Origin of the sequence: Bradyrhizobium sp. 147 (genome assembly GCF_023073935.1) — a bacterium.
GTDB lineage: Bacteria > Pseudomonadota > Alphaproteobacteria > Rhizobiales > Xanthobacteraceae > Bradyrhizobium.
In genome coordinates, this window is sequence record NZ_JADPKL010000022.1 from 1 (window position 1) to 47,981 (window position 47,981).

At 62.5% G+C, this 47,981-nt stretch carries 45 protein-coding genes and 1 pseudogene; 21 read left to right on the forward strand and 25 right to left on the reverse strand.

From position 1 onward, the window contains the following. The first annotated feature begins 808 nt into the window (after positions 1-808). Positions 809-1,297 (forward strand): hypothetical protein, encoded by a 489-nt coding sequence (locus IVA87_RS05120; protein WP_247332900.1) that lies wholly within the window; start codon positions 809-811, stop codon positions 1,295-1,297. A gap of 178 nt (positions 1,298-1,475) precedes the next feature. On the opposite strand, the gene IVA87_RS05125 is transcribed toward IVA87_RS05120, so the two are convergent. Genes IVA87_RS05125 through IVA87_RS05135 form a run of 3 tightly spaced genes read right to left on the reverse strand, consistent with a single transcriptional unit; the run spans position 1,476 to position 4,831 of the window. After that, positions 1,476-2,336, reverse strand: coding sequence for a MaoC/PaaZ C-terminal domain-containing protein (locus IVA87_RS05125; protein ID WP_247332902.1), 861 nt, complete (start codon positions 2,334-2,336; stop codon positions 1,476-1,478). A gap of 9 nt (positions 2,337-2,345) precedes the next feature. Beyond that, the gene (locus IVA87_RS05130) at positions 2,346-3,287 is read right to left on the reverse strand and encodes a tripartite tricarboxylate transporter substrate binding protein (protein WP_247332904.1); all 942 of its coding nucleotides are present in this window, start codon (positions 3,285-3,287) and stop codon (positions 2,346-2,348) included. Between the two features lie 29 nt (positions 3,288-3,316). Next, a complete protein-coding gene (locus tag IVA87_RS05135) occupies positions 3,317-4,831 on the reverse strand; it encodes an acyl-CoA synthetase (RefSeq protein ID WP_346658339.1) in 1,515 nt (504 codons plus the stop codon). A gap of 89 nt (positions 4,832-4,920) precedes the next feature. On the opposite strand from IVA87_RS05135, the gene IVA87_RS05140 reads away from it, so the two are divergent. The 4 genes from IVA87_RS05140 (at position 4,921) to IVA87_RS05155 (ending at position 8,176) form a co-directional block, all read left to right on the forward strand. Beyond that, the gene (locus tag IVA87_RS05140) at positions 4,921-6,081 is read left to right on the forward strand and encodes a thiolase domain-containing protein (RefSeq protein ID WP_247332906.1); all 1,161 of its coding nucleotides are present in this window, start codon (positions 4,921-4,923) and stop codon (positions 6,079-6,081) included. Positions 6,082-6,085: 4 nt separating this feature from the next. Further along, positions 6,086-6,466 (forward strand): zinc ribbon domain-containing protein, encoded by a 381-nt coding sequence (locus tag IVA87_RS05145; protein ID WP_247332907.1) that lies wholly within the window; start codon positions 6,086-6,088, stop codon positions 6,464-6,466. A 19-nt stretch (positions 6,467-6,485) separates the two neighbouring features. Continuing rightward, positions 6,486-7,253 (forward strand): SDR family oxidoreductase, encoded by a 768-nt coding sequence (locus IVA87_RS05150; protein ID WP_247332908.1) that lies wholly within the window; start codon positions 6,486-6,488, stop codon positions 7,251-7,253. Positions 7,254-7,324: 71 nt separating this feature from the next. Beyond that, positions 7,325-8,176 (forward strand): GntR family transcriptional regulator, encoded by an 852-nt coding sequence (locus tag IVA87_RS05155; protein ID WP_247332909.1) that lies wholly within the window; start codon positions 7,325-7,327, stop codon positions 8,174-8,176. A gap of 26 nt (positions 8,177-8,202) precedes the next feature. On the opposite strand, the gene IVA87_RS05160 is transcribed toward IVA87_RS05155, so the two are convergent. From IVA87_RS05160 to IVA87_RS05185, 6 genes are read right to left on the reverse strand one after another with little or no spacing between them, the layout of a single operon-like run. After that, a complete protein-coding gene (locus IVA87_RS05160; RefSeq protein ID WP_247332910.1) occupies positions 8,203-8,658 on the reverse strand; it encodes a zinc ribbon domain-containing protein in 456 nt (151 codons plus the stop codon). Continuing rightward, the gene (locus tag IVA87_RS05165; RefSeq protein ID WP_247332911.1) at positions 8,655-9,851 is read right to left on the reverse strand and encodes an acetyl-CoA acetyltransferase; all 1,197 of its coding nucleotides are present in this window, start codon (positions 9,849-9,851) and stop codon (positions 8,655-8,657) included. Before IVA87_RS05165 ends, IVA87_RS05160 begins: the two co-directional genes overlap by 4 nt. Continuing rightward, positions 9,848-11,185, reverse strand: coding sequence for a CoA transferase (locus IVA87_RS05170; protein WP_247332912.1), 1,338 nt, complete (start codon positions 11,183-11,185; stop codon positions 9,848-9,850). The genes IVA87_RS05165 and IVA87_RS05170 overlap by 4 nt, the downstream gene beginning before the upstream one ends. After that, positions 11,169-12,125 carry a PDR/VanB family oxidoreductase gene (locus tag IVA87_RS05175; RefSeq protein WP_247332913.1) on the reverse strand — a complete coding sequence of 319 codons (957 nt, stop codon included), beginning with the start codon at positions 12,123-12,125 and terminating at the stop codon, positions 11,169-11,171. Before IVA87_RS05175 ends, IVA87_RS05170 begins: the two co-directional genes overlap by 17 nt. A gap of 10 nt (positions 12,126-12,135) precedes the next feature. Beyond that, positions 12,136-13,455: a Rieske 2Fe-2S domain-containing protein gene (locus IVA87_RS05180; protein ID WP_247332915.1), complete on the reverse strand. Its 1,320-nt coding sequence runs from the start codon at positions 13,453-13,455 to the stop codon at positions 12,136-12,138. A 24-nt stretch (positions 13,456-13,479) separates the two neighbouring features. Continuing rightward, positions 13,480-13,803 (reverse strand): hypothetical protein, encoded by a 324-nt coding sequence (locus IVA87_RS05185; RefSeq protein ID WP_247332917.1) that lies wholly within the window; start codon positions 13,801-13,803, stop codon positions 13,480-13,482. Positions 13,804-13,983: 180 nt separating this feature from the next. On the opposite strand from IVA87_RS05185, the gene IVA87_RS05190 reads away from it, so the two are divergent. Both IVA87_RS05190 and IVA87_RS05195 read left to right on the forward strand, forming a co-directional pair. Continuing rightward, the gene (locus IVA87_RS05190; protein WP_247332918.1) at positions 13,984-14,472 is read left to right on the forward strand and encodes a MarR family transcriptional regulator; all 489 of its coding nucleotides are present in this window, start codon (positions 13,984-13,986) and stop codon (positions 14,470-14,472) included. A gap of 129 nt (positions 14,473-14,601) precedes the next feature. Next, on the forward strand, positions 14,602-15,555 hold the full coding sequence (locus tag IVA87_RS05195) for a tripartite tricarboxylate transporter substrate binding protein (RefSeq protein WP_247332955.1): 954 nt from the start codon (positions 14,602-14,604) through the stop codon (positions 15,553-15,555). On the opposite strand, the gene IVA87_RS05200 is transcribed toward IVA87_RS05195, so the two are convergent. From IVA87_RS05200 to IVA87_RS05220, 5 genes are all read right to left on the reverse strand, one after another. Next, the gene (locus tag IVA87_RS05200; protein ID WP_247332919.1) at positions 15,542-16,534 is read right to left on the reverse strand and encodes a tripartite tricarboxylate transporter substrate binding protein; all 993 of its coding nucleotides are present in this window, start codon (positions 16,532-16,534) and stop codon (positions 15,542-15,544) included. The genes IVA87_RS05195 and IVA87_RS05200 overlap by 14 nt on opposite strands. 65 nt (positions 16,535-16,599) lie before the next feature. Beyond that, positions 16,600-17,784 carry a CoA transferase gene (locus IVA87_RS05205; RefSeq protein WP_346657718.1) on the reverse strand — a complete coding sequence of 395 codons (1,185 nt, stop codon included), beginning with the start codon at positions 17,782-17,784 and terminating at the stop codon, positions 16,600-16,602. 24 nt (positions 17,785-17,808) lie between these two features. After that, positions 17,809-20,031: an acyl-CoA dehydrogenase gene (locus tag IVA87_RS05210; protein ID WP_247332921.1), complete on the reverse strand. Its 2,223-nt coding sequence runs from the start codon at positions 20,029-20,031 to the stop codon at positions 17,809-17,811. Between the two features lie 9 nt (positions 20,032-20,040). Beyond that, positions 20,041-20,850, reverse strand: a complete 810-nt coding sequence (locus IVA87_RS05215) for an enoyl-CoA hydratase-related protein (RefSeq protein WP_247332922.1) — start codon at positions 20,848-20,850, stop codon at positions 20,041-20,043. 56 nt (positions 20,851-20,906) lie between these two features. After that, positions 20,907-21,776 carry a GntR family transcriptional regulator gene (locus IVA87_RS05220; RefSeq protein WP_247332923.1) on the reverse strand — a complete coding sequence of 290 codons (870 nt, stop codon included), beginning with the start codon at positions 21,774-21,776 and terminating at the stop codon, positions 20,907-20,909. Between the two features lie 81 nt (positions 21,777-21,857). Here IVA87_RS05220 and IVA87_RS05225 point away from each other — a divergent pair, with 81 nt between their 5' ends. Together IVA87_RS05225 and IVA87_RS05230 are read left to right on the forward strand one after the other, a co-directional pair. Further along, the gene (locus IVA87_RS05225; protein ID WP_247332924.1) at positions 21,858-22,997 is read left to right on the forward strand and encodes an acyl-CoA dehydrogenase family protein; all 1,140 of its coding nucleotides are present in this window, start codon (positions 21,858-21,860) and stop codon (positions 22,995-22,997) included. Positions 22,998-23,215: 218 nt separating this feature from the next. Then, positions 23,216-24,370, forward strand: coding sequence for a fatty acid--CoA ligase family protein (locus IVA87_RS05230; protein ID WP_247332926.1), 1,155 nt, complete (start codon positions 23,216-23,218; stop codon positions 24,368-24,370). Between the two features lie 267 nt (positions 24,371-24,637). Here the strand turns inward: IVA87_RS05230 and IVA87_RS05235 are convergent, their stop codons facing one another. Beyond that, entirely contained in the window at positions 24,638-25,390 is a 753-nt protein-coding gene (locus IVA87_RS05235; protein WP_247332928.1) for a TetR/AcrR family transcriptional regulator, read from the reverse strand. A 121-nt stretch (positions 25,391-25,511) separates the two neighbouring features. Here IVA87_RS05235 and IVA87_RS05240 point away from each other — a divergent pair, with 121 nt between their 5' ends. Genes IVA87_RS05240 through IVA87_RS05270 form a run of 7 tightly spaced genes read left to right on the forward strand, consistent with a single transcriptional unit; the run spans position 25,512 to position 33,524 of the window. Next, the gene (locus tag IVA87_RS05240) at positions 25,512-26,825 is read left to right on the forward strand and encodes an FAD-dependent oxidoreductase (protein ID WP_247332930.1); all 1,314 of its coding nucleotides are present in this window, start codon (positions 25,512-25,514) and stop codon (positions 26,823-26,825) included. A gap of 5 nt (positions 26,826-26,830) precedes the next feature. Continuing rightward, on the forward strand, positions 26,831-27,685 hold the full coding sequence (locus tag IVA87_RS05245; RefSeq protein WP_247332932.1) for an ABC transporter ATP-binding protein: 855 nt from the start codon (positions 26,831-26,833) through the stop codon (positions 27,683-27,685). Beyond that, positions 27,682-28,476 (forward strand): ABC transporter ATP-binding protein, encoded by a 795-nt coding sequence (locus IVA87_RS05250; protein ID WP_247332934.1) that lies wholly within the window; start codon positions 27,682-27,684, stop codon positions 28,474-28,476. The genes IVA87_RS05245 and IVA87_RS05250 overlap by 4 nt, the downstream gene beginning before the upstream one ends. Continuing rightward, positions 28,473-30,410, forward strand: coding sequence for an AMP-binding protein (locus IVA87_RS05255; protein ID WP_247332935.1), 1,938 nt, complete (start codon positions 28,473-28,475; stop codon positions 30,408-30,410). Before IVA87_RS05250 ends, IVA87_RS05255 begins: the two co-directional genes overlap by 4 nt. A 1-nt stretch (position 30,411) precedes the next feature. Beyond that, the gene (locus tag IVA87_RS05260) at positions 30,412-31,284 is read left to right on the forward strand and encodes a branched-chain amino acid ABC transporter permease (RefSeq protein ID WP_247332936.1); all 873 of its coding nucleotides are present in this window, start codon (positions 30,412-30,414) and stop codon (positions 31,282-31,284) included. A 4-nt stretch (positions 31,285-31,288) separates the two neighbouring features. Further along, positions 31,289-32,335: a branched-chain amino acid ABC transporter permease gene (locus IVA87_RS05265; RefSeq protein WP_247332937.1), complete on the forward strand. Its 1,047-nt coding sequence runs from the start codon at positions 31,289-31,291 to the stop codon at positions 32,333-32,335. A 28-nt stretch (positions 32,336-32,363) separates the two neighbouring features. Beyond that, a complete protein-coding gene (locus IVA87_RS05270; RefSeq protein WP_247332938.1) occupies positions 32,364-33,524 on the forward strand; it encodes an ABC transporter substrate-binding protein in 1,161 nt (386 codons plus the stop codon). A 32-nt stretch (positions 33,525-33,556) separates the two neighbouring features. On the opposite strand, the gene IVA87_RS05275 is transcribed toward IVA87_RS05270, so the two are convergent. The 9 genes and pseudogenes from IVA87_RS05275 to IVA87_RS05315 all read right to left on the reverse strand — a co-directional run bounded on the left by IVA87_RS05275 (position 33,557) and on the right by IVA87_RS05315 (position 42,297). Continuing rightward, positions 33,557-34,741, reverse strand: a complete 1,185-nt coding sequence (locus IVA87_RS05275) for an enoyl-CoA hydratase-related protein (RefSeq protein WP_247332939.1) — start codon at positions 34,739-34,741, stop codon at positions 33,557-33,559. A gap of 28 nt (positions 34,742-34,769) precedes the next feature. Continuing rightward, entirely contained in the window at positions 34,770-35,963 is a 1,194-nt protein-coding gene (locus IVA87_RS05280; protein WP_247332940.1) for an acyl-CoA dehydrogenase family protein, read from the reverse strand. Continuing rightward, complete coding sequence (locus IVA87_RS05285) at positions 35,960-36,895, reverse strand: alpha/beta hydrolase (protein ID WP_247332941.1); 936 nt, start codon at positions 36,893-36,895, stop codon at positions 35,960-35,962. Before IVA87_RS05285 ends, IVA87_RS05280 begins: the two co-directional genes overlap by 4 nt. 1 nt (position 36,896) lies before the next feature. After that, the gene (locus IVA87_RS05290; RefSeq protein WP_247332943.1) at positions 36,897-37,649 is read right to left on the reverse strand and encodes an SDR family oxidoreductase; all 753 of its coding nucleotides are present in this window, start codon (positions 37,647-37,649) and stop codon (positions 36,897-36,899) included. Between the two features lie 3 nt (positions 37,650-37,652). Next, on the reverse strand, positions 37,653-38,447 hold the full coding sequence (locus IVA87_RS05295) for an enoyl-CoA hydratase-related protein (RefSeq protein WP_247332945.1): 795 nt from the start codon (positions 38,445-38,447) through the stop codon (positions 37,653-37,655). A 15-nt stretch (positions 38,448-38,462) separates the two neighbouring features. Further along, positions 38,463-38,957 (reverse strand): aromatic-ring-hydroxylating dioxygenase subunit beta, encoded by a 495-nt coding sequence (locus tag IVA87_RS05300; protein WP_247332946.1) that lies wholly within the window; start codon positions 38,955-38,957, stop codon positions 38,463-38,465. Next, positions 38,957-40,216: an aromatic ring-hydroxylating dioxygenase subunit alpha gene (locus tag IVA87_RS05305; protein WP_247332947.1), complete on the reverse strand. Its 1,260-nt coding sequence runs from the start codon at positions 40,214-40,216 to the stop codon at positions 38,957-38,959. Before IVA87_RS05305 ends, IVA87_RS05300 begins: the two co-directional genes overlap by 1 nt. Before the next feature lie 697 nt (positions 40,217-40,913). Next, a pseudogene (locus tag IVA87_RS05310) lies at positions 40,914-41,131 on the reverse strand (conjugal transfer protein TraI); the annotation flags it as partial. Between the two features lie 86 nt (positions 41,132-41,217). Continuing rightward, positions 41,218-42,297, reverse strand: a complete 1,080-nt coding sequence (locus tag IVA87_RS05315; RefSeq protein WP_247332948.1) for a LysR substrate-binding domain-containing protein — start codon at positions 42,295-42,297, stop codon at positions 41,218-41,220. Between IVA87_RS05315 and IVA87_RS05320 the strand changes: the two genes are divergently transcribed. From IVA87_RS05320 to IVA87_RS05340, 5 genes are all read left to right on the forward strand, one after another. Further along, complete coding sequence (locus IVA87_RS05320; protein ID WP_247332949.1) at positions 42,268-42,927, forward strand: HD domain-containing protein; 660 nt, start codon at positions 42,268-42,270, stop codon at positions 42,925-42,927. The genes IVA87_RS05315 and IVA87_RS05320 overlap by 30 nt on opposite strands. Next, the gene (locus IVA87_RS05325) at positions 42,893-43,876 is read left to right on the forward strand and encodes a tripartite tricarboxylate transporter substrate binding protein (protein WP_247332950.1); all 984 of its coding nucleotides are present in this window, start codon (positions 42,893-42,895) and stop codon (positions 43,874-43,876) included. Before IVA87_RS05320 ends, IVA87_RS05325 begins: the two co-directional genes overlap by 35 nt. 146 nt (positions 43,877-44,022) lie before the next feature. Next, positions 44,023-45,300 carry a lipase family protein gene (locus IVA87_RS05330; protein ID WP_247332951.1) on the forward strand — a complete coding sequence of 426 codons (1,278 nt, stop codon included), beginning with the start codon at positions 44,023-44,025 and terminating at the stop codon, positions 45,298-45,300. A 115-nt stretch (positions 45,301-45,415) separates the two neighbouring features. Further along, positions 45,416-46,405, forward strand: coding sequence for a tripartite tricarboxylate transporter substrate binding protein (locus IVA87_RS05335; protein WP_247305886.1), 990 nt, complete (start codon positions 45,416-45,418; stop codon positions 46,403-46,405). 32 nt (positions 46,406-46,437) lie between these two features. Next, positions 46,438-47,583 (forward strand): mandelate racemase/muconate lactonizing enzyme family protein, encoded by a 1,146-nt coding sequence (locus IVA87_RS05340; protein ID WP_247332952.1) that lies wholly within the window; start codon positions 46,438-46,440, stop codon positions 47,581-47,583. 88 nt (positions 47,584-47,671) lie between these two features. Here IVA87_RS05340 and IVA87_RS05345 read toward each other — a convergent pair whose 3' ends face one another. Continuing rightward, complete coding sequence (locus IVA87_RS05345) at positions 47,672-47,920, reverse strand: hypothetical protein (RefSeq protein WP_247332957.1); 249 nt, start codon at positions 47,918-47,920, stop codon at positions 47,672-47,674. Positions 47,921-47,981 lie beyond the last annotated feature (61 nt).

Here is a 47,981-nt window from a genome sequence, read left to right on the forward strand (position 1 = left end):
TCCATGACTCGATGGAAGCCACTGTGGACCCTTATCCCGGGGTCCCGATTGGATGCCGATCACCCCGAAAACGGGGTCCTTATTCCATGCCGAAACACAGCGGATCTCAGAACGGACAAGTAGCGTTTCCTTTAGTGAAGCCTAACGAACTAGACTAGCGTCACGTATGCAGCAATGGGGCTCGCGCTCAACAGCGAGTTCATCAACTGCCTAATGCAGCTGATCTGCACCCTCCAACGTGGGGTAAACTAAACGGCGAGAGCAGCCGTAGCAGCCGCTTGGTTCGGAAAAGCGGTTGGCAATGGCTTTCTGACGAGCCCGGAGAGCGGAGTCGGGTATCAAACGCGGAGAGATCGCGCGCCTCGTCGAGCCCCGGCTGGGACGCTACCAAGCAAGGTAGGCGAAGATGTCAGCTTCCACCGCCGACATTGCTTATCAGCACTCGCCAGCTTCCCTAGTTTTTAAAAGTTTGTCGTGCCCGTGCGCCACCGCAGGCCGACCCGCCCGCTGCGGAAAGGCTTGCTCACGTTGGCCGTCGCCAGATTTTTCTACATCTACCGGTGCACACGTCGTGCACACGCCACCGTCTAACCAATTGAGAAATTTGAACTCTCGCTCCAATCCATCATAGGGGCCACCGCGAAACGCCACCGCTCGCAACTCACTGTTTTGGTTGTTTTTTCTAACATATTCCGTTGAGATCGTTGCGCAATGCGTTGCGTATCGTTGTGAATTTGCCTACATCGCCGCGCATTCCTTGCCCGCTAGTATCACATTGTGACCCCGACAGGAGCCTTGTGATACCGAAATGGGAACGATGGTCGAGCGCCCCCGGAAGAAGGGCGGCAAATCCTATATGGCAAAGATCATCATCAAGCGCGAGGGCAAGGTGATCCATCGCGAGACAGAGACATTCGATGGCCGGCCGGCCGCCGCTGGCTGGATCGCCCGCCGCGAGGAGGAACTATCAAAACCCGGCGCGATCGAGCGCGCGAAGCTGGCGACGAGCGACCCGCCCTTGTCCGTCGTCATCGACCGGTACATTGACGAGAGCGAGAAGGAAATCGGTCGGACCAAGGCGCAGGTTCTGCGAGCGATCAAGAACTACGACATGGCAAATAAGAGGTGTTCGGAAATCACGAGCACCGACGTCGTAGCGCTTGCAAATGAACTGATAGTCAACGTCGCTCCGTCAACGGTTGGTAACTACCTTTCACGTTTGGGGGCAGTCTTTGCCGTGGCCAAGCCGGCATGGGCATGTCCGCTTGATCAGACCGCAATGAGGATGCCTTCGTAGTGGCGAGGCGTCTCGGTATTGCAGGAAAGAGCCGCGAGCGCGATCGACGTCCGTCCCTCGAAGAGCTCGACAAGATCCTCGAATCGTGAGGAGAACCCGACGCATGCTCCGACCGCACGTCGCGCGAACTACATCGGAATGACACGCAATAGCTGGACCCAATCAGTGCTTCCGACAATCATGATCGGGCTCTCACGAGGCATCGCCCGTTGTTGAGGACGATCACGTCGCGATCGGGGACGCGGCATCTGAACGACACGACATCGCCGTCAGTCCACATGTCGGTCACGATGCGATCGCCTGGATAGACCGGCGCGGAGAAGCGGGCATCGAACGACTTGATCCGCCCCGCGTCGCAGTCGCAGACGTCCCGCAATACGGCGCGGCAGGCAATCCCGTAAGTCGCGAGCCCGTGAAGAATCGGTCGTGCAAACCCCGCGCGGCGCGACGCCCTCGGATCGGCGTGAAGCGGGTTGCGATCTCCGTTCAGACGATAGAGCAGCGCCGCCTCCGGGCGCGTCTCGAACATATCGGTCTGGTCCGGCGCCCTGTCCGGCAACTGATGCGGCTCGGGGCCCGATCCTTGCGGTCCGCCGAATCCCCCGTCACCGCGCGCCAAGATCGTCATGAGGAACGTAAACAGTGGCGCATTGTCTGCTGCCGATCGCGCGGTCGTTTCGAGCAGCAATACGGCGCCCTTGGCGGCGCCCTTGTCATAGACGGCCGCGACGCGTGAATTCGCCAGCAGTTCGCCTGCGACCGGCAGCCGACGATGCAGGGTGAGCCGTTGCTCTCCATGCAGAACCTTGGTGAAGTCGACGCCGGTCTTGCGAATTATTCCGGTCGATGCGAGCACCACCGCCATCGTGGGAACCGCCTGCAGAGCGTCGCCTTCGTAGACGAACGGCAGTTCGCGCAGGTCGAGCGGATCGCGTCCCATGCCGACGCTGAGCGCGTACAACATCGTCTCGCGCTCCCCATACGCAAACCGCATGTCGGTGATTTCCAGCGCCTGGAGCGCCTCGAGGTTGATGGCCACCGGAATATCCTAGATGCTGATATTGAATTCGTGGATGACGGAGGCCCATCGCTTGACCTCATCGTCGACAAAGCCCGCAAAATCGGCGATGTCGCTCATATCCTCAAACCCGAGATCGAGCAGCCTGGAATTCACATCGGGCAGCGCGACGATTGCCCGCAATTCCCTGGCGAGCCGATCAGCAACGGGCTTGGGCACGGCCGCCGGTGCGAAGAAGCCGCTAAACCCGGTCAGGCCGAGCACGGGAAATCCTGCCTCGTCAAAAGTGGGTATATCGGCATAGCGCTTCATACGCGCCGGATTGGCGATCGCCAGCGCCCGCGCGTTCTCCGCCTGAGCCACTGCGCCGCCGACTGACACGAACGCACTGTCCACCTCGCCGGCGAGGATCGCAGTCAGCGCCGGCGCCTCACCGCGATACGGCACCTGGAGCAATTTGATGCCGGTGTTCTTCATCAGCACTTCGCCGATGATATGCGCGCTCGAACCAAGGCCGTAGGTTCCGTAACTCAGGGGTTTGGCGCTGGTGCGGGCCTTCTCGACGAATTCCCGCAATGTCGTAACGCCGAGCGTCTTTGGCACGATGAACGCGATCGGCAAGCGTCCGAGAGGCGCCAACGGCAACAGGTCGGACATCTTGTAGCTCGGTGACTTGTGCAGCGATACGTTCTGGACGATCGAGCTCATGGTGGAGAGGATGGTGTAGCCGTCGGGGTCCGCCCCCGCGACCGCGCTCGCAGCGATCATGCCGTTGGCGCCCGGCTTGTTTTCCACGATCACGGACTGGCCCAGGCGCGGCGCCAGCCGGTCGGCCACGACGCGCGTCAAGCCGTCCATCACGCCGCCCGGCGGCAGCGGAACGATGATCTTCAACAGCCGGCTGGGCCAGGCCGCTGTTTGTGCCAGCACAGGCGTCGCGGCGAGTGTTGCAACGCCGGCGGCGCCTCGCATGAGTGAACGTCGCGTAAGCATGGCCCCTCTCAGATTCGTGTTGAACGTCCGGCCCAGAACGGCTCGCGCAGCTTTCGCTTGAAGATCTTGCCGCTCTCTTCGCGCGGCAACGTGTCGTGGAAAACCACCTCGCGCGGCACCTTGAAGGCCGCCAGGCGTTCACGGACGAAATTCCTGACATCGTCTTCAGTCAGCACCGCGCCCGCGTCGCGTTGAACCGCCGCATAGATGCGCTCGCCGAACTCTGCATCGGGAATGCCGAAAACCGCACAGTCCTGGACGCCCGGACAGCTTTGAAGCGCCGCTTCGATTTCGGCAGGATAGATGTTCACCCCGCCAGAGATGATCATGTCCCGTTTGCGGTCGTTGAGGAACAGATAGCCGTCGGCGTCGAGGTAGCCGATATCGCCGCAGGTGATCAGGCCGTCGATTTCCACAGAACGGCGGTCATCATCGCGGCCGTGATAGTTGAAATCCGGATAGGCCGGCGAGCGTGCGTAGATCTCGCCGCTGACGCCCGGCGGCAGTTCGCGGCGCTGCTCGTCGAATATCTTGATCGTGCCGCCGGGAGCGACACGCCCCACCGTTCCGGGTCTGGTGAGCCAGTCTTGCGACGTGCAAATCGTGGCAACGCCGGTTTCGGAGCCGCCGTAGGTTTCGACGAGGACCGGTCCCCACCAGGCGATCATCGCCCGCTTGACGTCCGGCGGACACGGCGCGCCGGTGTGCAGCACCAGTTCAAGCGAGGACACATCGTATTTGCGCCGCACCTCTTCCGGAAGCTTGAGTAGCCGCACAAAGAACGTCGGCACCATCACCAGCGTCGTCAAACGGTGGCGGTCGATCTGGCGGAGCAGTTCTTCGGGATCGAAGCGCGGTGACAGCACAAGCGTGTCGGCCAGCGCCAGGCCTTGCCGCGCGAAGGCGTTGGGCGAGGCATGATAGAGCGGTCCGCCGACATATGCGCGCATTCCTTCACGGCATCCATAGACGACACGGAACAGATCGCGCATCGCGGCGGCGTGTTGCGGCGTTGCCGGTTCGCGCCGGACGCCCTTGGGCCGGCCCGTCGTTCCGGAGGTATAGATCCAGGACGCGCGCGGCGGCAGCGGCGGCCTGTCCCATTCCGGCTGTGCGTCCAGCCAGCGGTCCCAATCCTGATCGCCGTCCCGCACTGCGACGGGATTGCCAGCGTCTGCGCTCGACACGACGAGGATATCGCATGCTGCCGGAACGATCCGGCGCACCGGCTCAAGCAAGTCGGCGTGAACGACGAGCACCTTCGGCTTCGAGTCTCCCAACATATAGGTGATTTCGTCGGGGCTTGCGTGCCAGTTCAACGGCACCGCATAGGCACCGATGGCATTCGCGGCATGGGTCGCTTCGAGAAAGGCAAAATCGTTTCGCAGCAGCAGCGCCACGGCGTCATTTTCGCGAACGCCGAGCCTCGCAAGGCCGGCGGCGGCCCGGCGGCCGCGCGCCAGCAGTTCGGGCTTCGAGCGGGTGCGTTCACCGACGATGATCATCGCTGTTTCGTCGCTCACATTTCCTCCGTCCGCGGGTCTCCGCCCAACTTGACATCGGCATCAATATAATGGACTGACCATTAGATCAATAGACCAAGGAGCTACCCTTGAGCATTCGGGGCAAGGCCTGCATCGCCGGTATCTACGAGCACCCGACACGGAAGGCCGACGGGCTGTCGCTCGCCCAGATCCACGCCGAAGTCGCGCGCGGCGCGCTTGCCGACGCAGGCCTCAGCAAAGACGACGTGGACGGCTATTTCTGCGCCGGCGATGCGCCCGGGCTTGGTCCTATGAACATGGTCGAATACCTCAACCTCAAGCCGCGTCATGTCGATTCGACGGATACCGGCGGCTCCGCCTATGTTCTGGCGGTCGGCCATGCCGCGGCCGCGATCGCGCTCGGAAAATGCAGCGTCGCACTGATCACCTTGGCAGGCCGGCCCCGCGCCGCCGGCCAAAACCAGGTCCGTCCGGCAGCGGGCGCAACGGCAGATGCACCGTTCGAGGCACCCTTCAATCCCGTGATCGCGACGATGTACGGCGCAGCCGCTAATCGTCACATGCACGAGTTCGGAACCACATCGGAACAACTCGCCTGGATCAAGGTCGCGGCATCCCATCACGCTCAGCACAATCCACACGCCATGCTGCGGAACGTCGTGACAGTCGAGGACGTGCTGAATTCTCCGATGGTGGCCGATCCCCTGCATCGCCTCGACTGCTGTGTGATCAGCGACGGCGGTGGCGCGATCGTCCTCGTCGCCCCGCAAGTCGCGCGAAGCCTCAAAAGACCGGTCGTCAGCATTCGTGGGGCCGGCGAGGCAATCAAGCATTCCGCCGGTGGCAGGATTGATCTTACCTACAGCGGCGCCGTCTGGTCGGGACCGCGCGCATTTGAAGAGGCCGGCGTCCATCCATCAGATATCCAGTACGCCTCGATCTACGACAGCTTCACCATCACGGTGCTGATGACGCTGGAGGATCTCGGCTTCTGTGCCAAAGGCCAAGGCGGCCGCTTCGTGGCCGACGGAAATCTGATCTCGGGACATGGCAAGCTGCCCTTCAACACCGACGGCGGCGGCCTTTGCAACAACCATCCGGGCAATCGGGGCGGCATGACAAAAGTGCTCGAGGCTGTCCGTCAGTTGCGCGGCGAGGCCCATCCCGCCGTGCAGGTGCCCAACTGCGCGCTGGCCCTGGCGCATGGCACCGGCGGCTCGCTCGGAACACGCCATGGCAGTGCCACCGTCATTCTGGAAAGGCAGTAATTCCGTGTCGCAAAACCCTGCACCGTTCCCGAATCCCGAAATCCAGCCATATTTCGAGGCCCTTCGCGACGGGAAGCTGCTGATCAAAACGTGCACGCACTGCCGGCAACCGCATTTCTATCCTCGCGCAGGCTGCCCGTTCTGCTTTTCGGACGCGACCGAATGGCTGGAAAGCCGCGGCACCGGAACGATCTACGCCTACAGCGTGCTGCGCTCGGCCAAGGACCTGCCGGTTCTTGCCTATGTCACGCTCGACGAGGGCCCGACGCTGATGACATCAATAGTCGACAGTCCGGCGAGTGCCTTGTCGAATGGCGCAGCCGTCCGCCTGGTCGTTCGCCCAGGCGCTGACGGCATACTCGCGCCGATGTTCGCCCTGATCTGAAGCTTGAGGACGCAAAGCCATGCGCAACATCGTTTCCCTGGAAGGCAAGACTGTCGTCGTCACCGGTGCGGGCCAGGGCATCGGCCGAGCCACGATCAACCTGGCGCGAGAACTCGGCGCCAACGCGGTTGCCATCGACCTCAATCGCGACACGCTGTCGACCTACGACACGTCCGACCGCCAACTGATGACCATCACGGGCAGCGTGACGGATGAGGCGTTCGCAACGGATGCGGTCAAGAAGATCGTCGAGCGGTTCGGTGCGATCCATGGCCTGGTCAACAATGCCGGCATCACCCGGCCGGCGATGTCGGAGAAGATGACGCTTGCGCAATGGAATGCGGTCATCGAGGTGCATCTGACCGGAGCATTCCTGTGGACCCAGGCGGTGGGACGCACCATGCTGCAACGCGCAAAGGGCGGAGAGACCAACGTCGGCTCCATCGTCAATATCTCGTCCGATGCAGGGCGTGCCGGCGCGATGGGCCAGATCAACTATGCCGCCGCCAAGAGCGGCATGCTGGGGATGACGATGACCTCGGCCAAGGAATGGTCGAAGTTCGGGGTCCGGACCAATTCAGTCTGCTTCGGCGTGGTCGAAACGCCCATGACCGAAACCATCCGTGGCGACAAGTTCCGGGACGGGATACTGGCCCGCATTCCGATGGGGCGCTGGGCCCAGCCCGAAGAAGTGGTGCAGCCGGTATGTTTCCTGCTTTCGGACGCCGCCTCCTACATCACCGGCCAACACATCGCGGTCAACGGCGGTTTCCACATATCTATCTGATCCGCCAGCCGAAGCTCTTGCAAAGCGGCGGGTGCGGGCTGATGAACACCTGATAACCCCAGGGACGACTCATGCCGCAACAACGATCCAGGCCAGAGCCGCGTACCGGTCGAAAGACAGCGGATGGCGCGCCGGCGCCATCGGCTGGTGATCACGGGGATAGCCGATCTGCCGGAAAGCCCTTCCGTCCCATCAAGACCCGCCGGATCTTCGAGGAGATCTGCGATGCGATCCGCGACAAGCTCGTCAGCGGCGAACTGAAAGCCGGCGACCGGCTGCCGTCCGAGCGTGAGTTGTCCGAGATGCTCGATGTCAGCCGCACCGCATTGCGCGAAGCCATCCGCAGCCTCGAGATCGCCGGCATCGTCGAAATGCGAAAGGGCAGCCGGGGTGGCGCTTTCATCACCCGGAGCGGCGCCGGGCAGGTCACGCGGACGTTCCGTGACATGCTCGACTTCGGTCATGTGTCTCTGGCCACGTTGCTCGAAGCGAGGCTCATGGTGATGGACGCCGTGGTACGCGCCGCCTGCGAGCGCGCGAAGCCCGCGGACATCGAACGGCTAAGCAGGAATGTGGCCGAGACCGTCGAGTTGACGAGGCAAGGCCGTTACGAGGAGCGGACGTTGAAGGCCGTCGAGTTCAGCACTTTGCTGGCAAACTCGACCGGCAACCAAGTGCTGTCGGCGATTCTGGAAGCCATGGCATCCGTGATCCGCCGCTTTGTCCTGATCGCCGGACCGCCCGCCCATGACCCGGTAATCGCCTCCCGCCTGCGGCTGATCGAGCAGATCAAGGCCAAGGATACCAAGGGCGCTTGTGAGACGATGCGCAGCTATCTCACCAAATTGAACGAGCACCTGCTGAATACCGAGAAAGTCCGGCTGCGCGGCGACGCCCGCCGTCGCTCGCGCGCGCCGGCCTGACGTCGGTTGGCCTCACCTCACCGCCTTCATGCGCTGGTTTGCCAATGCAGCAATGAATATCGCGGCATGGAGTCATGGTGATGCTCGAAGACGCCCTCGACATCAGTACCGATGGCGATGGCTTGTAGGGGATCGCCGAGCAGATTCCCCACCATGCGCACATTTCCGGCATGCGGCAGCTCCACCAGGACAGCAAGGTAAGGTCCACGCCCGCGCAATGCGTCATGGGAAGGGCTCCAGACCCGCTCCCAACTGAAGATGCGGCCGCGCGGCTCGACCTCGGTCCATTCGACGTCGAACGAATGGCAGTGGTGGCAAAGCCACTCCGGCCCGAACTGCCACGTCGTGCAGTGCGGACAGCGCTGCACCAAGAGGCGGTTCTGTTGCAACCCCGCCCAATACGGCGCCGATAATCCATCGTTTTCGGGGACCGGAATCGGCAGTCCCTCGGGAAGATAGGCCGCGCGCGGAGTGTCGCTCATAGCGTTGCTCCGGAGCCGAGGAGAAGGTTGCTGGCCGGCGTCACCATCGGCCCGCCGATCACCATCGCCACGTCGTTGCGGTTGACCTGGTTGACCGATTGGCCACGGATCTGGCGCACCGCCTCGATCACCAGTTCGAAGCCGTGCATGTAGCATTCGGCGAGATTCCCGCCGCTGGTATTCAGCGGAAGCCGCCCGGAGGGCGCAATCAGATTGTCGAGCACAAGAAAATCGTTCGCCTCCTCGGGCTTGAAGAAGCCATGCTCGGCCAGCGCCATCACCACGCCACCGGTAAAATTCTCGTAGCTTTGAACCACGTCGACATCGGCAGGGCCGATTCCCGCCATGCGGTAAAGCGCCGGCGCGAGCGTTTCGAAACTGGCGCTGGCATATTGCGGTGAATTATACGGCATCGCTCCGCTGCGATATCCGGCGCCAGTGGCCGCCCCGAGGATGTAGGCGGGCTTGTTACGGAAATCGCCGGCCCGCTCCTCGGGCACGAGGATGATCGCCGCGGCGCCGTCATTCTCCATGCAGCAATCGAAAAGATGAAACGGCTCGGTAATCCAGCGCGAGGCGTCGTACTTTTCGGGATCGAGCGGCTTGCCGAACATCACCGCGCGGGGGTTCGACTGCGCATGATGGTACGAGGCCAGCGCAATCGCCCGCATGGCTTCCTGCCGAACGCCATGCTCATGCATGTAGCGCCGCACGCGCATCGCAAAGCGCTGCGGCGGCGCCAGCACCCCATACGGCATCAGATACGCCCTCTCGCCGGAGATGGTGCCGATATCGCCGGCTTGTCCAAAGCGTCCGTACTGCCCTTGCGCCAGCGAGCGGAACACCACGACGCAATCCGCAAGGCCAGCAACGATCGAAGCAGCGGCGTTGGCCACCGCCGCGCAGCAGCCCCCACCTCCCCCGCCGCATTGCATGGTGGTCGTGCTCAGCCGGCGTATGCCGAGCGCTGCCGCCAGGCGCGCCGCATCGCTGCGGTCGTCACTGTACGACGAGAACCCGTCGATCTCGCGCGGATCGAGCCCGGCATCGTTGCAGGCCGCCAGGATCGCCTTGAGGGCCAGCTTGAATTCGGGGTCGGGCGATGCGCCGTGGCGATAGTAATCCGTCTCGCCGATGCCGACCACGGCAACACGGCCCCGCAGCGTGCGTTCGCCTATTGCCCGCGCGGTCATGCCTTGACCGCCCGCGGGAGGGCGTCGGCACCAAAAGCGCCAGCCTCGGCCAGCCGCGCGAGGCGCGTTTCATCATAGCCAAGCAGATCGAGGAGCACCTGCCCGGTATGCTGGCCGACAGCGGGAGCGGCTACGGGATCGACGACCGGCGTTTGCGAATAGCGGATCGGCAGGCTGACGTTCGGTATCCACCCCACTTCATCATGAGGAATCCGCGTGACGATGCCGCGCTCGCGCGCTTCCGGAGAGCGGATCGCCTCGCCGACGGTCCGGACCTTGCCGCAAGGCACAGCCGCGGCGCGCATCTTCGACTGCCAGTGCGACCAGGGATGCTGCGCGAACGTTTCGCGGAGGATCGCAAACAGTTCATCGCGCCGGCGAATGCGATCGGCTCCGGTCGCATAGAGATCTGACGATGCAAGATCGGGACGATCGATCACCTGCGACATCAGGCGCTGGAAAATCTTGTCGTTGCCGCAGTTGATGTAGAAGGTGGAATCGGCGGCCTGAAAGACCCCCGAGGGGCAGGTGTCGGGACTGGTGTTGCCGTGGCGCTGCGGATCCGTTCCGGTGAACAACTGCTGCAGCGACGCATAGCCGGTCATCAGAACGGCAGTGTCGAACAGCGATACCTCGATGGCCTGACCCATGCCGGTGCGTTCGCGTGCGACAAGTGCGCCGAGAACGGCATTGCTGGCCATCATCGCCGTGCTGATATCCATGACCGGCGACAGTGCACGCACGCCCTCGCGGTCCGCGTAGCCGTTCATGGATACAAACCCGCTCTCGACCTGGGCGATGGGATCGAAGCCGAGCCGGTCTGAGAAAGGTCCTTCCCGGCCGTAGGCGGAGACCGAGCAATAGATGATCGATGGCGCGATCTGACGACAACTCTCGTAACTAAGCCCGAAGCGCTCCATGACCCCAGTGGAGAAATTCTCGACCACAACATCCGCCGTGCGGATCAGGTCCCGTGCGACCTCGACGCCCTCGGGCGATTTCAGATTGATCGCCACGCTTCGCTTGTTGCGATTGGTCCACAGGAACGGCGCACCATAGTTCAGCCTGGCATCAATTGGCGGGTAGCGCCGCAGGTCGTCGCCACGCACAGGGGCCTCGACTTTGATCACCTCGGCACCCATGTCGGCCAGGATCATCGTCGCGAACGGCCCTGCAATGAAATGCGAGAAGTCCACGACCCTGATCCCGGCAAGCGCCTTGGGCGCATCAGTTGTTCGGGGCGTGTGCTCCGGAAACTCCGCTTCGATCCGATCCAGCATCTTTCCATCCATATGGCTTTGTTTCGAGATGATCCGGTCAAAGATCGAGCACAAGCGTGCCGGACTTGGATCCCGAACAGCAGATCATAATGGTCTTGTTCGCCGCCCGCTCTTCCGGACTCAGGAACAGGTCGCGATGATCGGGGATTCCCTCGATCACCCGCGTTTCGCAGGTCCCGCAAACGCCTTCCGAACAGGCGTAATTGGCCATGACGCCGGCATCGATAACGGCATTTAGAATGGTCTTGCCCGGCTCGACCGCGATCGTGCGATTGCTGCGCGCCAGTCTGACCTCAAATCCGCCGTCGACGGCCGGCGCTTGTTTGGCCTGGAAATACTCGATGTGGACATGCCCCGCCGGACGGCCCGCGGTGACTTTCTCGAAGGCTTCCAGCATCGGCACCGGGCCGCAGCAATAGAGATGCGCGCTGGCGGGCGTATTTCCGACGATGGCGGCAAGATCGAGGGGCCGCCCGCCATGTTCATCGTCAAAGTGGAAATGGAGCTGTGCGTCAGAGCCGATGGCGCCGAGCTCGCCGAGAAATGCCGCAGCCCGCCGCGTCCTTGCCGCGTAGGACAATTTCCAGGGGCGGCCCAGCGCTTGCAGGCGCTGGATCATCGACACCAGCGGCGTGATGCCGACGCCGCCTGCGATCAGCAGCGAAGATTCCGCATCCTCATGCAGCGCAAAATTGTTTCGGGGCAAGGAGACCGCAACGATATCGCCGGCCTTTAAGGTGTCGTGGACGAAGCTCGAGCCGCCCCGCCCGGCAGCATCCTTGTTGACGGCTATGACGTAGCGATGCCGTTCACTCTGATCGTTCACGAGCGAATAGCTGCGGATCATGCCGTTCTTCAGATGCAGATCGATGTGGCTGCCGGCGGTGAAGGGTGCGAGGTCGCCTCCCGCCGGAAGCACCAGCTCATAGGAATTGATGGTCTCGGCTTCATAGCCGATGCGCTTCACTCGCAGTTCCTGCAGGTCGGTAGCCATATCGAAGCGCTCAAAGCTCGTAGCCGAAGTCCGCGCCGAGCTTCGCCCGCATGAAAGGCGCGCCGGAATCGATCCAGGAGTCCTCGGGCGGCAGCCGCAAGGACACCGCGCGGACCATGAACACGTCCGGATCGGCGACACCTTTCGGCCTGATGCCGTGGTCGCGATAGGCGCCGAGTGCTTCCAGAATGAACCGTCTGGTCATCGCGATGCCGGTATCGCTGGAGCATAAATTCTCTTTGGTGCGGTCGGCGATCGGCGACACCCCGCTCTGGCACGCGCCGTCCTGGACCCAAAGACCGGGAAGACCGGAAAACCATGTCGTCCGCTGTGCTTCGTAGTCGAATTGATATCCGTTCTGCGGATTGTACTTCGTCCAATAGTCGGCGTACGGCACCGTCACCGGCTGCTTGACCAGCGCGTGGCGGCTGGCGTGGCCGCTCTCCCGGCCCTTGTGCCCTTCCGCAAAGACCTCGCGCGTCTTGGCCAGCAGCGGCTGCGAGGGATGATAGGAGAACATGATGCAGAGCGTGTTCTCGTCGTCGATGGGCACCCATGCATGGCCGCTGAGATCGGGAAACGGCGATAGCGGCGGAACGAGCGTGTAGAACGGCAGCATGAACTGATTGACGCGCCAGTAGAGCGTATTGGCGTCGTAGTTCCGGCGTGCCGCAATGCTCATGCCGAAATCCTGCCTGACGCATTCGAAGGTCGGGCGGAGGTCGCGCTTCTGGATCCACGCGCTGGTGGTGCCCTGCGCGTCGAGACGGCCGTGAAGCAACGGCGCATGCGCGGAATCGATCTCGCCTTCGACGGCCTGCAGCCAGTTGCACTCCTGAACCCGCACCGAGATGTGAACCTGCTCCTCCGGGACAAGATTCCACTCGACATTCGGCAGCGGCGGAGGCGCGGCCTGATCCGGCCCCAGATAGGCCCAGATCATTCCGTTTCGCTCGCGGCAGGCATAGGCCTTGATGTGCACCCGTTCCTTGAGCCGGCTGCGGACCGGTTCGGCCGGCATGTCCATCACCGCGCCGGTCACGTCGAACTTCCAGCCGTGATAGACGCAGCGCAGGCCGCAATCCTCGTTGCGGGCGAAAACCATCGGCGCGCCCCGGTGCGGACAGGCCTGGTCGACCAGACCAACGCGGCCCTCGGTGTCGCGGAAAGCCACCAGATCCTCGCCAAGCAGTCGGATGCGCTTCGGCTGTCCATCGCGCGCCAGATCGGCGGACGGCAGAAACGGAATCCAATAGAGCCGGAACAACTCCCCCAGCGGAGTGCCCTTGCCGACTCTTACCAGCCGCTCGTTGTCCTCGTGCGAGAGCATGATTTTCTCCTCGATCGCTTTTTGTCAGGTTCGATTTTGGGTCGTTCTCGCATCCAGCAAGGCTATGACCCGATCAGACAATCCGAGATCGCGCGCCGTCCATAACGGGTCGGATGAAGCAAGCGGCTGCCGCGGAATCGGCGGCAGCTTTCCGGCCTCGACCAGCCTGACGATCATTTCGATCCGCCGACGCTCCAGATCCTTCAGCACGTCTTCAACGACGACCCCTTCCGCGGTGCACCCGGGAAGCTCCGGATAAGCGAGGCGAACGAGCCATTCTCCAGGCTCGGTCTCGACGGCTTCCGCCTCGAGCAGATACGGAATCGACAACAGAGCGCGCAGATCCAACGCAGGGCCTCCCCTGGGGCTCTCTTCTCCGAGCCGCCATTTAGTACGTATGCGTATCATATCGCCGTGGCGCTGGCAATCATCCGGATGCCCGCCGGCAACGCCATTCGCCGCGGTTGAGAGGCCACGGCCAAGCTGCTAACCGCTTGTTGCACTGGAGCAGTTGGGGAACGAAGCGCCATGTCAGTCAAAAAGGACGAAGCTGGAGATCCGGTAGCCACGCTGGCACATCAGTGGAGACTGGAAAGCGGCATCGGATTTCTGCTGCGCCTGCTCGAAGCCAAATATGACGGGCTCTACCAGAGCGTAACGCGGCAAACCGACATCACGCCCCGCCAGTTCGGCGTGCTGATGGCGTTGCTGCAGGAGGGGCCAATGACCGCATCGGCCCTTGCAGAACGCATCAGTTGCGACCGGAACACGCTGAGCGAAATGCTGAAGCGGATGACCGCGCGCAGGCTGATCTCCAAGAAGAGCCATCCCGGCGATCGCCGTTCCATCCAGGTCCAGATCACTGCCAAGGGCACCAGCGCGCTGATGGCCGTGGTTCCGGCCGCGGCTCGGCTGCAGGATCTCATGCTTGCTCCCTTGAGCCAGGACGACCGCGCTCATTTCCTGCGTTGCATGCTGGCGATCGCGAAGTCTCCCCCTCCCGAATCCGACACCTGAGGCCCGCAGCCGCTGCCAGACCGCCGCTTGCCCGGCCATGGTGGTTGAAATCCCCTGGCCGATACGATACGTATACGTACTAAAAATATTTCCGAGGCGCCATAGAGCGTCCGTCGAGGGGAGGTGCTGATGCGCGCGCTGGTTCTGTTGCTGTCGTTCCTATTCACAGCCCCTGTTCTGGCCGAGGGGTATCCGGAGCGTGCGATCCGGATGATCGTGCCCTATCCGGCAGGCGGCTCCACCGACATTCTCGCGCGGGCCATCCTGCAACCCCTCACGGAAATCCTTGGCAAACCGGTCATCATCGACAACAAATCGGGTGCGGGAGGCATCATCGGCACGACCGAAGCGGCTCGGGCAACGCCGGACGGATACACGATCGTATTCGGCAACCTCGGACCGAACGCGCTGAACGCGAGCCTCTACAAGAAGCTCGCCTACGATCCTATCCGCGATTTCGTGCCGATCTCGAAGGTTGTCGACGTGCCGTTCCTGCTGGTGACGGCGCCGTCGACCGGGATCAGCAGCGTCACCGATCTGATCGCACGCGGCAAGAAGGATCCCAACGCCCTCACCTATGCGTCGGTCGGGCAAGGATCGGCCTCTCATGTCACGGCGGAGTTGTTTCGCCGTCAGGCCGGCATTGAAATGCAGCATGTTCCGTATCGTGGGGGCGCACCGGCAACGAACGATACGCTGGCGGGCCAGGTTTCGGTCTACTTCATCACCCCGCTCGAAGGCATGGGTCAGGTCCAGGCCGGCATGCTCAAATCGCTCGGCATCAGCACGGCGGAGCGCTCGCCGCTGTTTCCGGACATGCCGAGCATCAACGAGGCGCTTCCCGGGTTTCAGGTGGTGGTGTGGTTTGGGATCCTCGCGCCTGCCGGCACCCCGCCAGAGATCGTGGCCAGGCTGAACGACGCGGTCACGCGCGCCGTCGCGACGCCGTCCGTGCAGGAGGCTCTCAAGAAGCTCGGCGTCGAACCGAAGAGTTCAACGCCGGCAGCTTTCGCGGCCACCATCCGTACCGATGTCGACAAGTGGGCGAAGGTAGTGAAGGAGGCCAACATCACTCTCGACTAGCATCGTCTCCGCTATCGGTCTTGACGTTGCGTTCCTCGATCACCTTGCGCCAGGACGGGATTTCGGCGGCGATCAGGGCGTGCAGTTCGGCAGGCGTGCTGGCCCTGGCCTCGACGCCATAGGAGAGAAAGCGATCCCGTATCTGCGGCATCGCCAAGACCGTGCCAAGCGCGGCGTTGAGCTTGGCCACGACGTCCGGCGGAGTGCCGGCAGGTGCCAGAATGCCGAACCACGTTTCGACCGAATAGCCCTTCAAGGCACTGCCGATGGAGGCCGCACCGGGAGCAACCGGCGAAGGACCTGGCGAGGAAACCCCGAGCAGCTTCACCTTGCCGGAGCGGATGTGCTCGTTCAGCGTATCGGAAGTGGTGGTGAGCAGAATGTCGACCTCGCCGGCAAAGATCGCAAGCGTCGTCGGCGCCTGGCCTCTGTATGGGACGTGGACCATTTGCAGACCTGCCTGATTGAGGAAGCGCTCGGTGCTCAGATGCCCGAGCGAGCCTGGTCCGGCGGAAGCATATAGCATCGGCTTGCTCTGCGCCTTGGCATAGGCAATCAGCCCGGCGACGTCGGTTACGGGCACTTTTTCGCTTGCCACCAGAACCAGCGGCGCCGTGGAGACCAGCGACACCGGCGCAAAGCTCTTCAGCGGATCGAAATCGATGCCTTTCTGCAGCAACGGCGCGATCGAAATCGGCCCATTGTTGGCAAACAGAAGCGTGTAGCCGTCGGCATCCGATCGAGCCGCTTCGTTGGAACCGGTTGTGCCGGCCGCACCGCCGCGATTGTCGATGACGATCGGCTGGCCGAGGATTTTTGTCATGGGCTCCTGCAGTGCACGCGCCATGATGTCGGTCGAACCGCCCGCGGGATATGGCACGATGAGCCGGATCGGACGCGACGGATAATTGTCCGCTGCGGCGGGCGCGACGAGGATCGCCGCTCCGAATATGAAAGCCAGAACACGTAGCACCTTCACGTCGATCCTCCCACGCTGTTATTGATTATCTTGCGTTAGAAAAATTCGCGGCTAACAGCATCGCATCACGGCGACGTCCCACCTTTTCCAAATGCGCCGGCGGCAGCGGCCTGTCCGATGTCATTTTTGGACAGGCCGAGCACGCGCGCGAGAATCTCGTCCCGGTGCTCGCCGACGGCGGGGATGTCGTGGCCGATTCCAGTCTGCGCGCCCGACATCCGCCACGGCGCGTTGACGCCCTTGAACTCGCCTGCGACGTCGGCGATCGGCGCGAATACGCCTCGGGCTGACAATTGCGGATCATCCAGCGTTTCCGCGGGATCGCGAAAGCGGGCGCTCGGAATGCCGGCGCGATCGAGCGCTGCCAGGCACTCATCTACGGAGTGCTGCATCGTCCACCGCTCGACGACCTGCATCATCGCGCTCCAGTTCGCGCCACGCGTCGCCACCGAGCCAAAACGAGGGTCGGACGAAAGCTCCGGTAGGCCCGTCAGGTCGCGAAGCGCCGCAAAATTGCGCGCCGACACCGGCGCGATCAGGACATCGCCGTCCTTGGCGCGCACGGGACCATAGGTCGGGCGTGCCACCGGCGCCGAGAACTGCGCTTCCTGCAGCTCATACACCAAAAGGTTCAGCATGCAGTCCATCAGAACGACATCGACATGCTGCCCCGCTCCCATACGCTCCCGTTGCACCATCGCGGTTTGAATCGCCGAGAAGCCGAAAACGCCACCGAGAATATCGGCAACGAACACCGCTCCCGCCGCCGGCCGGTCGCGATCGCCGGCATAGCGCATCAGCGCGCGGTCGAAGCCGCTCTCGGCATGAACGATCATTGCATAGGCTGGACGTTCCGATTGCGGACCGGTCTGGCCGTAACCGGATATAGAGCAATAGATCAAACGGGGATTGATCTTGCGAAGCGCCTCATATCCGAGACCCAGGCGCTCCATGACGCCGGGCCGGAAATTCTCAACCAGAATATCCGTGCTTTCGACCATGCGATGCACGAGCTTGATCGCCTCGGACGATTTGAGGTCCAGCGCGATGCTCTTCTTGCCGGCATTGAGCTGACCGAAATAGGCGCTTTGGCCGTCGCGAAGGGGCGCGCGCAGACGCATCTCTTCGCCTTCCGGCGGCTCGATCTTGATCACTTCGGCTCCGACATCCGCCAGCAACCGGGCGCAATAGGGTCCGGCGAGCATGATGGAGAAATCCAGCACGCGGACGCCCTCGAGTGGTGATTTCAATGATTGGCCCTGCATCATCGGTTCCTATCGAGGTAAACCAAGCGCACGCTGCGCAATCAAGCTGCGCTGAATTTCGTTCGTTCCGATGCTGATCACCCACATCAGGGAATGACGCAGGTTTTGCTCTAAGCGGCCGTTGTCTATGGCGCCCGGCATCTGTTCGGACAGCGCCGCGCGCATGCCGAGCATGTCGAGCGCGGCTTCGCCAAAGCGTTCCATCAGCTCGCTGGAAAAGACCTTGCTGATCGCGCCATATTCCGGCGGCGTGATGCCGTCGGCGGCAAGGTCGGCGCAATGCATCATCAGCAGGCGGCCGATCTCGATTTCGCAGGCGAACGCCGCCATGCGGTCCCGGACAATCGGATCTCCACTCAACTCCTGCCGGGCCACGACGTGCTGGCGCAGTTGTTCAAAGGCATGCGCAACTTTCAGCGCGATGCCGCCGCCGACCAGTCCGCGCTCGAAAGCAAGCGCTCCAGTCAGGACTTTCCAGCCTTCGTTTTCACCACCGACGAGGTTCTCCAGGGGCACGCGAACATCGTCGTAGAAAATGTTGGCGAACGTTCCATCGTACATGGTGGTTGCCGGCCGGATCGTGATCCCGGGCGTGTTCATTGGCACGATGAACATGCTGATGCCGGCATGGGGCCTCGCGTTCTTGTCGGTTCGCGCCGCCAGGAACATGTATTTTCCCCACCAGGTCGTGGTCCAGATCTTCTGGCCGTTAATGACCCAATGGTCGCCGTCGCGGACTGCGCTGGTCCGCAGCGCCGCGAGGTCGGATCCTGCCTGCGGCTCGCTGTAACCCATCCCATGCATGGCCTCGCCGCGGAGAATTTCCGGCAAATATTTCTTCTGTTGCTCGGGCGTTCCGAACATCATCAAGGCGTTGGCCTGGATCGACGCGCCGATGCGCGGAGCCTCGTTTTGCTCCATGGTCTCCATGAAGGCGATTTGCTCTAGCGGCGAACGCGCCTGGCCGCCGAACTCCTGGGGCCAGCCGAGCCCAATCCAGCCGGTGCTTCCCATATCGGCAGCAAACTCAGCGTCGAACTCGCGCTTTGCGAACGGTTTGGCGTCAAACGCGGCCTTTCTGCCGCCCGCCCAGTTTCGCGCAAGCCACCGCCTGACATGTTCGCGCAGTTCGTTCCCGGCGGGACCAAGATCATATTGCGGCATCCCTGCACCGCCATTGTCGAACAGATGGGCAGCGAGGCTTCGTCTGGCATGGGCCGCGCCGCCAAGGGCTATGGTGTCCAAATGCACGCGCTTGAAGTGCAGAGGCGCTTCGTGCTCTTCGGCGTAGCCGATGGCACCGAATGTGTGCTGCGTCTCCAGCGAAACGCGTCGCAAAGAAGGGCCCGCGAACGCCATGGCGCAATCGGAGAAATACGCCCAGTCGTGGTCGCTCTCGTCCCGCAGCTTTGCCGCGTGGTGCAGAACGAGGCGAACGCCCTCGAGGTCGATGAAGCAGTTGGCTAGCTTGTGCTGGATCGCCTGAAACCGCCCGATCGGTTGGCCGAACTGCTGCCGCTCCCTGGCATAGGCCACGGCTAGCTCGAACGCACGACGCGCGGCACCATGGGCGCGGGCCAGTAGCGCCAGACGGGCGATCGATCGTAGGTCGCTCAAGCTGATGTCAGCAGCAGGAACAAGTTTTGCGGGCGCGGCATCGAGCGTCAGTTCCCAATTGCCCCAGGTACCCATCGCGCGCGTCGGCATGCGATTAACGCCGGGAGCCCGAAGGTCGACGAGCGCAAGCTGTGTCTCGTCCACTGGCGCGAGCAGGTGCGTAGCGCTACCCGCCGCCTCGACGAACCGAAGCAATCCCGTTGCCGCCTCGCCATGAAGCGTGATCGAGCCGATACCGGGATCGGAATCGAACGCAGCGAAGGAAAAGACAATACGCGCCGCGCCCACGTGAAGCGCTTTTCGCAACTCACCTGTACCGGGAGAGGCATGCGACAACGCGAGATTGGCCAGCACGGCAGACCACATCGGAGCTGGGCACGCCGCGCGGCCGAGTTCTTCCATCGCCGCCAGGATCTCGCGAAGGCCGCCCTCCCCCGGATCGGCGCCCAGAACCGCGACACCTTGCCGGGCCAGCTTGTCCCATATGTTGGTGATCGCGTCCGGCGATGCACCATCCTTCATGCAGTCGGCGCGCCAATGCGCTTCGAGAAACCCGCGCAAGGAATCGCGAAGCATGCCCGCAACGTTGTCGCTTTCGATGCCGGAGGCCGCCATCGCGAGAGCCTACGCCTGACCGAACCTCGGCTTGCGCTTCTCCTTGAAGGACATGGTTGCCTCCTTGTGATCCGCTGTCTCGAACGTGACCTGCTCTAGCGCCATTGACGCCTCAAGCAGCATGTTCACGCGATCCTTCACGATCTGGTTGATCGACAGCTTGGTCCAGCGGATCGCCCAGGTTGGGCCGTTCGCCAGTTCAATGGCGATCTCCCGCGCCTTGCCCAGCACGTCAGCACGAGGAACCACATGATTGACCAGGCCAATCCGTTCGGCTTCCCTGCCCTTGAGCAGCGTGCCGCGGATCAAGAACTCCTTGGCCTTGTTGATGCCGACCAGCAACGGCCAGATCACGGTGCCGCCGTCTCCGGCAACCAGCCCGACGCGCGAGACGTGCGTGTCCCCAATGCGCGCATCCTCGGACATGACCGTGATGTCGCATAGCAGCGCATGGGTCGCAGCGAGCCCGATTGCATCGCCATTGATCGCCGCAATGATGGGCTTGTCGAGCTCGAGCTGCCGGGTAACGCCGCGGCGGCTGATCATGGGATCATGCACCTCGCCTTCCTCGAGGACATCCCCGCCGGGGCGCTCCGACATCGCCTTGACGTCGCCTCCGACGCTGAAGAAATCGCCGGCACCGGTCAGCACCACGACGCTAACGGCATGGTCATCGGCTAGGTCGTCCCAGATCGTCCGCAGCTCGCGGATCAGCTTCTGATTGATCGCATTGCGCGACTGCGGCCGGTTCAGGGTCACCGTCGCCACCTTCTCCGACACGTCGACCTTGAGGCATTCATATTTCGCGTAGTTCGACACTTTGTTCCTCCCGTTGTTGTCGTGGTTTGAGCTCAGGCCGCTGGCTCCAAGCCCGGCTAGCGGCGCATGCCCGGCTGGACCTCAGCCAGCGCGACATGCAGCGACATCGCGCCTGGGTCCTGCTCGAGCATTCGCTGAACAGCTTCGAGATGCGCGCGCATCAAGCGGCGCGCCGATGAGGTGTTTCGTTCGGCTATGGCGGAGAGCAATTGCCGCCGCCGCTCAGCCAGCCGGCTCATCGCAACGCCGCTCGAGGCCACCTTGGCGTAGACAAAGCGCATGTGAATTTCTGTCACGGCATCCATGATCATTGCGATGACCTTGTTTCCAGTCGAAGCCGCCAGCAGCTTGTAGAATTCGCGGGAGCATTCGACCCGATCGAGCAGCCTCCCTTCCTTGGTCGCAAGCTCGGTTCGCCGGATGTTGGCCTCCAGCGCCTCGAGATCGGACTGACGTGCATGGTCGCACGCAAGACCGACGACGAGGTCGAGCACGTGGACACGCGCCTCGGACAACTCCCGGACCGAAATCGTGCCGAGGCTCAGCATGTCCCGCATGACGTCGTTCATGCGGCTGGTGTCGCCCTCCTGGATGAAGGCACCGCCTTTGACGCCCTTTAGCAATCGAAGCACGCCGGCCATCTCGAGGCTGCGCAACGCCTCCCTCAGGACATTCCGGCTCACACCGAGCTGCTGAGCGAGATCGCGCTCCGGAGGCAGCTTGTCGCCGGGCTTCAGCAACCCGAGCGCCAGCTGCTCGCGAATGCGTTCGCAGATCTCCTCGAACGCCCGCCTCGTATGGATCGGCCGGAACCTGGGGGCCGGCGCGGGACTTGCCGTCGCCCGATGTTCGGCCGGGCGCTCCCGCCTGCCGGACGAAATATTGCGTGAATGCGCACCGGCGCGGGGGCTTGACTTGGTGTCCATGTGGTGAATTATTAAATGGATCACCCATTCAATGGAAGCCCTTTTTCGCTTTCACTCAAAAATGTCCACCAACGAGGGTCCATGAGCTTTTCCGAGGAGCAGATCGCCTTCCGCGACACCGTCCGCAAAATGGCCGAGAAGCATGTGGCGCCGATCGCCGCCGAAATCGACGAGACCGACCGCTTTCCGACCGAGCTCGTGAAGCTGTTCGGCGAAATGGGGTTGATGCAGCTCTGGGTGCCGGAGCAATATGGCGGCCCAAATGGCAATCTCACCATGGCCTGCATCGCGCGCGAGGAGATCTCGAGAATATCTCCGGCCTGTGCTTCGATTGCCTGCCTGAACACGATGTTCATTATGCCGCTGCTCCATTTCGGTTCGGAGGAACAGCGAAAAAAGTACCTGCCGATCATCGCCAAGGGCGGTGTCGTCACGGCAATTGCCATTTCCGAGCCGCAGGCCGGCTCAGACGTCACCGCGATCGCAACGCGCGCCCGGAAAGATGGTGATTGCTATATCCTAGATGGCCGCAAGCAGTGGTGCAGTTATGGAGTGGTCGCCGACTACATCGTGGTGATGGCACGGACCAGCGACAGTCCGGGCGCCGACGGCATAAGCGCCTTCATTGTCGAACCGAAGAAGATGGCGGGGATCTCTTTTGGCCGTCATGAGCGCAAGATGGGATTCCGGGGCGCGCCGAACACTCCGATCTTCTTCGACAATGTGCGTGTACCGCTGGAAAATCTGGTCGGGGAAGAAGGCAAGGGCTTTCGAGCCTCGATGCGCGCCCTCGATCTCAATCGGCCGACCATTGGAGCCCAGTCTGTCGGACTGGCTCAGGGCGCACTCGACGCCTGCGTCGCCTACGCGAAAGAGCGCAAGCAGTTCAAAAAATCGATCTCGGAATTCCAAGGCGTGCAATTCATACTCGCGGACATGGCGATGCAAATCGAGGCGGCGCGCGCGCTGGTATATGAGTGCGCACGAGCCGGCGACGCGAGTGATTGGAAGCGCCTGAATGTTCTCGCCAGCATGGCTAAGTGTGTGGCTAGCGACATGGCCATGAAGGTGACAACGGATGCGGTGCAGATCTTTGGGGGATACGGCTACACCATGGATTATCCCGTCGAGCGCATGATGCGCGACGCAAAGCTAACTCAGATATTTGAGGGCACGAACCAGATTCAGCGGGTCGTCATCGCCCGAGAGTTGCTCATTTAGCCAAACGCAGCCCTGATCCGGAACGCGCCACACCTTCCCTCGACTTCGCCTCCGGCACGCAGATGTGGCGCGAACCAAGCTGTTGCGCAACCTCGCGGGAAAGTGCCCGCCAGGCGGAGCGCCGCAGCACTGAAGACGCTCACCGTCCCCTTCATGAACACCACGCGGCGGGAAATAAGCCGGCCTCCGCCGCGTCCAGGTGCCGCAGCGTTTGAGCGATGGCGGACAAGTCCTGGTGCCGATCCATCCGCGAGTTGTGGGCTGGCGCGCCGGACGACGAGCCGAACGTCGCGCTCGAACTCGACGATCTGATGAACATCAGCTACAGCTCCGGCACGACGGGGCTGCCAAAGGGCGTCGCCTATTCTCATCGCGCTCGTCAGAATATGGGCATGACTTACGCCATTGGTATGAATTACGGCTCGACGGCGCGCACCCTTCTCACCACGCCAATCTACTCGAATGGCAGCTGGATCACACTGTGGCCTGCCCTGATGACAGGCGGCGAGATCGTGATCATGCCGTCCTTCTCAACGAAGGACTGCCTCGATTTGATTCAAGAGCGTAAGATAACGCACGTTTTTATGGTGCCCACCCAGTACATTCGTCTGCTGGATGAACCTGCGCTGCATCGGGCGGACCTCAGCAGCCTCAAGATGTGCCTGACGGCGGGCTCGACGATGACAGTAGATGTCAAACGCAAGATAACATCTGCGTTCGGGCCCCGGCTTTATGAGCTGTACGGCTTCTCGGAAGGCGGAGCCACGATTATTTCGCCGGAAGAAATGGTTGATCGTCCGTCATCGGTCGGGCGACCAAACCCAGGCTATGATGTTCGCATTCTGGGCGGCAACGATCGAGAAGTCGCGCGAGACGAGACCGGAGAGGTCGCGTTCTACGGCGGGTGGATGATGCGCGGATACTACAATAATGATGCGCAGACCGAGTCCATAGTCTGGCGCGACGAAAAAGGACGATCGTTCATTCGCTCCGGCGACATGGGCAAGCTCGACGACGAGGGCTATCTCTATATCGTCGGACGCAAGAAGGATATGATCATCTCGGGCGGGTTCAATATATACCCGGCCGACATCGAAGAGGCGCTGAGCGCGCACCCCGATGTTCTGGAAGCGACCGTCATCGGAGTGCCCCACCCGGTCTGGGGAGAAACGCCCATCGGCTTCGCTATCGTAAAACGCGAGAGCAAGCTCGAGGTTGGCTCACTTCAAGAATGGGCAAACGAACGACTGGCAAAAACGCAGAGGCTCTCGGCAGTCGTATTTCTAGACGAATTTCCGCGAAACGCGCTCGGTAAGGTGGTCAAGCGCGATCTCCAGAGCCATCCGTCCCTGCCGGACGTCAAAAGCTCATAGGCACCCTAGCTGAACCATGCCGAAAGGCCCTCTAGCGTGGCAAGCTGGGGCTTGATGAAGCCCCGCATTGCCGGTGCTGTAATCGACTCCCGAAGGCGTAGCGTAAGCTAAGACACTGTTTGGATCACTTCCACTTGGGTCGAGACGAAGTTCTTCGCCGAATCGGAGTACCGGGACATCACCTCCGAAGGTCTACTCAGGGCCAGTTCGTTCAAAGGGCTTACCCGGAAATAACAACGAATCGCGATCCCTCGAAGTCATCGCCAATCATGGCGCGGCGCGCAGGGCCTTGGGCGCGGCTTGGCCCGCGATCCCATACAGGAATTGATCGACGACCAAATCCGCAAACTCACCCGGGCCAATGCCGCCATTCGGATCGTACCAGGTGTGGCTAAAGTTAAGTGTTCCGAACAGCATCATCGCGTAGACCTTCCTGGTCCGTTTGACGATCTTGCCTTGATTGTCGAGCTTCAGCAGTAGCCCCGAGACAAGATCGACAATCCGGCGCTCGAGAGACTTGATAGTCTGCTGGTCGGCTTCGCTTAGGAAGGTCAGATCGTTAAGAATCAGGCGCTGCTCCTGCGGCGAGCGCGCATTAAGATCAACGATGGCATGGATCGCAGCGCGGAACTGATCAAGCGTGGATGCATGCTTTGCGATCCCAGCTTCGACATCGGCGATCATCCGGCGGACATGCTCGTCCAAGATGGCGAAGAGGATCGCCTCCTTCGAGTCGAAATAGTGATATAGCGCGCCGCGCGAGAGCTTGCATGCATCGGCGAGGTCGGCGATCGAAGCTCGCATATAGCCTTGGCTCGCAAACAGGCCGCAGGCCGCAGATAGAATTCCGCGTTGGATGTCGTCGTAATTCTCGGAGCGCGTTCGCGCCATTGACCGTCTCTCACATTCCGAGCGTGCCGTCGCAATCCGACGGCTTCCGCTCTCTATACTACCGACACGCTCGCATCGTCCCGTGTTGGCCACCGCCGTCCACCAGAACTCTTCGGCCTGACCGCCCAAATTTGATCTGGATCAAAAAAATAATTTGAACGGCCGGTCGGATTATAATATGTTGAACCTCAACACAGCAAGGACATAGGGGCACGCGGGGCCAACCCGGCGGCATCCAGGGAGGCAGTTCGTGGACGCGCAGAAGGTCGATGCTGTCGTGATCGGGGCCGGAGCCGGTGGTCTGTGCGCCGCGGCGCGGCTGGCCTATGGCGGGCTGCACACACTTGTCGTCGACGACAAAAGCCGGCTCGGCGGACGCGCCTCGACGGAAGAGATCGACGGCTTCAAGGTCAATATCGGCGCGATCGCGATTGAGTTCGGCGGCGTGTTCGAGGAGACCTTTCGCACCGTCGGCGCGCCCCTCAACATCCGAGCGCCGGAGCCTGCGAGCTCCTTCTTCATCGACGGCAAGCTAATCGACGTCGGCCGGGGCGGCTGGTCACTACTGCTCGGGCAACTCACGAAGCAGGCCTCCCGCATCCTAGAGAGGTTCGCCGATGCCCGATCCGGCAACCTCCCAGACGGTCGGGAATCGACCGAGGATTGGCTCAGAGCCTACACCAACAACGCCACGGTCCACGCGCTCTTTCGCAATCTTTGCGCTGCGATTTTCGCCTGCAACGCCGCCGAGCTGCCGGCCCGCGCCTTCCTCACCTATTTCACCAGCAAGGGTGCCTTCAAGAAATTCGGCTTCTGCCCGGATGGAACGATCGGCGTTTGGACCAGTCTTGCTGATGCCATCAAGCGAAACGGCGACGTTTGGCTCGAAACACCGGCCACCGAAATCCACACGATCGATGGCCGTGTTATCGGCGTCGCAGTCCAGAGGAATGGCGCGCCGGTACGCATTGAGACCGACCTCGTCATCAGCAATGCCGGACCGAAAGCCACCGTCGCGCTGGCCGGCGAAGCGGCCTTCCCTGCCGGCTACGTCGCAAAAGTCCGAAACGACTTGCGGCCCGCCGCCAATATCGTGATCAACATCGCGAGCCGCGAGCCGCTGGTGAACCATCCCGGCATCGTCACCTTCGGCAAGACGCGACGGCTCTGCAACATGGCAAACCTATCGGCCACTTGCCCGGAGCTCGCACCGGCCGGTTGGCACCTCTATGTCGCCTATGCCGTACCAGTCCCCGCGCTAGGCGATTTCGATTCGAATGCCGAAGTGGAGCTCGCCCTCGCTGATCTGCGCGAGCAGTTCGGCAATTTCGATCGAGCAAGAATCCTCTCGATCCGCGTCATGCGGGACGATTGGCCAGCCCAGCGGAGCTGCGCCGGCTACGATTTGCCGCGGGAGACCGGCATCGCAGGTCTCTGGTGCGTTGGTGACGCCGTCAAGCAATATGGCAATGGCGGCACACAGGCCTGCGCCGAAACCGCCAAAATCGTGACCGATGCGATCTTGTCCGCGCGCCCTCGCCTGCCGCAGTCGAGCCGGATCTGACCGCGATGCCGACGACGATCCCGCTCCAGACGCCGTCTCCTGCGCCACAAGCGGCAACAATGCCCGATGGCCTGCTCGAATTCCGCAATATTCGCGTCGTCTATGACAACGCGATCGAGGCCATCCGCGACGTCTCGATTATGGTGCCGCAGGGCGGCGTCGTCGCCCTACTCGGTTCCAACGGCGCAGGCAAGTCCACGCTGCTGAAAGCAATGTCCGGCATCCTCTATACCGAGGAAGGCGTGATCGAGAACGGCAGCATCCGCTTCCGGGGCGAAGACGTCCATCAATTGCCGCCCGACGAACTAGTCCGGCGCGGCATGGTCCAGGTGCCCGAGGGCCGCCGCGTTTTTGCCGCGCTGACGATTGACGAGAATCTCCAGATGGGCGGCTACACCCGCACCGGCCCTGACGCGCGCGAACGCCGCGACCAGGTGTTTGCGTTGTTCCCCCGGCTCTACGAGCGGCGCGATCAGATCGCGGGCTACATGTCCGGCGGCGAGCAGCAGATGCTTGCGATCGGCCGCGCCTTGATGACCGATCCTGTCCTGCTCGCGCTGGACGAGCCCTCGCTCGGGCTCGCGCCGCTGATCATCGATCGCATCTATGAAGTGATCGTCCGCTTGCGCGACGAGTTGAAGATGACGGTGCTGCTGGTCGAGCAGAACGCCCAGCGTGCGCTCGACATCGCGGACTACGGCTACATCCTCGAAACCGGTCGCGTGGTGCTCGACGGCACCGCCAAGAAGCTCGCGGCGAATGAGGATGTCCAGGAGTTCTATCTCGGCGCCTCCTCAGGCAACCGCAAGAGCCTGCGCGAGATCAAGCACTACAAGCGCCGCAAGCGGTGGCTGTCGTGACCGCGCTCCTCACCGTCGAGAACCTCAGCAAGCGCTTCGGCGGCCTGCAGGCGCTTGCCGATGTCAACCTCACAGTTGCGCCGGGCGAGATCTGCAGCGTGATCGGCCCGAACGGCGCCGGCAAGACCACCCTGTTCAATATGATCTCCGGCGTGCTGCGGCCGAGCGGCGGCCGCATCGTCTTCGACGGCATCGACCTATCCACCATCTCGCCCTGGCGGTTCGCCGCCGCCGGAATCGCCCGCACATTCCAGAACCTTGCGCTGTTCAAGCACGGCACGGTGGTCGAGAACATCCTCACCGGCCGTCATACCCATCTGCGCTCCAACGTGCTCGATGCCGTGATCTTCTTCGGCCGTACCCGTAGCGAGGAGATCGCGGCGCGGCAACGGGTCGAGCACATCATCGAATTCCTCGAGATCGAGCATGTCAGAGACGCGGTCGTCGGGACGCTGTCCTATGGCCAGCAGAAGCGCGTCGAACTCGCGCGCGCGCTCGCCTCAGAGCCAAAGATCCTGCTGCTCGACGAGATGGTCTCCGGGATGAACCAGGAGGAGACCGAGGACATCGCCCGCTTTGTGCTCGATATCCGCGACGAGCTCGGCATTACGGTCCTGATGATCGAGCACGAGATGCGGATCGTCATGGACATCTCCGATCGCGTCCACGTCCTCAATTTTGGGCGCAAGATCGCCGAAGGTACCCCCGATCAGGTCAGGCACGACCCGGCCGTCGCCGAAGCCTATCTCGGCGGCCGGCGCGCCAGTCCAATTGCAAAGGCGGGGTCATGATGTCGACGCTCGATAGCCTTCGCTCAACGCTTATACCACTGCAAGCAAACGCCGCCCGCAGCGCGCCAACGACCGACGCGGCCACCTTCCACGCCTCGCTCAGGGATGCCGCCATCACGATTCCGCAGATGCTGCGGCAGCGTGCCGCCATGCATGGCGATGCGCGGGCCTTGCGCGAAAAGGACTACGGCATCTGGAATCCCTATTCCTGGCGGCACTACTACGAGACGGCACGGGCGATCGCGCTGGGCCTCTTGTCGCTCGGCATTAAGCCGGGAGATCGCATTGCTATCGCCGGAGAGAACACGCCGGAATGGTTTTACGCCGACCTCGGCGCGCAGATGATCGGGGCCGTGTCCGTCGGCATCTATCCGACCAACCCCTGGGTCGAGCTGCAATATATCGTCAAGCATTCCGGCGCTCGCGTCGTCGTTACCGGCGACCAGGAGCAGACGGACAAGGTGCTGGAGGCCATGGCCAATAATGGCGGCCTGCCGGATCTCGAGGCTATCGTTTGCACCGACATGAAGGGGCTGCGGCACTACCGCCAGTCGACGCTGATGTCATTCGAGGCGCTGTGCCAGCGCGGCCTTGCCCATATGCGCGAGCATCCTGACGCGAATGCCGCGCTCGACCGCATGATCTCGCAAGGCGCGCCCGACGATGTCTGCATCCTCGTCTACACCTCGGGCACCACTGGCCCGCCCAAAGGCGCGATGCTGACCCACCGCAATCTCGTCTACGCCGCCTATACCTACGCCGAAGCCGTCGGCATCGCCGACAAGCCGTTCGAGGCGGTGAGCTATCTGCCACTGTGCCACGTCGCGGAGCGCTGCTACGGCATGGTGATGCATCTCGTGCTCGGCGGCACCGTCAGCTTTGCCGAGTCGATCGACACCGTCGCCATCAACATCCGCGAGATCGCGCCCACTTTCTTCGTCGGCGTTCCCCGCATCTACGAAAAGCTGCAACAGGGCTTGCTGTTCAAGCTCGGAGAAAGCGGGAAGCTGCGGCAAGGCCTGACCAGGGCCTGTCTCGCCTGGGGCAGAAAGCTCTCCGACCGCTGGCAGGCGGGCAAGGAAAGCCTGTTCGATCGCGCCGGTTACGGCCTGCTCTATCTCCTGATGTTCCGCAATCTGCAACGCCACCTCGGCTTCGCCTATAGCCGGCATCGGCTCTGCGCGGGCGCATCGATCTCGCCGGAGACACTGCGCTTCTTCGACATCATCGGCCGCCCGGTATCGCAAGGCTACGGGCTCACCGAGAGCGGCGGTGTCGCCTTCGTCCAGGCGATGGGCCATCACCGGATCGGTGGCTGCGGGCTGCCGCTGCCGCAGACCGAGTGGAAGCTTGACGACGACGGCGAGATCCTGCTGCGCAATCCCGGCGTCTTCAAAGGCTACTTCCTCGACGACAAGGCCTCCACCGCCTCGCTTGAGACCGGCGGCTGGCTCCGTACCGGCGACATCATCGAAGTGCTCGACAATGGCGAAATCGCCGTCGTCGACCGCAAGAAGGCCATCATCATCACCGCCGGCGGCAAGAACATCGCGCCCTCCGAGATCGAGAATGCGCTGAAGGACTCCGAATTCGTCAAGGAAGCCATCGTCGTCGGCGAAGCGAAGAAGTATCTCGGCGCGATCATCCAGGTCGACTACGACAATGTCGGCCGTTGGGCGCGCGACCGCGCGCTGGCTTACACCAACTACAAGTCGCTGTCGCAACTGCCCGAAGTGCACGACTTGGTCGAGCGCATCGTCAACGAGACCAACAAACGCTTCGCGCGGGTCGAGAATGTCAGGCGTTTCGCCATCCTGGAGAAGGAGCTCGACCATGACGACGGCGAGCTGACCGCCACCCAAAAGGTGCGCCGCGCCATGATCGAGAAGAAGTTCGCGCGCGAGCTCGCCATCATCTATCCTGCGGAGAGCTGACATGCAGTATCTGCTGCAACTTCTGATCTCCGGCCTTGCGATCGGCGCCATCTATGGCCTGATCGCGATGGGTTTTGCCGTCATCTACAAGTCGACCGGGCTGGTCAATTTCGCGCAGGGCGAGATGACCATGATCACGGCCTATATCGCCTGGACCATCTCGACGACCGTCAGCGGCAATGTGGTCGTGGTCGCCTTCGGCGCGATTCTCGCTGCAATCCTGCTCGGTCTCGTCATTGAGCGCGTCGTGATGCGGCCGATGCTGGGCGAGCCGGTCTTCGCCACCGTGATGGTGACCATCGGGCTTGCGGTGATCCTGCGCTCGGCGATCAACTTCATTTGGGACGCCTACCCGCACGACCTCGACATCGGCATGGGCCGTGACATCGTGCGCATCGGTGGCATCGGCGTCCGCACCGGCCAAATCGCCGTCATCGCAACGCTGCTGGTGCTGCTGGCCGCAATCTGGGCATTCTTCCGCTACAGCAAGATGGGGGTCGCCATGCGCGCCGTCGCGGCCGACGACCGGACCGCGCTCCTGATGGGCATCAGCGCCACCCGCGTCCATGCGCTGGCCTGGGCCGCTTCCTCCGTCATCGCCGGGATCGGCGGCGTGTTCTTCGCGCTGTCCTACGACCTGTCGCCCGCGATGTTCCAGCTCGGACTCAAGGCGTTTCCCGCAACCATCCTCGGCGGGCTCGACGCCGTGCTCGGCTCCGGCCTCGGCGGCCTGCTGATCGGCATCGCCGAGAATCTCGCCGGTGGCTATATCGGCTCTGGCATGAAGGAGATCGCGGGTTTTGCGATGATCATCGTGGTCCTGATGATCCGCCCATTCGGCCTATTCGGCGAACGCGACATCGAGAGGGTTTAAAGCGATGCGCACAGGCGATTACAAGCAGACCTACAGCGAACTCGTCGCGCTGATCGATTCCCCACCGGTCTGGCTGTGGTCGGCAGTTCTGGTGCTGGCGCTGATCGCCGCGCCCTATGTCCTGAACGCCTACGCGCTGTCGTTCCTGATGATCATCCTGATCACGGTGACCGCCGCGCTCGGCCTCAACATCCTCACCGGCTACGCCGGCCTGATCTCCCTTGGTCACGTTGGTTTCCTCGTCACCGGGGCCTATGCCTACGCGGTCCTCGTATCGAAGTATCACATGCACCCCTTGCTCGGCTTTCTCGGTGCCGGCATTGTCCCGGCGCTGGCCAGCCTGATCGTCGGTGCGCCGTCGCTGCGCCTGAAGGGCCTTTATCTCGCCATCACAACACTCGCCTTCTCCTTCATCATCAACACAGTGATCCTGGAGATGCGATGGCTTACCAACGGCGCCCGCGGCATCTCCGTGCAGCGGCCGGAGATTTTTGGCATCAGCTTCGACGGCGACACCGCATTCACGTATCTCTGCCTCGGCGTCGCCATTCTGACGCTGTTTGCCACTCTCAACATCCGCCGCAGCCGGGTCGGCCGCGCCTTCGTCGCGATCCGCGACAACGACACCGCGGCTCGCGTCATGGGCATCAACCTGCATGCCTACAAGCTCTTCGCCTTCGTCACGTCAGCCTTCGTCATCGGCATCGCCGGCGCGCTCTACGGAATTTATCTTTCCTTCGTCAGCGTCGAAGGGTTTCCGTTCCTGCTCTCGATCGAGGCGCTGGCGATTTTGATCGTCGGCGGCCTCGGTTCGGCGCTCGGAGCCGTGCTCGGCACCATCGTGATCGTACTGCTGCCGGAAGCAACGCGCCTCGTTTTCAGCCTGTTCAGCGCCCAGATCGACGCGGTGTTCACCACAGGCGCGCAGGAGCTGAAGAGCATGCTCTACGGTCTCGTCATCATCCTGTTCCTGCGCTTTCAGCCACGCGGCCTGGTCGGCGCCTGGCACGACATCAGACGCGCATGGGTGAACTGGCCGCTGCGTTACTGACAAAACCGATATTGGAGGGAGGACAGAAATGAAAAATCATCTGACGACCGCGTCACTGTTGCTCGCGACGACCCTGCTGGCCGGCAGCGGCGCGCTTGCCGCCGACCCCGGCATCAGCGACACCGAGATCCTGATCGGCGACGTCGAGCCCCTGACCGGACCGCCGGCGCTGCTTGGCGTCGCCGCATCGATCGGCCACAAGATCGCGATCGCGGAAACCAACAATGCCGGCGGCATCAACGGCCGTAAGATCAAATACGTGCTGGAGGACGACGGCTATGTCACCGCGCGCACGATCCAGGGCGCCAAGAAGGTGATCGAGGTCGATAAGGTGTTCGCCATGCTCGGCATCTCCGGCTCCGGCCAGTCGATCGCCGTGATGCCCGTGCTGGAGAAGGCGGGTATCCCGACCGTGATCGACGTCGCACCCGTCAAGCTCCTGTGGGAGCCCCCGCGCAAGAACGTGTTCGTGGTCGGCCAGTCTTACGAGGAAGGGATCATCCACCTCGTGAATTACCTCGCCGAGAAGAACCCCGGCAAGAAATGGGGGTTGATCACGCAGGATGACGATTACGGCATTACCGTGCGGGACGGCTTCGATTCCGTGGTGAAATCAAAAAAGCTGAACGTCGTCTACAGCGGCAATTACAAGAAAGGCCAGCAGGACTTCTCGTCCGACATGCTTCAGTTGAAGGATTCGGGCGCCGAAGTGTTTCTGGCCGGCGGCATCATCGCGGAGAACATCGCGATGATGAAGGAGCTCGAGAAACTCAACGTCAAGCCGGTAACCGGCATCTTCTGGCCCGGCCGGATCGAGCCCGTGCTCAAGCTGATGGGCCCGGCCGGCGACGGCATCTACGCCGTTGACTATGTCGAGCCGTTCGCCGGCGAGGCCGGCAAGGCGTTCCTGGAGAAGGCCAGGCCGCTGGTGTCGGAGGCCGAGTTCAAGGGCATCAACCGCTACACCATGACAGGCTATGCCGCGGCGAAGGTCTTGATCGCGGCGATCGAGCGCTGCGGCAAGCAGCCGACCTGGGCCTGCACGATCAGCGAGCTCGAAAAGACGAAGAACGTGGAAACCGGCGTGATGGCGCCGGTCAGCTTCGGTCCCGGCGTCCGTTTCTCGAACCAGAAGCTGCAGATCATGCAGGCCGATGCCGCCACACTGAGCTTCAAGCCGGTGAAGTAAGGCCGCCGAGAAATGGCCGGGACAGCCCCCGGTCATTTCCCCTTGAAAACAGGCCGACGCCTGGATGCGAACGCGGCGATGCCCTCGCGTGCATCGTCAGAGCGACTCGCGGCAACGATGGATTCAATTTCAACTTTGAGCTGGGCGCCGAGGCTTGATTCAAAAGACTGCCGCAACATACGGCGCATGGCACCAAAGGCCTGCGTCGGCCCCGCCGCCAGCTCCCTCGCGACCGCCATCGCTTGCGCTTCGACAGAGTCGTCCGACACGAGACGCGAGACCAGGCCGAATTCCAGCGCCTCCTGCGCCGTCAGGCGGCGATTGAGCAGGAAGAGCTCCTGCGCCCGCCGCATGCCAATCATCCGCGGCAGGAACCAGGTGTTGCCGCCGTCAGACGTCAATCCCAGCGCGCTATATCCGAGGGCAAAACGCGCGTCAGTGGATGCCAATACGATATCTGCAGCGTAGAGGAGGCCCAACCCACCTCCCGCGGCGGCGCCACGCACTGCCGCAACGACCGGTGCATCCATGCTTGTCAGGCGATCTATCGCGCGATGATAGCCATCGATCATGCGACGCAGCTTGCCCGGCAACTCGGCCGGCGGTGTACCGGCGAATAGATTGATGTCGCCGCCCATGGTAAAATTCTTCCCGTTCCCTGCGATCAGGACGGCGCGCAAACCGGAGATTTCGGCCATTCGCGCCGAGGCTTCTTCCAGATCCGCGGCCATCTCTTCATTGATGGCATTACCTTGGTCCGGACGATTGAGCCGAAGAGTTGCAATGCCGTCTGCGATCTCGAGGAGGACGGCCTTGAAGGGGCCCGCGGCATCATGCCAGCGAGCGGTGTCAGTATATTGTTCGAGGCGTGTGATGCGCTCACCCTCGAATGTAATGAGATGCGCGAAGGACGCGTCGAGAGGAGCTCCTCCCTGCTTTCCCTCGCCGCGGTACCGACCCGTCACAAGCAGGCAGGCCTCTCCGACCTCAAGAAAGCGCTCTGGTTCGGCACGTGCCGCAAAATGCCGGGCGATCGCTCCCCACCCGCTGCGACGCATCGCAGTGGGGCCCTCGTGCCGCCCTCCAATGCCGAACGGCATCCCTTCTGCGATCTCGCCAACGAAATCCGGGTGGAGCAGCATCTCAAGCTGCTCCTTGTCCCCGACAGTCAGCGCCGTATAAAGCAGGCGAGCGATATCTGAACGAGTCTTCGGCATGTCTCTTGCTCCCGTCCAAATCGCCCGGTTACATCCGCTTCGCGACTTCTTCCAGCATGAGTTCGGTGGCGCCGCCGCCGATCGTCAGCACGCGCGCATCACGGACCATGCGCTCGATCGGCGTACCCCGCATGAAGCCGCTGCCGCCGTGCAGCTGCAGACAGCCATGCACGACTTCGTGTAGCACCTCGGGCGACAGGGCCTTGACCATGGACACTTCGCGCAGGCAGGGCTGTCCCGCTGCGGCAAGCTCGGCCGCGTGATAGGCGAGCTGGCGCGCGGCCGCTGCCTTGGCTGCGAGCTGGGCGAGCTTGAGCCGCACGGCCTGCTGGTTCCAAAGCGGCCCGCCAAAGGCTTCCCGCGTCTTGACATAGTTTGTCGTCAGCTCGATCGCCTTGGCGGATTCGCCGGCGCAGATGCCGCCGATACAGATGCGCTCGTTTTGGAAGGTCTCCATGATGCCGTAGAAGCCCTTGCCTTCCTCTCCGAGCAGGGCGCTGGCCGGTATACGAACGTCCGCGAACGCGATTTCGGCGGTGTCGGAACAGAGCCAGCCGTGTTTGTCGAGCTTCGTCACCGCAATGCCCGGCATGTTGCGTTCGACGATGAAGAGCGAAATTCCCCGGCTGCCCTTGGCATGCGGATCGGTGCGGGCGGCGACGATCAGGATGTCGCCATAAACGGCGTTGGTGATGAACATCTTAGCACCGTTGATCACCCATCCCTCGCCGTCGCGGATCGCGCGTGTCTTCAGGCCCGCGACATCAGAGCCCGCATCCGGCTCGGTCACCGCGATCGAGCAGATGGTCTCACCGCGGATGATGGCAGGCAGATATTTCTGCTTCTGCTCGGGCGTGCCCCGCAGCGAGATGTGGACCGCTGACATGTCGGTGTGCACGAGCGTCGACGAGGTGAAGCCCCCGAAGCTGGACCGCCCGAGCTCCTCGGCAAACACCATCGACGCCAGCGGCCCCATCTCCGTGCCGCCATATTCGACGGCGTGGCGCATACCGAGGAAGCCCAGCGCGCCCATGCGGCGAAATATCTCGCGCGGGATCTTGCCGTCGCGCTCCCACGCCTCGCCATGAGGCAATACTTCCTTCTCGACGAAACGACGCACCTGCTCGCGCAGCATGCGGAGCTCCTCGGGCAGATTGGGCTGCTCCGAGAAATGAAACTCACCTTCGGTCGACTGGCGGGGGCCAGAGGTCATGACGTTCATTGTGCCGCTCTCCCGTCGTCGATGTGAAGACGTCTGCGTAAGAATGCTGCAAGCTCCGCCAGGGCTTCGCGCGCCTGCGGGATTTCCGGGAACATCTGAAACACGTGGATCATGCCGCTCCAGACCTGAAGATCGATGTTCACGCCCACAGCCTTGGCCTTGGCGGCGAACGCGGTCGAATCGTCCTGCACGGTCTCGCGGTCGCCGACCTGGATCAACAACGGCGGCAACCCGGACAGACGGGCATAGAGCGGCGAGGCCAGCGGGTGGCGCGGATCGCCATCCGCGCCGAGATAGTTCTTCGCCAGCGCCAGGATCATCGCACGCTGATGGATCGGGTCGACCTCGGCCCGACTTTCATAGCTGGCCCCCGTCGCAGCGAGGTCGGTCCACGGTGACATCAGTGCAGCGGCTGCCGGGAGCGTCTCGCCGCGATCGCGCAAGGCCAGCATGGCGGCGAGCGCAAGGTTGCCTCCGGCCGAATCTCCCGCGAGCGCGATGTCGGCCGGTCGCAAGCCCTGATCCAGCAGGTATCGATAGGCGGTCAGCGTATCGTCCAGCGCCGCCGGAAAGCGGTGCTCGGGCGCCAGACGGTAGTTGATCGCCAGGACGCGGCAGCTACTGGTTTGCGCAATCCGTGCGATCAGGTCGCGATGCGAGGCAATTGAGCCGATGCGGAAGCCGCCGCCGTGGAGATAGAGGATCGCCTTGTCCGGCCGCGCAGCGGCCGACGCGGTCCACTCGCCATCCACACCGCCGGCAGACACCTGGCGACACGTCACCGGTACTGAGCAGCCGGCGAACGCTTCATCCCAATCGCAGCGCATCTGCTCGACAGAGGTATCACGCGTCCAGTTGCGATAGATCGACCGGAGGCGCTCAATGGCACGATCGACCGGGGTGGCCCCAATATCGCTGGCCGCTTCGTTCATCTCAGCCGCCGATCCCCATGCCGCCGGATACGCCCAGCGTCTCTCCCGTGATATAGGCGGCCTGGTCGGATGCCAGGAACAGCGCAGCAGCCGCGACCTCCTCCGGCTCGCCGAGGCGGCCGAGCAGGGTCGCATCCGTCATCGCGCGCAAAATCTTCTCACCGCCCCCAGCGACCGCCTGCTCCAGCATCGGTGTACGGATCGGCCCCGGCGCGATCGCATTCGCGGTAATGCCATAGCGTGCGTTCTCGCGCGCCATGCTCTTGGTGAAGGCGATCACGCCCCCCTTGGCCGCGGAATAGATCGACCCTCCCCTGGAGCCGAGTCGAGCCGCTTCCGACGTGATGTTGATGATGCGACCGAACCTTGCAGCGTGCATCGCCGGCAGCACGGCGTGGGTGCAGGCCAGCACGGAGGTGAGATTCACCGCGATGAGTTTGGCCCAGTCCTGCGGCGAGCTGTCGGTGAAGAAAGCGTGCTGATCGATCCCAGCGTTGTTGACGAGGATGTCGAACGGCCCGTGCTGCGCCACGACCGCCTGCACAGCACCTGCATCGGCGACGTCGACCTTTGCCGCCACCGCGCCCAGCTGTCGCGACAGTTCGGAGGCCAGAGCAAGATCGAGATCGGCAATCATTACGTGGGCTCCCGCACCGGCAAAGCTCCGCGCGATCGCGGCTCCAATACCCCGCGCGCCGCCTGACACGAAGGCGCGACGGCTGTCGAGGCGTCCGAATGGCAGGGGCCCCGTCACGCCTCAGCGTCCGGTGAAGACGGGCTTGCGCCGCTCGATCACGGCCGCAAGACCCTCGCGCGCGTCGGACATGCCTGACAGTTCGGAGACGGTGCGCGCCTCTTCCGACAGACACTGCTCGATGCTCGTCCCGGTGCCCGCCCAGACCAGGCGCTTGGTCGCGGCAAGCGCCTTGGGCGCGCCGGCCGCGAGCTCGCGGGCCAGGAGCATCGAGGCATCAGCGAGCTCACCATCGGGAACGACCTTGGTGACGATCCCCATCTGCAGTGCTTCGGCCGCCGGGATCACCGGATTGGTCAGCAGAATCGACATCGCGCGGCGCAGGCCGACGAGGCGCGACAACGTGACTGACACACCGGCATCCGGCGCCATCGCCACGCGCGTGGCTCCCGCCAGGAACTTCGCTGATTCCCCCGCGATGACGATATCGGATGCGCAGACGAGACCGAAGCCGCCACCGCCGGCCGCAAAACCTTGCACCGAGGCGATGACGGGGGCTTCGAGCCGCAATAGACCAGTGACCGCGTTCTGAAGGTAGGCCGTGGCCTGGCGTATATAGTCCGGAAGCTTCTCGCCCTTTGATGCAAAGGCGCGCACGTCGCCGCCGCCGCAGAAGTTTGTCCCCTCGCCGCTCAGCAGCACTACGCGCAGCCCGGGATGGCCGTGACAGGCCATGATGGCATCGCAGAGCGCGCTGAGCATCTCGACGCTCATGCCGTTTGCGGCCTCGGGCCGGTTGAGACGCAGGCGGGCGATGCCACCGTCGATGTCGAGCAGAACGGGTCCCTTGTCGATCATGGCGCAAGACCTCTCCTAGACAAGGAACGACAGCGTGTAGATCGCCTTGGCATTGTTGACGAGCACCACCTTCTTGTAGGCGATGCGCAATTCGCCTTCGACATGACGCAGCCGATATTCGTTGCGGGCGGCCCACAGCGTATCGTCGCGCAGGCTCGATTCGAAGATCAGGCTGTTGCTGGCGACAGCGATATCACCACCCGGCTGTTCGTCCATTAGCTCAATGTTGGAGACGAGCCGGCGCAGATTCGATTGCGGTGTCTGGGTGAAATGCTTGCCGGTCATGAGCTGGCGCACGCGTAGCGCGATCCGCGAGCGATTGTCGTAGATGATGGACATCTCCCGCTCCGGATCGATATTCGCTCCGTTGGCCGGGACCCAATAGACGCCATCATCGGTCCAAAGTTTTTCCCAGGCCTCGTATTGATGCTCGTCCTGCAGCCGCGCCTCGCGATAGAGGAAGGCGGTAACGGCGCTCATCAGCGTGGCGCTGCTCTCGCGCGACAGCATCAGGTTGCCTCCATCAGCTTGCGATAATGCGCCCAGATGCCGCGCGACGGCACCTCGTCGGTGACGTGGCCGACCTTGAAGCCGAGCTCGTCCCGACGCTCGCGTTTCTCGCCGCGTCCGAGGAAAACCCATTCGGGATTGCGCGCCTGCACGCCCCGGTGGCAGCGCTCGTACATCTCGGAATCGTCGGCGAGGAGGAAGCCGGCCGGACCGACCGACCCCATGGTCTGCTGCCGCAGGCGGCGGTTGAGATCGGGCGCGCCTTTGAACTGGAGTGCCGTGACGTGCTGCACGCTATCATCGACACCGAGCGGCTGGATCACGAACACCTGGATCTCGGCGATGAACAGGTTCGGGAAGATCATCACATGCGGCGTGCCGTCGATCATGATTTGGCGAGCAGAGGTATCGCCATAGGTTGCCTTCATCCGCGCCGTGTAGTCCGGCAGCCGCTCCTCGCTGGTGCCGAACCAGCTCATCGGCAGGTCGCGCTTGCGGAATTCTGGCCGCAGGTCGATCTCGGTATGACCGTTGCCGTAATCGCGGGTCAGCGCGGTCGAGGCGCCGCCATAGAGCTTGCCGATCATGCTATCGGCGACGCCGAAAATCGAAGTGTGAACAAAAGCCGGGTGATACCCATCGCACTCGTTTTCGAGAATGAACTTCCAGTTCGCCTTCACGCGATGCTTGAGGAATCCCGCGGTGATCTCGACCTCGCCTTCGGGCGAGGTGCGCACCAGGCGGTCGATGGTTTCGGCCGCTCCTCCGAGATGCTCCTTCAGCGTCGGCCCTTCGGCTGCGAACGAGCCGAACACGAAGCCGCGATAGGATTCGACGCGCGTCACGCGCCCGAGCGCGAGATGAGACCGGTCCTGCCCCTCATAGCCGTCCGGAAAGGCATAGCCGACCAGACGACCGTCATTGGCGAAAGTCCAGGAGTGAAACGGACACGTAAAGAAGCGCGCATTGCCGCGCTCGAAGGAGCAGACTTGATTGCCGCGATGCGAGCAACGATTGAGCAGGAGGTTTACCTTGCCTTGCTCGTCGCGCGTCATGATCACGGACTGGGGGCCGATCGACTTGACGACATAGTCGTTGGCGTTGGGCACCTCGCTCTCGTGCCCGACATAGATCCAGGTCCGATACCAAATGTTCTGCAGCTCGGCCTCGAATATCGCAGGATCAGTGTACAGCGAGCCGTGCACCCGGTCCGGCCGAATAAGTTCGCTCCAATGCCACACGCGCGGCATGACGTTCATTTCCAGGACCTCCCACGGCTCGTCCGTCGTCCCGCCACTCTGCCGTCGGCTTCGGCCAATAATAATCCGAACGACCGTTTAACTTATAACACGATCTCTTTTTTCTGCAAGCACCATCTTTGGGGACAAGGTTGGGAGACGCTCCCATCGCCGTTGAGGAGCCTGACACCCGTCCGAACGAAGCCCGCGAAGCTCACGGGTGCGCCGCGCGCAATAGCGCAAAGAACGCGTGCCCGCCGCCGGGCTTACCGCCAAAGCGGAAGCCCCGGCAGCGCTCGCGACGTGGTGGCGCTCTCCACGACGCGAAGAATCGGTTGACGCGACGTCACCCCTTTCATGGAACGGGTGGTAACGGAGCGGCGATGACGCTCGCAACCGCCACTTCGACTGGGAGGTCGAGGATGCGGTTGGCCTCGCTCATCGCCTCGTTCTTGCCCGGGACGCTTGGCTGCTAGTGCGAGCCGCTGCGCCACACTTTCAGGGACGTAAGCCGACAGTTTTGGTTTGATCAGGGATGCTCTTCAGAACGAGGGAAGAAGATCGTCGGGCCGCCGGCCGCTCGGCATACTGGTCGCCCACCAAGGACGGGCGCTTGCGCAGACGGCTGACGAAGTTTGCGTCCTCATAGTGCCGCAGCTTGATCGCTCGGACTGGCGCAGGTCCGAGACCAGCACGATCGACTGGTCGGGTGGCAACTGTAGTCGCGCGCGATGACGAGGTCGTTTCCTTCGTCATGCTTGCCGCGCAGGACGATATGGGTATGCGGATGGCCGGTGTTGAATGGTCAGCAGCGACCCAGTCGAGCCTAGTGCCGAGGTCCTGCTCCGTCTGCCGCATGAGGTCGCGGACGAAGGGCTTTAGGTCCGGCAGCTCCGCGCTGTCCTCAGGGCCCACGATGAACCGGAACTGGTGGCGTGGCTAACGCTGCGCTCCGTTTGCGCGATTGACAGCATCAGCAATAATGCGCCGCGGGTTCGATCGAGAGCCGGGGATGCGAACGCTTAAGTCAAGCCGCTATCGGCCGTAACCCTCTGCACCACATCGGCAAACTCTTCCACCAGACGAGAGACCGGGCGTTTTGTTCCTTTCAGTAGCCGCGCGACACTATGCAGGCTTGGCGCGAACGGACGCGTGACGAGATCATCGGTTCGGGCACTGAGCAGCCCAAGGCCGTCCAGAATCGCGATGCCGGCACCGGCACGAACCAGCTCGCAGGCGATATTCGACTGCGATGCCTCCACCGCGATGCGCAAGTGCAAATTCGCCTCGGCAAAGGCGACGACGATTGCGGCTCCGATCGACAAATGCGGACCAGGACAAATCACCTGCTCGTCGGCAAGATCGGGCGCGCTCAATGCATCCTTAGCTACCAGCGGGTGACCGATCGGAAGCACGCAGCCGAGCCTGGTCGTGCAGAGAATAGTGCTCTCGAGGGACGTATCCCCGATCGGGCCGACGGTCAGGCCGAGATCAGCTCGCCCTTGGCCGACGCGGGTAACGACCTCCGGCCCTGTCATGGTTTGAATGACAACGGAGACGTCCGGCCGTTCGGCGCGAAAGCGCCGGACCGCTTGCGGCACAATGGTGTGACCGAACCCGGTCACGGTCGCAACCGTCAGGAGCCCAGCCCGGCCGTCGCGAAGCTCGAGCGCCAACCTTTGAGTATGCTCGATCGCCGCGAACACGTTCACGACTTCTGCGAAAAGCGTCTGCGCCTCGGTCGTCGGCTTCAGCCGCTTCTTCTGGCGCACGAACAGCTTGAAGCCGAGGCGGTCCTCCGCCTGTTGCAGCATGCGGCTGACCGCCGGTTGCGAAATATTCAAGGCGGTGGCGGCGTTGGTCACCGAGCCTGATTGCATGACGCACCGGAAGACGTCCATCTCCCGTACGCTGATTGACATATATAACTCCAGAGCATGAATTATGATCAAATCGGTATTTGAAACTATGTTAGGGGCGGCGGCAACATGGATCGAGACGAATAGTGGTTGTCCATGTATTTCCTTGATCGGCGCCAGCCCCGCCCCCTCACAGACGCGCTGCGCGCGACGGTGCTTGAGGATCTGCCGGAACTTGCGCACGTCCGTGATGAAGAACTGCGCCGCAAGGCCATCGAGGCCTGGGCCTATGCATTAGCCGAAACGGATTTTCCGCGGCTCACCGCCATTCCCGGAGAGGCGACGCCCGGCGTCTTTGCGCTAAAGCGGGGCAGCCAGGCGGTACACCTGCGCAGCGTGGCCCGACTAGCGATCGCGATCGCAGACGAGTTTGCGCAGGAATTTCCCGAAGCCATTGTCGATCGCGACATCGTTCTCGCGGGTGCACTGCTGCACGATGTCGGCAAGGCCTGGGAGTTCGATCCTGCCAACCGCAGGCGGTGGGAAGCAGACAAGTCGCAGGCGGGTTCGCCCGCACTTCGACATCCGGTCTACGGCGCCCACATTTGCATTGCAGTCGGGCTACCCGAGGAAATCGTGCACATCGCACTCGGCCATTCCTACGAGGGCGACCTGATGCATCGCAGCCTCGAATGCCTGATCGTCCATCGCGCCGATCACATGTGGTGGTCGATTGCAGGAGGTTTCGGCCTGCTTAAGGCGGAAACGGCGGGCATGCTCGAAAGCCGGAAAATAGCGCCGCGCGCCTTGCGCCCGGCGAAAGACCGGGAGAGTCAGGATGACAATGCCCAGAGGGCTGACGCGGCGGGCTAGCCTTGGCCTGCTCAGCGCGCTCGCAACTCCCAGGCTTGCCCGCGCGCAGAGCGACTATCCCAACCGGATCATCAAGCTGATCGTGCCCTACGCGGCTGGCGGGAGCAGCGATGTCCTCGCCCGTTTCATCGCAGAGCGGATGCGCGAACGGCTGGGACAGTCAATCGTCATCGAGAACCGGCCCGGCGCGGGCGCGATCATTGGATCGCAATTCGTCGCAAGATCGGCGCCCGACGGCTACACGCTGCTGCTCGGCGGCGTATCCACCCACGCGGTGTATCCGCATCTGCGCAAGCTCGCACCCTATGACGGGATCAACGACTTCACTTCGCTGGGACTGATCGGCACCGGGCCTCTGGTGGTCTCGGTCAATCCTGGCCTGCCCAGTAACAGCCTGCAGGAACTGATCACCTACGGCAAAGCGAACCCAACCAAGCTCGCCTACGGTTCTGCGACCGGCGTCATCCTGCATCTCGCCGGCGAGTTGCTGAAGAACATGGCCGGCTTCGAAATGCTGCATGTTCCCTATAGCGGCAACGGACCTGCGCTAACCGATGTGCTCGGCGGAAGACTGCAGGTGATGATCGACGCCGTCGGTAACTCGGCGCCCTACATCGCCGATGGAAAATTGCGACCCTTGGTCGTCCCATCGCAGCAGCGTACGCCGCTGCTGCCGGACGTGCCGAGTTCGGCCGAGGCAGGCTTACCCAACTACCAAGTCGAAACATGGTTCGCGCTCTACGGTCCGGCAGCGATGTCGGACGAAACCGTCGGCAAGATCAACACCGCACTGAATGCCGTGCTGCAGGAGCCTGACGCGGTGGCTCAGTTCGCCAAGGTCGGTCTCGAGCCGCGGGCTACGAGCCCGGCTCAAGCCGCTGCGCTGCTCAAGACGGAGTCGGACAAGTGGGGAGGTGTCATCCGGCGGATCGGGTTGCAGGTGGAATAGGATTCTCGATCGACTGCCAATGCAGTTTTCGACTGGGGGGGCGCATGCGCAGCTCGCCATGTGCGCTTAGTGCTGAAGCAAACATGCGACGAGTCACGAAGGAGCGCAGCCTCTTGAGCTGCACCAAAAAGCGGAGGAACGAAACGATGAAAGCACTTGCAAAAATGAGCCTCGCGGCACTCGCTCTCTGCGCCTTGCCTCTTCCGGGCGTGCTGTACGCCGCAGCGGAGTCGCTACCTCAGGGCCCGACCGTTGGTGATCAGGATCTGTCGCCGTTCTATCGCTGGACCGCCGCTTTGCCCGAGAAGCCAGGTCTCATGCTACGCGAGGAGGGCATACCGGAGCAGCCTGAGATCGTTGCGGCCGCAACGGCGAAGAAAATCCTGTACACTTCGGTGGATGTAAGGTGGCGATCCGGCATCATTCCGGTCAGCGGCACGCTTTATCTTCCGAAGCGAGCCGCGCCACAGGGCGGATGGCCGCTTGTTGCCTGGGCGCACGGCACGCTCGGCGGCTCCGACAGATGTGCCCCGTCGTGGAGCAGGCATCGACCCAGGGACGGCGAGTACATCAACAATTGGCTGGAACAAGGGTTCGCCGTCGTGGCGACCGACTACCAGGGTCTCGGCGGGCCCGGCCCGCATCCTTATCTGAACTGGGAAGCAGAAGGGCGCTCGGTGCTCGATGCCGCAAGAGCAGCGCTCGACCATTCAAACGGAGAGATCGCCAACGCGATCATCATCACGGGCCAGTCGCAGGGCTCCGGCGCCTCCCTCGGGGCAACGCGCCTCGCGCCTTCCTACGCACCCGAACTCAACATAAAAGCATCGATCGCCACCGGCGTCATTTCCGCCTTTCCCGCCGCAGACAAGAAGCCTTCCAGCGATGAGAGTTTTGCACGTTCAGTTCCGCCGCAACTCACCATTCTGATGATGATCGGCGGTGCTCTCGGGGACGACGCAAGAAAGCCGGACGACCTCGTAACTGAGGCAGCGAAGCCATTGCTGCAAGCCGCCCGAGAGGGATGTAACGCGGAGCTTGCACAGGTCGTTCGCAGCAACGGCCTCACTCTGGCAAACAGCCTGAAAGACCCTGAAATCGCGGATCGCGTAAGCACCGTTATAGACATGAGTCCGGTTCGAATGCCGGTACCGGTCTTTCTCGCCACAGGCCTGGCCGACAAGTCGATCTACCCGCAGCGCCAATATGCTGCGGTTGCAGCACTCTGCGCTGCAGGGAGCCATGTGGTTTGGAAGACCTATGCTGGCGTGAGCCATAACGGAACGGTGCACGCAGCCTATTCCGACGAACTTGCATTCGTTCAGGCGGCGCTGGCCGGGACTCCGATGCAGTCCAATTGCGCTTCGATTGCCGATCCGGGACCGCCGGGCGAGGCCTTACCCGGTTTCAAATTCAACGATTGATGAGACGCGGGGAAACCATGCCTTAGGCTGGTTCGGTCTTGCCGCATCGGCCACGGCTCCGGCTCAAAGCCGCCGCTCTGCCCGAGACAGAGCCCTTGGGTGATGGAGAAGAGCCATGCGCTCATTTACACGAAGAACGATGGTCGGCTCAGGGCTGGCAACGGCGATTTATGTTTCGCCTTTCCTGCGAACAGTCGAGGCGCAGAGTTACCCGCAACGACCCGTGAAAATCATCGTACCGTATGCCGCGGGAGGTGCCTCCGACATCATTGCGCGGCTGATTTCACCGGAAATGGAGCGTGCGCTGGGCCAGCCCGTCATCGTCGATAATCGCGGCGGCGGCGCGAGCATGGTCGGCACGCAGGCAGTCGCGACCGCCTCCCCCGACGGCCATACCATAGGAGTTATCGATAGCGCGTTTGTCATTAACCCCGGGCTGTTTCGCACGAAACTTCCCTACAATACCAAAAAAGACTTTGCGCCGATCTCGCTTTTGGCGACTTCCCCTCTCGTTCTGGTCGTGCATCCCTCAGTGCCTGCCAATAGCCTGAGGGAGTTCGTTGCCCTTGCCAAAGCTCAGCCGGGCAAGATCAACTTTGCATCGGCTGGGCTTGGAACGGCCATTCATTTGGCGGGAGAGCAACTGCGACAAGCCGCCGAGATCGATATTTTTCATGTGCCTTATCGAGGCGGAGGACCGGCTATTACCGATCTGATCGGCGGACAGGTCCAGATGACGTTTGCCACCGTCGCAGCTATCGGACAGCAGGTCCGTCAGGGTCTGGTTCGTGGCCTGGCCATTACTGGAAGCGCCCGTATCGCACAGCTGCCCGACGTCCCCACCATGGCCGAGGCCGGCTTGCCGGCCGCCGACGCCACGCCGATTTTCGGCATGGTCGGACCGGCTGCGCTGCCGCCTCGCATCATCGACAAGCTCGCAGAGGTTGCCGGAAGGACCTTCAAAGATGAGACACTCCGATTGAGGACAACGGAACTCGGTTTTGTTTCCGTTGGCAGCTCGCCATCCGAATTTGCCACACGTATCGATGAGGAGATCGCCAAATGGACGCGTATCGTGGAGAAGGGAAACATTCAGCCGGGCTGACCCCCGGCCTTACGTGCACTCAGTGAGCTGCTATGAAAATAACCGAAGTTCATGGTTTCCATCTTAGCTTCCCGCTGGCCGAGCCCATGGGAAACGCTCTCAATGTGTTCCGGAAGCGGGACGCGTTGCTTATCCAGATACGAACAGATAGCGGCCTTTCCGGGTGGGGAGAGGCGGGCAATTCCCCACACGCCGCCGGCGCCTTTATTCGTGCCCGGCTCGCCGGACTCATCCTGGGCAAGTCGCCCGCCGACAATGGCCGCCACTTTCAATCGATGTGCGGTTGTCTCGGGTATGATCGGCGCGGGGCGGCAATGATGGCGATATCGGCCATCGACATCGCCTTGCACGATCTTGCTGCGCAAATGCACGGAATCAGCGTAGCAGCGCTAATGGGCGGAGCGGTGCGCAACGAGGTGTTCGCTTACGCAAGCGGCCCCTTCGTGCGAATGCAGCCCGATCCCTACCGGGAGTATCAGCGCGAGGTCGATCAGTATCTTTCGCTGAACTTCAAAGCCATCAAGCCCCGAGGCGGCGTTGAGCCGAGAGCCGACGGCACCATGGCAAACGCGCTTCGCAAGCAGGTGGGCCCTGATATCGGTATCATGGTTGATATCAACCAGAGCTATACCGCAGCAGCCGCCATCCGGGCCGCAAAGTTCATGGAGGATGCCGACCTGCTCTGGATTGAAGAACCAGTTCAGCCGGAGGACCTCCCGGGCTATCAATCCTTTACGCGCGCCGCCAAGGTTGCCACCGCTGGCGGAGAGGCACTCGGTAGCCTGCGTGCCTTCCGCGATTTTCTGGCCGCAGGTACCTTCGATATTCTTCAACCCGATCTTTCGATATGTGGAGGTTACAGCGGCTTTCGGCAAATCTGGGCGCTCGCGCAAGCCTATGATCTACCCATCATGCCCCACGTGTTTGGCACGGCCGTAAATTTCCACGCCTCGCTTCAAATGTCGGCTGTGCTTGAACCACGTCGCGGAGGGGCCTGCGCAGCGTATCCATTCATGGAGTACGACATGATGGATAACCCGCTCCTGCGCCTCGCCGGCACACCATCGGTTGATCAGCGCGGCATGCTCGCGGTACCGGAAGGTCCCGGCACGGGCGTTGACTTGCGGCCCGAACAGCTCGAGCAATGGGTCACTGACTCGTGGTCGGAGCGTCTTTAGGAAACGCTTCTGCTGTCGTACGTATCGCACTGCGCAAGCAAGCCCAGATCGAATGCCAGACCGCTCCGCGTCGCGTCAGGACCATAAGTCACATCATGGTGCCGGGCATGAAACAGCGGACCCGCGGATGACCATCGATATAGTACTTCCACACCATGGTCCTGCCGGTCTTGTTCGGCTGCGTGACCACGGCCCCGTCAGGAACCAGCACCCACTCACCGTCAATGCGCACACGATAATGCCCGTGATCGGACTCCCAGTCGACATCGGCAATGAAGTATCCGTCTGAGTCCGAGCAACTGTCAAGCGACGTCCGGATTTGACCCCGCAGCGACATGAGGAAGTGACCCCCTTGTTGTTTGCAGGACTGTAGCAAGCCGCTCGCGAAGCGCGCCCGT

What these genes read in the sequence shown, in the direction of transcription:
- IVA87_RS05120 (WP_247332900.1), top strand. Translation starts at nt 809, where the DNA reads ATGGGAACGATGGTCGAGCGCCCCCGGAAGAAGGGCGGCAAATCCTAT.
- IVA87_RS05130 (WP_247332904.1), bottom strand. Translation starts at nt 3,287, where the DNA reads ATGCGAGGCGCCGCCGGCGTTGCAACACTCGCCGCGACGCCTGTGCTG.
- IVA87_RS05150 (WP_247332908.1), top strand. Translation starts at nt 6,486, where the DNA reads ATGCGCAACATCGTTTCCCTGGAAGGCAAGACTGTCGTCGTCACCGGT.
- IVA87_RS05155 (WP_247332909.1), top strand. Translation starts at nt 7,325, where the DNA reads ATGCCGCAACAACGATCCAGGCCAGAGCCGCGTACCGGTCGAAAGACA.
- IVA87_RS05160 (WP_247332910.1), bottom strand. Translation starts at nt 8,658, where the DNA reads ATGAGCGACACTCCGCGCGCGGCCTATCTTCCCGAGGGACTGCCGATT.
- IVA87_RS05165 (WP_247332911.1), bottom strand. Translation starts at nt 9,851, where the DNA reads ATGACCGCGCGGGCAATAGGCGAACGCACGCTGCGGGGCCGTGTTGCC.
- IVA87_RS05175 (WP_247332913.1), bottom strand. Translation starts at nt 12,125, where the DNA reads ATGGCTACCGACCTGCAGGAACTGCGAGTGAAGCGCATCGGCTATGAA.
- IVA87_RS05180 (WP_247332915.1), bottom strand. Translation starts at nt 13,455, where the DNA reads ATGCTCTCGCACGAGGACAACGAGCGGCTGGTAAGAGTCGGCAAGGGC.
- IVA87_RS05190 (WP_247332918.1), top strand. Translation starts at nt 13,984, where the DNA reads ATGTCAGTCAAAAAGGACGAAGCTGGAGATCCGGTAGCCACGCTGGCA.
- IVA87_RS05195 (WP_247332955.1), top strand. Translation starts at nt 14,602, where the DNA reads ATGCGCGCGCTGGTTCTGTTGCTGTCGTTCCTATTCACAGCCCCTGTT.
- IVA87_RS05210 (WP_247332921.1), bottom strand. Translation starts at nt 20,031, where the DNA reads ATGGCGGCCTCCGGCATCGAAAGCGACAACGTTGCGGGCATGCTTCGC.
- IVA87_RS05220 (WP_247332923.1), bottom strand. Translation starts at nt 21,776, where the DNA reads ATGGACACCAAGTCAAGCCCCCGCGCCGGTGCGCATTCACGCAATATT.
- IVA87_RS05225 (WP_247332924.1), top strand. Translation starts at nt 21,858, where the DNA reads ATGAGCTTTTCCGAGGAGCAGATCGCCTTCCGCGACACCGTCCGCAAA.
- IVA87_RS05230 (WP_247332926.1), top strand. Translation starts at nt 23,216, where the DNA reads ATGGCGGACAAGTCCTGGTGCCGATCCATCCGCGAGTTGTGGGCTGGC.
- IVA87_RS05245 (WP_247332932.1), top strand. Translation starts at nt 26,831, where the DNA reads ATGCCGACGACGATCCCGCTCCAGACGCCGTCTCCTGCGCCACAAGCG.
- IVA87_RS05255 (WP_247332935.1), top strand. Translation starts at nt 28,473, where the DNA reads ATGATGTCGACGCTCGATAGCCTTCGCTCAACGCTTATACCACTGCAA.
- IVA87_RS05260 (WP_247332936.1), top strand. Translation starts at nt 30,412, where the DNA reads ATGCAGTATCTGCTGCAACTTCTGATCTCCGGCCTTGCGATCGGCGCC.
- IVA87_RS05265 (WP_247332937.1), top strand. Translation starts at nt 31,289, where the DNA reads ATGCGCACAGGCGATTACAAGCAGACCTACAGCGAACTCGTCGCGCTG.
- IVA87_RS05270 (WP_247332938.1), top strand. Translation starts at nt 32,364, where the DNA reads ATGAAAAATCATCTGACGACCGCGTCACTGTTGCTCGCGACGACCCTG.
- IVA87_RS05275 (WP_247332939.1), bottom strand. Translation starts at nt 34,741, where the DNA reads ATGCCGAAGACTCGTTCAGATATCGCTCGCCTGCTTTATACGGCGCTG.
- IVA87_RS05280 (WP_247332940.1), bottom strand. Translation starts at nt 35,963, where the DNA reads ATGAACGTCATGACCTCTGGCCCCCGCCAGTCGACCGAAGGTGAGTTT.
- IVA87_RS05285 (WP_247332941.1), bottom strand. Translation starts at nt 36,895, where the DNA reads ATGAACGAAGCGGCCAGCGATATTGGGGCCACCCCGGTCGATCGTGCC.
- IVA87_RS05295 (WP_247332945.1), bottom strand. Translation starts at nt 38,447, where the DNA reads ATGATCGACAAGGGACCCGTTCTGCTCGACATCGACGGTGGCATCGCC.
- IVA87_RS05300 (WP_247332946.1), bottom strand. Translation starts at nt 38,957, where the DNA reads ATGCTGTCGCGCGAGAGCAGCGCCACGCTGATGAGCGCCGTTACCGCC.
- IVA87_RS05305 (WP_247332947.1), bottom strand. Translation starts at nt 40,216, where the DNA reads ATGAACGTCATGCCGCGCGTGTGGCATTGGAGCGAACTTATTCGGCCG.
- IVA87_RS05325 (WP_247332950.1), top strand. Translation starts at nt 42,893, where the DNA reads ATGACAATGCCCAGAGGGCTGACGCGGCGGGCTAGCCTTGGCCTGCTC.
- IVA87_RS05330 (WP_247332951.1), top strand. Translation starts at nt 44,023, where the DNA reads ATGAAAGCACTTGCAAAAATGAGCCTCGCGGCACTCGCTCTCTGCGCC.
- IVA87_RS05335 (WP_247305886.1), top strand. Translation starts at nt 45,416, where the DNA reads ATGCGCTCATTTACACGAAGAACGATGGTCGGCTCAGGGCTGGCAACG.
- IVA87_RS05340 (WP_247332952.1), top strand. Translation starts at nt 46,438, where the DNA reads ATGAAAATAACCGAAGTTCATGGTTTCCATCTTAGCTTCCCGCTGGCC.
- IVA87_RS05345 (WP_247332957.1), bottom strand. Translation starts at nt 47,920, where the DNA reads ATGTCGCTGCGGGGTCAAATCCGGACGTCGCTTGACAGTTGCTCGGAC.